This window comes from Butyricimonas paravirosa (assembly GCF_032878955.1).
GTDB lineage: Bacteria > Bacteroidota > Bacteroidia > Bacteroidales > Marinifilaceae > Butyricimonas > Butyricimonas paravirosa.
In genome coordinates this window covers 4,092,737-4,150,407 of record NZ_CP043839.1, presented here as the reverse complement: position 1 = coordinate 4,150,407, position 57,671 = coordinate 4,092,737, and the positions used below count along the sequence as shown (strand labels likewise).

Sequence of the window (57,671 nt, the reverse complement as noted above, 5' to 3'; positions counted from 1 at the left end):
GCCCAACAACCAGATAATTTTCATGACCAACCTTGGAAATACCCCTTTAAAACCAATACTATACCCAATTCTTCTATTCCAATAAAAACCAGCGTGCAGGATTATCCCCCCACCCTGGTTTTCCAACAATATTCGACGATTATTATACCTTTTCAATCATTTCTTCAACAATTGTTCCCGAATAATCTGTTCATATTTTTCAGGAGTGGCCCCGGTTTCAATAATCGGTTTTCCTCCCACCGGGATAAAAAACAACGTGGGCAGGGCCACCACGTTAAACATACTACATAACTCTTTTTCCTTGTCAGCATTTACTTTCAGGAACAAAACTTGATCTTTGTATTTTTCCGCCATCTTTTCCATTTCCGGGATCAAGCGCATACAAGGCCCGCACCACGTCGCCCAGAAATCAATGACCACGGGTTTGTCCCCCTTGAACACGAACTCTTTATCTTTACGATAATCGTAAATATGTTCCAAGAAATACTCTCGGGTAATCGGGTTCAATTTCCCGGGAACAACCGACGAGGCAACATCTCCAACCACGTCATCTTTCACTTCAACCAAATCGAAAGGCTGAAAATAGATTTTTTGTTTTTGATAATCTATTGAAATAATTCCCTTTTCCAGTATGCCGGAACCTAACACCGAACGAGGCAATTCTTTATTTTCCGCCACGACCACGCTACCCAACTGATCTTTCACGAAATCACACACAACGGCAGTTTTCGTCTTGGTGATTTTCACGGACTTCCCGTAACCATTCATGACAAAAGCCACTCCCCCGTCAGTACCATCAATCCGGGCAAAATCTTCCGCTGTCATGGAAATCATCCCGTCATTCCACGTATCAAACAGCAAAGAATACACAGTCCCGTTAATCGTAACCGGGCATACAACTGCACTCCCCGGTAACACCTCTATATCAGTCCGATAGTCCAGTTTCATATACGAAGGCCGGTAAGGTATGGAAGTCGTTATCTTTTTACGCCTACGATCAATCGTTAGCACCACGTTACGGAACATGGCCCCCCCAACAATTCCCGCAACACCCAATTCACGTAAATAAGATTCATCACCTAACACGAATGCTGACACGCCATTACCAAACACGTTATTCCCAAATGCCATCGTACCTATCAACACGCTTTTCACCACCGGCACTTTCTTGTACAAAAATTCATTATACTTAAATTCACCCGGAATATTCTCGTCAATTTTTAACCTCTCCACGTATTCCGGTAAGATTGCCGTGTGCCCGGCCAAATCCAGCACGAAACCAGCGACTTCCCCGTTCACGACCAAATCCAAGATAATCTTCCCGTCCACTTCCCGGTAATCCCGGACCTCTGTCGATGTGTTCTTTGTCTGCGCCCATGTCAAACATGATAACAAGCAGAAAAATGATAATATCAATATTTTCATTCGTTATAGATTTACATTTACCTAAAATCTCTTGATCTCGACTTTCCTTTCTCGTCCCTCTTTCAAAATAATAATATAAGCCGAATCACCCTCTATCGCATCCAAAAGAGCATCTATCTCCAACTGGCTCTGTGCCACGCTGGAAAGATTCTTGCCATTGATATTCACGACCCGATCGCCAAATTCAAGCTGATCCTTCAAGTTATCCCAAACGATTGTCACCTCGAAATGTCCCTTCACGGGCAATATTCCCACGTTCCAGGTTTTAGGGGCACCACCCGCGTCAACAATCTCTTCGCCATACGGAAAAAAATAGAAACGTTCCCGCATATAATCAATAACGATCTTGCCATAACGCAACATATCAATGCCGATGATACTCATTCCCATATTGATCGTAATACTTCCCACGTTAGTAAACTTTTTATCCAGAAAAGTCATCTCCCCGATAGCCACCTTGTCAATTTCAACCGGTTGTCCGACACCGCTAATTCCGACCATATTCACGCCTATTGCCTCCGCCACTTTTATATTTTTGACCTTATCTTTCAGATCACCATAGTCGATGGAAGAAAGTAATAAAAGTCCCGATGCTCCCGTGTCGAACAAAACCCGTTTTGACACGCCCCCAAAATCGACATCCACAATAGAATGGCTGGACTGGCCCGGAAACATCCGGACCCCATCCGTGATTTTCAAGCCTGCCGGACGATAAGGATAATTGATCACCATAATCTTTTCCCGTGAGTCAAACGTAATTACCGACCGGGCAAAAGCATCCCCTCCCAGAATTCCAGCCACACCAAGCTCCCGGAAGAAGCCTGTTGCGGGGAATATCATGGTTTCCAAACGGGGCAATCTATAATTCGGACTTAATTCCACATCATGCAAGATTCCGGTTTGGAAACTAGTCCCCGCCCGGTTGATGTCAGACACGCTTGTCGATGTTCCCGTACTTGTCGCTTTCATGTCAACAGCCACGTCCCGCATAGTTCCCGTTTTTCCACCCGTATCCACGATATATTTCACTTTTATCCCATTCACGGTGACAGGAATAATGATCTTTTCCCGAATTAATTCGTAATGAATCGTGTCACACACACGACGGGTAACTTGTTGCCCGAAAACACCTGCCGAAAACAATACCAACAGGCCAACAATGAATACGATTGTTCTCATATCACGCATTGGGTGTAAATAACTATTTTCCCGCTAGTTTACTCGCTGCCACGACGGCCTGATAAGCATTCAAGATTCCCCCGGACAAACACAAATCATCGAAAAGAAATAAATCCTGTGTCTTCTTTCCCCCGACTTCAATACCTTTTTCGACCTCGACTCCCTTTCTGGAAGTCACGGATGCCAACAGAATATCACGAATTTGTGAACCTGTCAAGTTGGGATAATAGGCTTTAATCAAAGCAGCAACCCCGGCAACAGATGCCGATGCAAGTCCCATTCCAGTTCCCGTTTGATAAGTATCACCCGTGTAAGCGGCATACACGCTGACACCAGGGGCATATAAATCTAATTCTTTCGCTCCATAGTTGGAATTCATGGAAGGATTACCGTACTTGTCGGAAGAAGCAACAACCATGAGATTCGTCAGCTCTTTTCCGTCTGTCATCCAACGGTTGGGGAAAAATGACTGCTTGGATAAATCCAATGACAATTCCCAGGCCGGAACGATGACCAACACGTCTTTATCTTCGGCATAACGTATCGCCTCTTCCATCCATTTTTTCTGCATTTCCGGGTACAGCGTGTTTTGCTGGGGCAGAACAATCACGTCAGCCTGATGGTCAACAGCATAACGAATGGCTAACGCCATATCCTTCAAATAAGGTTCACCTTTACCGGCCGTAACACGCAAGGCCATGATCCGGGCCTGATCCATGATGCCATCACCACCTCGAGCGTTTCCCCGTCGAGCCCCGATCACACCAGCCTGCATGGTCCCTAGTGCGGCATCGGATGTTAACAATACGTTATTCCCGTATCTCGTATCTTTTATATCTAAATAATTATCCCCGATCACATCTTCACGGCCATCATTACCATATCTTTTCAAAACATTCATGTACTCGACCTCGGCCCTTTCCACGGCTGTCATCACGAAATTTTCATAAACCACGCTTAAATCCTCTGTTTTATAGACCTGAAAACCCAATGCGATAAGCGTGAATGCGATATCCCGCAACGTGTCGACCGGGCCATTCGGATCATAACAGGTCTGGAATTGCTCTTTTGTTATTTTTTGTCCCGGATATTTTGTCTCCAGCTCGCTTTTGAATTTATCCCCGTACTCCCGGATAACGTACCCAATTTGCCAGCCACCGTATTTCTTGGCAATCTCCGACTCCGGGAGTACCCGTGTTTTGTAGTACACGTACTCGGACAGATTTTCCGGGGCCGGGACCAGAGTCCTTTTGCCATCTATGATTTTAAAAAACTCCCCGTTGCTCGTGATATAATCGGCGTATTTGTCTTTAAGACGAAAGAATTCACGATCTCCTTCACGCGTGATCGTCTCCATGACCCGCCCATCCTTTCCACCTAGGAAATTCCAGCCATTGATGTCATCCACCAGCCCGTTTTTATCATCATCCTTCCCGTTTGCCTTCTCTTTCGGGTTAACCCAGACGGCTTGTTTCAAATCCTCGTGTTCCACGTCCAAGCCCGTACCGATCAAAGCAACAACAGGTCTTTTCTTTATTTTTTTTTCTTTCAGGAACTCGTAAGCCTTGTTCACTTCCGCACCGTACACCCCGTCTTGATCGAAAGAACAATTATACCAATCCAGATCTGATTGTTTCTTGGGTGTTTGGGCCTCCTGCCTTACAAGTTGTGCCTCCACCGCGGAGAAACACAATCCCGTGACGAATAATAATAAATATTTTTTCATTGATTTACTGTTACAATATTATACAATACGAAATCTCTACATTTTTCTTGCTTTCACGATAGCATCCTTCACTTGCTCCCCTCTCAAACCCCGTCCCATGATTCGCCCTTCCCGATCAATCAGCACGATAAAAGGGATACTGTAAAAACCGTAAGCTTTTTGTATCGTGTTCGGAGCATCGCCAACGGAGAAACCTTCCTTGTTCCACAGCATAATCCAAGGCAAATTTTCCGTTTCAAGCATTCGCCGCCAGTCCTTCTCCCGCTTGTCAAGAGAGATACTGATGAACACGAGATCCTCCCCTTTCAACTCGTCATATATCGGTAACAGGTTTTTCATTTCCTGACGACAAGGTCCGCACCAAGAAGCCCAGAAATCAACTAGTACAAATTTTCCCCGGAAATCACTCAAACGCACCACGCTCCCATCGGGATCGACATAGTTGAAATCGTAAGCCTCCGTCCCCACGGCGAACCGAGCCAGACTATCCACCCGGCGTGCCAGCCAGCGTGCAGAAAGAGCATCTCGTTCATTCTCCGGTACCAATTCAAGTAACATTCTGTTCGGCTCGTACGCATCCATCCCGGCCAGATAAGCCAGTGCGCTATACATGGTTCCTCGCAACTTTCCCCGTACTTCCGAGCTGATAGTTTTCTTTTTCGAGTTTTGTTCCACGGGTAACCATCCCGATAATTCCAGAAAATCGTCAATTCCGGTGAATACCAACGAACTGTTTCCCGGATTTTTTTCGTCATAAAACCCTTTAATCGTCACACTCGTGTTTACCAAATAAACCGGCTGTTTCGTACTACCAATCCACAAAACGTATAAATCCGGTTCTATCTCTTTCTGTCCAGACGCAAACACTCCATCTTTAGCAACCGGAACGGAAAGTATTACATCACCCTTTAGAGATTCAACACGAATCTCTAAAGGGGCCAATAACCGTAATTTCCCGGAAAGAGAAAAAGCGTTTTGAGCCATTCTCTTTCCGTAAATTACCAAAATAAACAATATAACTATTTTTATCTTTAGCATGATTGGTGATTAGTTTACAACAGTATCCCCGATGGCTTGCAAGTCAATGCCGTAAGCCGTTTTCAGGTGATTGACTAGAATGTCATATCTGTATCGGATCAAACCGTTCACGTCTTTCGTCGAGTTCAATATTCCCTTAAACGTGTAATCGTTTGCCGGAACTTCTGCTGTCAAATCTTCATAAGTGGTGGAAATGATAGCTTGGATATAATACTCCGCATCATTCTCCAACTTCGTCCCGCGATACACAAAGCCTCGAGAGTACATATTTTGATTGGTCACAGTCGGAGAATAAGCAACTCCAGCATAGAAATCAGCATTAGCGAAAATTTTCTTATTCGCGAGTAAACGTTTCAGAAAAGCAAGATTCACGTCTATTTTGAACGTTGTTTTCTGAGCGGCGGTCATCGTTAGCACGTCAGCATTCCCCCAGTTAAACGCCATACAATCGTAACTATTGTAGGTATTATAAAAAGTCTCCTTATTATTGACCGTTCTCCAGCACAGTTGACTGCATAGAAGTAATTTTATAGGTAAACAACGCATCAACGTGGTATCCGGGTAAAGGTTCAGAAATGACTTTTCCAACAATTCCAACTGTTGCCCGACGTAATTCTCGTCGGCATTCGCAGCAAGAATTCCTGCCGTATAGGGATAGAGCGAACCTTCCGGGTTTTCCACCGATTCAATCCATTGATTCACGGTCCAATAGACTTCTTTCATATTAAACTTGTAAAGAATGAAAGAATTGTATCGTTCACTCCAATCCACGATCTTCTGATCGTAGTCATGATCACCTTGCGGGACTACGTACCCGATTTCGGGTGTTTTCGTGGGCGACAACGCATCTTCTTTATCACAAGACATCATCCACACGGAAACACACACCAGTATATATAAAATTCTCTGTTTCATCGTATTAATCTCTAACATTTAACATTAACGCTTATTTTGGATCAACAAGGGGTTACGATCTAATGCCAATTTAGGAATCGGTAACACGTAACGAGGATCTTCTTCGGTTAAAGTGATCACTTCCTTGTTGTCGGTATTGATAAAATAAGTATGCGTGAAAGACGGCATTCCATAGCGACGCAAATCAAACCAGCGATGATCCTCGAAACACAATTCCCGACGGCGTTCCTCCTTGCAAAATTCTAACAAATCACTCCCATTTCGATAATCTTTCGGTTCGTAAGCAACATTCCGGGTATCATAACGATGTCTCCGTAAATTATTCAAATCGGCCAAAGCTAATTTACGATCATTGTCGTCACCCAAAGCTATAAATTTACGCGTGTATGCCTCGGCGCGGTTCAAATATAATTCTGCAGTACGAATCCCCTTGGTGCCGATCGTCAAACTTTGTTTCCCACATTTACAACCATAAAGCTGATAATAAACAGGTAGGCCTTGCAAAAAGTAAGCACTAGTCGAGAAATACAAGAACGGACGCAAGTCTTTGAAATTCTTTTTCTCCGTATCGTTTTCAAACTCGTACAAATCCATCAGATCGTCGGAAACACCGAAAGGCGCCCGGTAATTAAAACTCCCCGCAGTATAGAAAGTACTTGTCTCTCCCATATTACTATAAAGCCAAATTACCTCATTACTCGTTGTCATGTTATACACACCAAACGCATTCGATCCCTGCCAAACAAAAGCAGCCTCATCGGCACTCGCAAGAGCCGTTAACTCAGATTTCTCGGCTAATACTTCATTGGTATATCTCAAAACTCCATCCCAGTTCTCCATGTAAAGATAAACACGTGATAAAATGGATTTTGCGGCTAACGCGTTAATTTTATATTCAGACATGACTATCGGGTTATTTTCCAGCAGATTAATTCCATCCAACAAATCCTTTTCGATTTGTTCATACACCTCTGCCACGGAATTTCTTCTATAATAACTACCCGTTATTTCCATTTTCAATTTTAAGGGTACCCCCATATTTTCCGTGGGATCACCGTAATTGTACGGCAAGCCAAATAAATTAACCAACAAGAAATAATACCATCCTCGCATGGTCAAGGCTTGTCCCCGGAGGTTATCTTTCGACGCCTGCTCCCCGATTACTTCATCCAAGTATTCGAGTACGGTGTTAGCGCCCATGATTTTATTGTAATATACCTTCCACGCGTTAACTCTCTCATGTGCCCCGGCCCGTTCATTGAACATCTCGTTATCCCACGAGAAAAGAAAATACAAATTTTCTATCGGGGATTCCATCAACTCCTGTCCCTGCGCACCAAAACATTCCACGTCGTCAGTCAAAAAATCTTGAAACGACCGTACCGTATTACTCAACGGGTACACTTCCCCTACCATGATCTGCATCAGATCATCAATCGACGAGGGACGTATCTCATCCAAGCTGGATTCTTCAAGGAAATCACTACACCCTGCGAATCCCAACATGAATAGAACTAATAATAACGTGCTATATTTCATACTTATTACTTTTATTCGTTAAAAACTTAAATTCACGCTCAACGTATAGGTCTGAGAAATTGGCTGTGAACCGGTTGCTACTTCAGGATCACGTCCTTTGAAGTCTTTGCTCACGATGATAAACGGGTTGGACACGCTAAAGGTAAAACCCATGTTTTGAGCAAACTTTTTGATCCACCCCTCGGAAATATTGTAGGATAAGGTAATATTGTTACACCGCAAGAAAGAAGCATTCACCACCCGTATATCGGAATAATTGTACAGTAAATGCGCCCGTTCGGTTGTCGTCGGTAAAACAATTGCTCCCCGTCCTCTTGCCGGCAACGAGGGGACATTGGTTATTTCCTCGTCTCCCGGTTTACGCCATCTCTTCACCAAGTCTTTCGGCAGATTATTGTACTCGTAAGGCGTCGTGTTGTTCATGTTCGAATCAAACATCGGGGCCAAGAACTTCTTGCCTCCCACTTGCAGGTTGAACGAAGCCGACAATGTTAACTGCTTATACTTTAACGAAGTATTGACTCCTCCCGTAAAATCAGGATCGAGTTTCCCCGCATATTTCATGTACACGGTAGCATCTGTATCCGCAAGAAGATCATTCAACCCTTCCAAGTTGAATTCAGGACTCCCGTCGATAGACGACAACCCCGTGTATTCAAAAGCCCAGATGCCGGATACAGGATAACCATCTTTATACAATCCCCCGGAAGCCGCCGCCTGCCAACTCTTCTTTGTTTCCAAAGAACTGGTGATTTTATTATAGTTTTTAGAGGTATTGAAACCCAAAGACCATAAGAAATTTTTTGTCCGTACCGGAGTCAGGCTAAAGCTCAACTCCCAACCAGAATTCTTGAGCGAACCGCCATTCATCGGCATACTTAACACACCATCCTCGTAAGGAAGTTCGCGATTAACAATAACATCTGTCGTTTTTTTGTAATAATACTCGAATGTTCCGGAGATTTTATTATTCCAGAAAACAAAATCGGCCCCAATATCCGTAGTTTGAGTCTTTTCCCACTTCAATTTAGGATTGGGCAAACTTTTGATCTTTAATAGATATTCACCTGTTTCTTTAGCCATTCCCTCAGAACCGGAAGGTATATAGGCAATCAAATCAGGTCCCGTACTTTCATTCGCATTTCCCTGATACCCGTAAGAGGCACGAACACTGAACTCGTTAAGAAAATTCTGTCCTTCAAGAAAATGTTCACGGCCCATATTCCATCTTAAACCGACAGACCACACGGGCTGATAACGGGCGCTCTTATCTTGCCCGAAACGGTTCGAGGCATCCGAACGAATACTCGCATTCAACACGTAGCGCTCATCAAACGTATACGTAAATGCTCCATAAAAAGACAACGAATTAGTAGTATTATCTTTTATACTTACTTTCACCTGTTCTTCAACCAGAGAATTAGCAATTGTATTACCTGAATTGTCTAATATCGCTCCCGGAGGGTTCAGCACCGTCTTGCCGCGTCCGGGCAGGTACCCGTAAACAGTTTCAGTTAGCCCGTCATACTTGGAACTCTTAGATTCTTGTCCAATCATGGCTGTAATCAAATGCACACCAAAGTTTTTCACGTAAGAAACTTGATTCCTCCACGTGTACGAATTATTCCGGTACTCCGCAATACTTAATTCTCCTCCATGCGGTAACTTCGAACGTTGATATTCTATATCATTCGGCCCGTAAGCCCCAAATTCATAGGTACGTTTTTGGGCGATATATGCGGAGTATTCCGTAGCCCATGTTTCACCATAAGAAGACGAATAAGCGTAACCGAATGTCGTTTCAAATTTAAAACCTTTAAATATTTCCCAATTCAAGCTCAAGTTTGCATTAATGCTGCTCGTCGTATTCTGGTTTCCCGTGTTATCCAACTCGTTCAGCACGTTATACATGTAGCCTGAATAGTTTTTATAATAATAATAGTCCCCCTTATCATCAAAAGCCGCAATCACACGACTCGTTTTAGATGCATACGTGTAAGGAGTTACTTTATTGAAAGCTTTCGTTTTGGCAACACTTCCCGCAAGTTTCCCGGAAATCTGCACTTTATCCCACATTTTCGTGTTTACAGACACACTTCCCTGATAATTTTCAGAGTCATTACCCTTGGCGGTACCGTTCTTTTTCATGATCCCAAACGAGGCATAGTAAGTCGAGTTTTCATTCCCCCCGGACATACTGATGTTGTGACTATGACTAAAAGGATTTTCGTATAATAAATCAAACCAATCGGTATTTATCACTTCCAGTTTCTTCACGCCGTCATTAAATTGAGCGTAAGAAATCTTTTCTTCAAGGTATTGTTGTAACAAACCTTGGTATCCTACCGGACTTAACGAGGTTCCGGAAACAAGACCTTCATTATAAATCTCACGGGAAACGTCCACACGCTGTTTTGAATTCATCAAATTCATCTTATTGTACGTGATTTTCGAACCAATCGTGAAATTTCCGGAATAATTAAGAGACATTCGTCCGCTCGTTCCTTTCTTCGTCGTAATCACGATAACTCCATTAGCCGCCTTTATTCCGTATATGGCCGTGGCCGATGCGTCTTTCAACACCGTAACATCCTGTATATCGGATGGATTTAACCAAGCAATAGAACTTCCCACGAAATTCCGAATCATATCAATATTATCCGGATCACTACCAAAAGCAACTAACTCCGTGGCTTTAAAAGGAAGTGGATCTTCTTGTATAATTCCGTCCACGACCCACACCGGCTCTTGACTACCCAACAAGGTAGAAGTACCTCGGACTCTTACCTTTTGCCGAGTTCCAACCAAACCATCCTGATTCAAGACAACCACTCCCGGGAGTTTTCCCTGCAAAGCCTGTTCAAGAGACTGGGTACCGTTCAATATTAAATCCTCGGCACCAATCGTACTCACGGAACCGGCCATATTTGATTTCTTGATGACTTGATACCCCGTTACCACGACTTCTTCCATCTCCTGTGCATCTTCTTCCATAACCACGTTCAAGGTTTTCTGCCCGTTCCACAGCACCTGTTTCATCTTCATTCCCACGAAAGTGAACAAAAGTGTAACGCTATCCTTTTTCGTCGTGCTGAAAGTGAATTCTCCATTAATTCCGGTCGCAACCCCGATGGAAGTTCCCTTCTCTATGATCGTCACCCCAGGTAGCGGATCGCCGTTTTTATCCTTCACGACACCCTTGATAACCGTCATTTCTTTTTTGTCATCATCGGCACGTTTGATAATCACAGCATTTCCGGAGATCGTGTAAACCAGTCCCGAATGACGTAAACACTGATCCAATATTTCATTTACAGTTTTATCTGTCATGTCCACGGTCAGGTTTGTCACCTTAGTAATATCACGTGTACCATACATGAACACGAAATCCGTCTGTTTCTGAATTTCCCAGATCACTTGTTCCAGTGACGCATCTTCCATCTTCAGTGTTAACCTGTTATCCTGCGAATACACCGCGGCAGATAGCTGGAAACTACTGATCAAAATAAGTACAAGTTTCAATTTCATGACAAATAAAATTTTTTCCCACTTTCTTCGGCTGAAGAAAATGGTTTCTTGGTTTTTTTTCATAATTTTGAATGATTAAAAGTGTAACGAACTTTAATTTTAAGAGAGATGCGTTTCGTGTAGCCAGCACTGACGCATCTTTTTATTATTCTGTGCTAGATATATACAACATATTGTCTACTTGTGTAATATTTACTAATCCTGTCTTTTTAAGCATTTCGATAATCGGGTTCATATTATTGTACCGATCCAAGCGGGCTCCTATCTGCAATTTTTTCGCCCCCTCATCGATAAAACGATACTCCACTCCATACCATCGGGCCAAATAGGACATCATCTCTTCCAGAGTCTCGTTCCTAAAAATAAATTTCCCGGTATGCCATGCCGTGTAAAGTGTCACGTCAACTGGTTTCACATCCATTTTCCCCGTTTCTTTCATATATACGGCTTGTTCTCCGGGAACGATTTCCTCGCTATTTTCTCCTGCAAACATAGCCACTTTACCCGACACCAAAGTCGTCGCAATACTATTTTCATCACTGTAAGAACGTAAGTTGAAGGAAGTTCCCAGTACCTTCACCTCCACTCCATTCGTTTTGACGATAAAAGGATGGGCAACATCTTTACTCACTTCAAAATATGCCTCCCCTTCCAGCACCACGACTCTCTCTTCCTTCTGAAACTTAGTCGGGAACTTCAGTTTCGTCTCCGCATTCAGAAATACCTTCGTACCATCCGAAAGTGTCAGCATATATTCCATTCCCGTCAAAGTTTGCACCGTATTCATGATTTCGGCCGTATCCACCGTTTCTCGTGTGGAATAATCAATACCAATCGAATCCGTGACAATCCTTGTTCCATCCACTTCTTTCAACTCGACAGCCCGGTCTTTCAATACATCCACCACACTACCATCACCCAAGGTTAGCCGGGCACCCGTTGTTCCCGCCGCAATCTGGTATAAAACTGGAACTTCCTCTCTTACCTCTTCCCCATTCCACCAATAATATACTCCGGCAGACAAAAGAACAAGTACAACCGCCGCATATCTCACAACAGACCTCCACGAAGAAAGTTTCCGAACTTTTGTATCTCCTATTCTTTTATCCATTTTACTCCACGCTTCTTCCACCTGAAATTTATCCAGAGCCCTCCGGTTCTCCTCGTATTCCTCCGGATTCAATAGCCGATTGACAAAAGCCTTATGTCTATCGCTCTCTTTTGCCCACTCCTCAAAATCCCGTTCATCCTGTTCTGTCTGCGAACCGGTAAAGAAAGCTGCCATGATCTCGGCAATCCTGAAATGTTTGTTTGTTAATTTCATAATTCTGTTCTAATCTCTTTCACATTAGTATAACAATCTCTTTTCAAAACAGGGGTAGTCTAAAAAATTGAAAATTGAAAATGGAGAATTGAAAATGGAATTAATCAATTCATAATCAAAACATTCCTCTTAGATATTTTTCAAGAAAAATCTAATATAACTTCGAAAGTTATATAAACAATAAGAGATAGAAGTGTTCTTTTAACTGTTCCCGTAATTTACGATAAGCTGTTTTCTTCAAAGCATGAACTGTGCCTTCGGCAATCCCCATTTCACTGGCGATCTGTGGATTTTTCAGACCTTCCATAGCATACTTAATGATGGTTCTCATCTGAGGGGGCAAACCCTCAATGGCTTTCCTAACCAACATATAAGTTTCTTGCTCAATAACCTCTTCTTGAAAATATTCCTCTGACTCCCGGTTGGCCTCGTCCACGTATGCTTGATTTACTTGTTCCCGTTTCAAATAATTCAGGCACCGGTTACGTGCCACCATATAAAGAAATCCCTTTACTTTATATATATCCTCGAAATCAGCCCGTTTCTCCCAATAACTCAATAGTGTCTCCTGCGCAATATCCTTGCATTGCTCCTCGTTCTTCACATATTTCGAAGAGAATACACACAAAATAGGGTAATAATCCTCAAAGAACTCTTTAAAAGAGTCCTTATCTCCCCCCCTTATATCTGTTACGATATTTCGCATATTACACTTAATCTAATTCCTTTCTATTCCATCAAACCAATAAGTTGATCATCTTGTCCGTTATACAAAAATACATAATAAATCATACAATCAAAATCTTCTGATTTTCGAAGAAGAATTTATTATCGTATCACTCGAATAAAATTTCACTATCATACATTTGGTTATCAATATAATATATAAACAACAAATATCAAGCCAGCCTTTTTCGATTAACATTTTATGCTGAAATTGTAAAAACAAAATGTTCAAAAGTGACGTTTAGAGGTAAGAAGTCGAATAATTATTTCGATGAGCGAAAAATATTTATTTAAAATCTCTGATCATCAATATTCCTTTTACAAACGAAAGGAGTGCGTCAAAATTATTTCAACGCACTCCTTGTAATTATCTTTAAAACCGGAAGTCATGCACAAACTGTGGATAAGAAGAAGCATTAAAATTTTCATAAGGCATCTTCCGGTTTTAATATTATCTCACCATCATCATGGATGATTTAGCCGCTTTAGTTTTTTTCCCGTTCACCAATTCTTCCAATTTATCCATCAATGCCTGACCTCTCAAATTTGTCCCCACGATACGCCCCTCCTTATCCAAGATCAAAACATAGGGGATGCCCGAAAATTGGTACAATCTCATCACCTCTTTTCCCGCTTGTGGGACACACACCTGCTCCCAAGGCATATTCTCTTCTCCTAAAGCTTTTTTCCAAGCAGCATTACTCTTATCAATTGATACACTGAAAAATGCGACTTCCTTGTCCGCATATTTCTCATAAGCCTTTTTCAAATGAGGGATCTCTGCCCGACATGGCCCGCACCAAGATGCCCAAAAATCCATGACAAGGAATTTACCTTTAAAGTCTTGTGGCCCAAAATTCTTCTTCCCGTCAGGAGTCGGGCAAGAAAATTCGGGTGCCATCTGTCCTTGTTTTGCTAGTTCTCGTTGTGCAAGAACAGCCTTAAAATCTTTCAATGCCAAACTTCCAGGATATAACTTGGATAAATTATCCACCACTTTTTTCACGGTTTCCTCATATTCTTCGCCTTTCAAAAGCATTAAAATAGCTAAAACGGCTTCTCGATCCGCATATACTTCGGCATAATGCTGCAAACGATCCAACACAATTTTACCCGCAACATCTGTCAATTGCGAAGCGATCTGTTGCTTTACGGAGTCCACAAGACCTGAATAATTATAAACCGGACGAGAAATCGAACCCATCAATTGGTAATTCTGATAAATTTCCCAGTTCATTTGGTTGATCACTTCGTTATCCTTACCTCCCTGAATATGAATATACATCGGACGTATCACTCTCATCTTCGCTTTACCGAAACCAGGAAAATCAACTTTTAAATCCTCTGTTCCCGCCCAAAAATCAACTTTTTGTCCACCTTGACACTCCAAAATATACATACCCGGTTTTTCAACCTTCATCTTTAATTCATAAGTCCCATCCAGCTTTGCCTCGCAGGAGTCCACCGTTTGTTTGAAGAATCCGTCTTTTTTGATAATCTTGATCGTATTATCATTATCAGTTAAAGCAGCAATCTTCCCGGAAATTGTAATGGTCGGACGATAATTTTTATCTTTTTTTTCGGGATGTCTCAACTGGTCTGCTACCCGCAGGAAACTCTTTTTCAAAGATATTGTCGCATCCGATTGGGGTCTTCGATCACAATCAATAGCCATCCGGTCCATCCATTCGGCCGCCTTCTCACGTAGCTCCGTATCATTGCACTGCATATTAACCCTTAATGCCCAATTATACACGACAAAGTCACTCTTCTCCCCGTCATTCAAGCGATCAGTTCCCATTTGCACATATTTTGCCCAATCCCCGGTATTCATTGCGTAAGCCATTCGTGCATCCATAATGATTTGTTCCTTTCCCCTGATGTCTTTTTTCATTAGCTGATGCACGTAGTTCTCAAACCCTTTCTCATCAAAGATTCCACTATCACCTTCTTTTTTCCAGTAACGATAGGCCCCGTTGCTAAACAACTGAAACAACTTCTTTTCTACCGCTGCAGCCCCAAAAAGGTTGATGAACTCGGCTCGATTTTTATAAACATATTTAGAAACATCTGCATCCACGTCTTTCACGTATTTACAGAAAAGCTCCCAATACTCTCGTTCTTTCAATTTCGACTTGTCCAACGTTTTAAAATAGTTCAAACAGATTTGTGCCGCTTTACTTCCCTCACCAGCAATATCCAATACATCCATGTATTCCTGTATAAAATTAGGTTGACGATTTCCTTCTTCATACGCCTTACTCATGGAGGAATACCCCTTCCCATCAATAGCACGCCCACCTTCTTTTAACAAAATATCCGCCGTAGGAGCCCCTACAATCCGGTGTATTAAATTCCCATCGCCATCCAAGAAAAGTAATGTCGGATACCCCGTCACCTGATACTTGTCATTCAATACTTTTCCCTGTTCTGTTCCCATATCCATCTTCACATTAATAAAATGGATGTTAAAATAATCCCCAACCTCCGGACGGGTAAAGACGTCTTTTGCCAACATCTTACATGGCACACACCACACGGTGTAACAATCCATAAAAATAGGCTTACCGGTCTTTTTTGATTCTACCAAAGCTTCCTCCCAAGTCCCTTCAAAGAAACGAATACCCGACTCCGTTTCTACTTTCGTTTGTATTGGCTGAGCAACTGTCATTTGAGCGTCTGCTTTTTTCATTTCAGCCAACAATAGTACCATGACACTTGCAAGTGTCAAGAAAAAATTAAATCTCATACTTTTTCGTGATTACAAATTAATTAATTCATTTTCCACCCCATATCTTTTATTTTCCCGAAACCGGAAAACTCTTTTTGACTACTTTTGTCCACGGCTCCACTGGAAGGATTTACCTTTAGTTGGTACACGGTCCCATTCCCGGTCGATTCATTATAAGTTGCGATATACAATATTTCACAATCATTGACTGGCACCTTAACCATGAGACCCGTACCTTGGTATTTTTGTAAACGCACGCAAGTTACCGTCTCTCCATCCGGAGCCTCCCACACGGGATCTCCTGAAGCATTCGACACCTTATAGTCGTATAGGTAAACCCCGTTTCCTGCTGCATAATAAAAGATTTCTCCCTTATATCCTGCAGTCACAGAAGTGATACCCTCGGTCACACCTTTACAATTCATCATATCATATTTCCCCACGCCAATTGTACTTTGCGTCATGAAACCACAAAAATCAGCAATCAACAAGTAATAATGATTTTCACCTTCTTTCATGAGTATATACTCGTAATTATTTCTTCCATAATCACTCATCACCAACTCCATTCCTACATTATTACAATCAAATGCCACTCCTTCAGCCTGATCCGGCAAAGTAGAAACTTCAGTCCGATTTGATTTCACACACATAAAACGTTGTGCCGTTTGGTCATACACAACCCCGCTATAAGCCGTACTCATACTAGCACACCAATTCGCCAATTCGCCATAATTACCCGTACAAGGAACTCCAAAAAACAAATTCGTTCTATTAGATCCGCTCGTGGAAAAATTAACCGCATGTGCCTTCCCATCATTTAATAAAAACTCTCTCTTATTAAAGAAAGACATGTAATAATTAGGAGCTTTCACCTCCGGAGCCGTCCAAAATAAATCCTCAAATGCATACAATTTATTAAACGACAAGGGATCAACCGCAACCATATCTTTATCAGAAACAATCATAACAACTTCAGGCTTCGTCACCATTGAATAAAATAACCTCAAAGGTTTTCCTGCTAAAGATTCGTGATTATATGCGGAATAAATATCTACCCATTCTTGTTCTTTCGTGACATCCGGAGCAATCAGTTTATTCGTGATCAATCCTACATCCGTTTTTCCATCTTTTTCATACAACACCATCCATCCCTCACTTAGACCTGAATTCACTTTCAACCCGAATTTCATGAACGTACGTATATCTGTCCGTTTATTCAGCACGGTAAACACAAGCTCCCATTGCCTCTCATCCAAATCCACGGGAATTTTCAATTCAATCTGTTTCGCAATTGTATCTCTATCTGCAATCGGAGTCTCCGTTCCCTGCTGGTAAACGACCCAATTAAATTCCAAATCTGGAAATTGTGTTTCAGAACCATTTACTAATTTCCCTTCGTAATACACCTTTAAAGGTATCTCCAATATCTCCAAGCGGGAGATAGAATAATTCGCCTGAATCAACCCACCGGAAGAATCAATTACAATTTCATCCAAATCATGATAATCATAATTGCCTTTATCGTCGTAACAAGACCATAATCCTAGACTGGCAACAATTGATAATATTATATATTTTAGTATCTTCATCATCTCATTCTTTAAAAAGTTATAGGTCCATTTTCATCTGACAAAGGACGATCGGGATTTTCTGGATTATTATTATATTCTTCCACGGCCAACCGAAGCTTTGCCTGTAAATACTGCGCCTCGAAATAAGAAATCTCATGAGGTGGAATCGGTGTCCCTTGATAAATAACTCGAGAAATCACTTTACCCGTAACCTTAATCATAAACTGATATTTCGTCCGGCTATAAGTCCCGAAAAAGTTTTTCAGCGGCATATAAGTCTCCGGATCTTCATCCCAGTATGCCGGTTTTTCCTCTCGATCCTTAACGATCAATTTTAACGTGGCATACTCCTTAACTCCGGTCTCTAATTTAACATTTTCCTTCAATGCTAAAGCAAGAGTAAACGCTTTATCCTTAAAATCAGAAGTATTTTTCAGATAAATCGGATAGTACCCCCCGGTAGTCCCAGCTTTCAATACATACGACGGTAGCACGTAGTGCTTATCGACAATTACCGAGGATACATCCCCTCCAGTCACTTCCAAGTCAAAAGTACAATCCTCCTCCAAAGGAACTCCGGCTAATTTCACGTAGAACGTTACAGAATCCAAATCTGTTCCCAAAGGACGATAGGCATAATTATATTCCGTACTATCCACTCTCCCTTCCGTTGACTCCGAACCAAACCAAAGATTCAACACTCTTGAACTCTCATCATACATCAGTTTATTATCCTCTTCACAGGCACATAGCATCCATGCCATGATAAGCCCTAACCATATAATTTGTTTCTTCATAATTTTTTCTATTTATTACTAACCCAACCCGGGTTCTGCAATTCATCTTTCGGAATCGGAAGTTTGTATACACCCGAGCCAACAGCATCCACATCTGTCCGCTTAATTGACAGGGAATTCAAACGTTTATAATAGAAGAACAATTGTCCCTCCCCTATCACCTCTTTACGGAATTCTGATAACAACAGTGCATCAAAATTAACCAGATCACTCTCGCTCAATTCTGTAACTCCCCGATGACGACGGACTTCATTCAATGCCCCCAATACATCCCCGGAAGTATGATGACGACATTCTGCCAGAATATAATACATTTCCGGCAAACGAATCATTGCCATCTTATTTCGATAAGAATCAGGCCAAGATGTGGAAACATCCCCGGTCAACTGGTCATATTTCATCAAATAACGCAAAGAATTGCTTAACCCGGTACCACTCTTGAATTGATACAAATAACGATAATCCTGTGCAGACTCGTAATACTCCAGTAAATTTGTTTCATCTAAAGCAAATCCCAAATTTCCCCCGGTAAAGTATTTCTCTGCCCGACTTCCCAAATTTACAACATTCAAGGCAAACAAATGCTCCGTGGAAAACGTCAAATCTGCCATTTTAGCATTCGTCAGATTTTCCTGTTTCACCCATTCAAAGCGACCGGACTCGATCACCTCCGATGCACAAAGAGCCGCATTCTGATAATCCTTTTTATACAAATATACACGTGCCATCAAGCCTTTCACCGCATAATAATTCAGGTGTACCTGCCGATTCAACAAATACCCGTTATCATCTGTTTCCGTTACGATTTTTCCCGTCAATATCGGATCATTCTTCAGGTAATCCAATGAAGCGGTCAAATCTCCCAACACCTTCGTAATAACGCCCCCCACCGAGTCTTGTGGATATATATTCGAAGTATAAGCCGTCACGTAAGGAATAGCCGCCTTTTTAGGATTTTCGGCATAACTGGCTCCAAACAACCGTAATAAATCGAAATGCAGGAATCCACGCAAAGCCAATGCCTCACCCTTGATCATATCATAATTTATCCCGGTAAACATAGATTCTTTCCCTTCTATCTCCTCCAACAATTTATTTGTATTGGCAATAGCATTATACAAACCACACCACAAAGAATCGATTCGTACTTCGGGTCTCGTATTCTCGTATTTATAATTCAGATCATCGGTATAATCCGTAGGTTGACTATCCCACTCCTGCCCCAAAACACCCAACATACCGAAAGTCATCTCCTTCCCGTAAAGATACTCCTGCGTCATAATACTATACACTCCTGACAATGCCTCTTTAAAACCCATTTCCGAAGAAAACAAATCCTTATCTTTCACCTGAGACTTCGGGTCCACATCCAGCCAATCATTACAAGCTGCCAAGGTCAACAGTACGATGCCAAACCACAAGCTTTTTCCGTAATTATTTATTCTATTTCTCATAATTCAATCTTGTTAGCGTTAAAACGTTGCCTGTAATCCCAAGGAATAAGTTCTGGCAAACGGGTATTCTAATCCTCGTTCAGTCTTCACCGATGATACCCGGAACACATCCGTCATATAGAATGACAATTTCAAACGTTCTACATATTTGGTTATATTCAAATGCCTGAAATCATACGATAGATTCAACGACGCCAGCGACAATTCATTCTGTCTCTCCACGAAACGGTCCGTCGGCCGGGTCGTGGTAGGCGTGTCTGTAATCTTTTTAAAGAAAGTGACATCACCTGATTCTTTCCAAGTCCCCGTAAATACCCGACGGTCCACGTTATATTGAATGTCCACGTTCTCAACCCGATCAACCAACGTCTGATTGTAATAATCTCCACCCAGTTTATAACTGAAAGAACAATTCAACGAAATTCCCTTGTACTCTGCATTAAACCCAAAATTACCTTGAAACTTCGGATTCGACTCTCCACACACGACCTGATCATTGATATTCCACACGTAAGTCTTTTCACCATTACGATCCAGAAACATTTCATTCCCTGTTGTCGGATCTATTCCCAACGAACGCACCGCCCAAATTGCACTGGTTGATTGTCCTTCTTCAAAACGGGTATATGGTTTCGAAGGATTCACCCCCTCGTCATTCTGAGCCTCATTTGATTTAGTCAATGCATCCGAAATCTTCACAATTTTATTTTTATTATGAGATATTGAACCAAAAATCGTAAAATAAGCATCAAGATCCGTATTATCGTACATTCTCCAGCTCAACGTGGCATCAAATCCTTTATTCTGGACTTCCCCCAAATTCTCTTTAAAAGTATTGAACCCCGTGGAACCCGATAAATCAAAATCAACCAACAGATTATCCGTGTTACTGATATAATAGTCAAAACGTAAAGTCAATCCTTTCAACAATTGAGCATCAAACCCCATGTTAATATCCCGGGTCCGCTGCCATTTCAATTTGTCATTTGCCATCCCCATCAAATACGCACCCACAATATTATCATACTCGGCATTGGTGAAATACTTGTATGTCGCCATTGCCTGATAAGGATTGAAATTCTGGCTTCCAGTATATCCCATGGATGCTCGTAGTTTCAACTGTTTCAACCACTCTTTATCTTTCAGGAAACTCTCGTAATGCATATTCCAACCGATACCTGCCGACCAGAAACCTCCCCAGCGGTTATCAGCCCCGTACACGGAAGACCCGCTCAACCGGTAGGAAGCATCCGCCAGATAACGATTGTCATAAGAATAGTTGATCGCACCAACTACACCAATCTCCCTCGTTGTTGTTTCATCACCCGACGGACTGCCATTCTCCGCATATTGTTTTGCAAAAGCCACATGATCCACCTTATCATTCAAAAAGCCCCAAGCCTCCATTCCGTGATAATCATAACTATCCTGTTGTAGATTCCAGTTCAGATTGGCAAATAACAAATGCTTATCCCACTGTTTCGAATAATTAAATGTAGCATCTATTTTCAACGTCTTATTTGTCCCGTCCTTTATATAATATGCCCCTCGCTTGAAATAATTATCTCCAGTCCACTCAGCAAACTTCGTGTGATTCCCGGGATAAAAATCTTCCCGGCTATCCTGTTTTTGCGTGTACCCGAAACGACCGATAAACTTCAAATCCTTGTACATTTGCCATTCCATATAGAAATTATCCGTAATCTCCGTGTATTTCGAGAAGTTTTTTGTCCCTAATGTTGCGTTATACAACGGATTATAATACATAGTTTCGCTTTGCCAATCGGCTTTTTGGAATGAGCCTAAAACTCGTTTCAAATTGCCATTCTCGTCCCGAGGAGTCCAATAAGGATTTAATTTCGTGTACTCTGAAAAACTCCCGTAAGGAGAATCGTTCGCTTTATTGAAGGTAACGCTCAATACATTTCTAAAGACCAAACTTTTATAACGATAGGACAGCGTAACAGCCCCAGCCACATTTTCCCTATCGGAACCTTTCATGACACCGGGCACCTTATTATAGGAAACGTCAACTCCATAACGCAAATAATCATCACCACCTTCCAGATACAAAGAATGTTTATGTCCCACCCCGGTTCGCAAAGGTTTTGCTAGCCAATAGGTATCCACCCCGCGAGCAATCTCACTTTTAAGTTGATTGTATAATTCCAGCCGAAACTGATCATCTTTCGGATAATATGCCTTATAACGTCCGGCATCCCATTCTACCTGTAACTTTTCCTCCGCATTACACAAGTCATAACTGCTTAAATCAGGCCCCGTTATATTCAAATCTCCGGAATAGGTCACTTTCAACATTCCTTTTTCAGGCTGTACAGTCTCAATAACAACCACCCCGTTAGCCGCACGAGAACCGTAAATAGCCTTAGCCGCCGCATCTTTCAAAAGTGTTACGGAAGCCACCCGGTTCATGTCTAAATCAAACACTTTTTCCACGGTTGCCTCGAAACCATCCAAAATAAATAACGGTTGGTTTGGATTCGACTCATATTCACCTTTCACGTTTGGTAAACTGGAGGCACCACGAATTTGGATATCCGGTGTCCGGTTCGGGTCGGAACCGAAATCCACGTTCTCCATGACCATGAATGAAGGGTCCATATTTTTTAAACTCTGCAATATATTTTGATTTCCTAATCGTTTCAAATCCGCCTGCTTAAAGGTTGTTGCGGCTCCGGTAAAACTCTCCGCCTTTCGTGTGAAAATACCAGTTATAACCACTTCTTCCATCTCACTCACCTCATCCTCCAGCACGATACTCAACATTTTCTCTCCTTTCCACACGACTTCTTTCGTGGTCATACCCACGAAAGAAAACACCAGAACCACCGAATCACGTTTAGGAATCGTGATCGAAAAATCTCCATCATTCGCAGTAGCCACCCCCGTTGTGGTACCTTTCAACACCACGGTTACCCCAGGAAGACCGTTTCCGTAAGAATCTTTCACGACACCATTTATCGTCACCGATTTTAAACTATCTGAAACAGAAGACGATAAATTCCGTTTAATAACAACCACTTTCCCCTGTATTTCATAGGAAAGATTCGTTCCTCTCAACACGTCATTCAGAATCTTCTCCAAAGGAGCATCTTTAAACACGGCATCCACCTTATTACTCCCCGCAACATCCGTTACATTATAGAAAAACGTGATGTCACTCTTTTTCTCTAAAGCCCAGAGCACCTCTTCCAACGTCACACCCTTCAGCTCCAAGCTCATTCTAGCATGTTGCGCCCGTACATTTGCCGATATTGACATAACGGAACATAATAACAAACACGTACATAGTTTCATCATCCTAAAAATTTTTACATACATTTCCCCGTGGGGAAAGTATTCTTTCCACTTTTTTTTCATAACTTTGTCATACAACTTTAATTAAAAACACTTTATATCAAAGTGAAAGTCTTAACAGGTGATGTTCGCAGCATCACCTGTTTTTATTTCACCCCTAGAACTATTCGTTTTCCATTTACCTCCACCGTTAACTTATCCGTGGCCCGCAACACATTCAGAATCGGTGTTATATCTTCGCTACGATCCAATTTCCCGGCAAAGGCCATATTTTTAATTGACTCATCCAAATAAAACACTTCCATGTCATACCACCGAGCCAACGTTTTCATAATATCTTCTAATCGATCCTGCCGGAACAGGAATTGACCGTTCTTCCACGCCACAAACAAATCCGGATCAACCTCCCGTACCTGCAATTTTACATTCTCCCGACTCCACTCTGCCTGTTGATTAGGTTCGATCTCTATTTTTTCTTTTTTATCAATCCCCGCAAAAACAGCCACTTTTCCTCGCAATAAAGTCGTCTGAACATTCAATTCATCCGGATAAGCCTTCACGTTAAATTCCGTTCCAGTCACAAGTACATCCATATCCTTTGTCTTGACAATGAACGGATGTTCTTTAGAGGCGGTCACCTGAAAATACGCTTCTCCCTCCAAAGTAACTTCCCGTTTCTCTCCGACAAATTTTTGAGGATACGTGATAACACTCTCCGCATTTAGATATACCCAAGTCCCATCACTCAAAATCAAGTTATATTCCCCTCCCGTGGGAACAATAATTTTATTCATAACCTCTTTGTCGCCTCCCCCTGTATTTCGCCTATACTCTATTCGGGAAGAATCATTTACAATCACGATTCCACTTTCTTCCAAAGCTTTATTCACATTCCGATTACTCAATTCAATCTCTCTCCCATCACCTAAAATCAACAATGCTTTTGCTTTTCCCGGTTCTATCGTTGTCTGAGCTATTTCAGTGACACCAACCTCTTCTCGTTCGTTCATCCAGATTCCAATACCAACAACACATAACACGAAAATAGCCGCAGCATATCCCCAGAGCCAATGAATCATCCTCCGTTTACCCCCTAGTCCTAATTCCCGTTCACAAACAGCCATGTATTTTCTGACATCAATAGACTCCCGCTTCTCTATATATTGCCTCACCCGTTCCCGTCTCACCAACTCATCATAAAGCGTACTGTTGTCCGGGGATGCTTGAATCCACTCCTGCAACTCTTGTTTTTCATGATCACTCAATCCCTCCCAAAGTTGCTTGGCAATCAACTGGCAAATTCTCTTATTTCGTGAAATTACATCCATATTTTCATCTTAGTTACATCTATATAACAACTGAAAAAATGAAAACGATGAATCACCCTTCAAAAAAAATACAATTTTAACATTTGGAATCACACCCATTAATGTAAGCTGGTATAATCCAGCAAGAAAAGAAGATAAAAATAATCTCGGAGCAACCCTTTCAACTTCTTGTAAGCGTTTTGCTTTAGCGTCCGCACGGAATTTATCGATATCCCTAATTGTTCGGCAATCTCCCCATTCGAAAGTTCCTGAAGAGACAATAATATAACTTTCTTCGATTGCGGAGCAAGCTCATCAATCGCTTTGTAAACAATTGAATACACCTCTTCTTCAATCACATTATCCCGCAAGTACTCTTCCGACTCCAACATTCCTCGTTTCACGTACTGGGACACGATGGAATCATGTTTCAACTTATTCAAAGCCAAATTCCTCGCCATAGTATACAAAAACCCCCTCACTTTATCCTCCGTCTCGAATGTCATATCCCCACGCCACAACTGGATAAAACACTCTTGAGCAACGTCTGCCGCCGCCTCCATATCATTCAGGTACTTATCGGCAAACATCACGATGGAAGAGAAATTCCCTTCAAAAAAGGCCTTGAATACCAACCTGTCCTTACCATTTATCCCAGTTAATACATCCATGAAGGAGTTTTTACCAATAACAACCAACTCAATTATTTTCCCAAAAGTAGGAAATATCTTGATATATCAATAATTCTCTTTCAGCCAAATAGCCAAAAAACGATCATACACCTGATAGACATCCTGTTCCCGGGTAACGAAATCCTTTTCCAACAGCCCTTTCAACGCAGCCTGCACGGAACTTGGTGAATGCAACTTATATTTTTTGACAAAAGAACCGGAAGTAATTTCAGTAGCCTTTCCCTCTTTCGTGATAGCAATCAAAAGTTCTTTTTGCTTTTCCGGAAGACGAAATAGAATCTCGGAATACGTGTACCGATATGATTCGATAACACTCTTCAAAGCCTCGTCCACCATCCCCATCGAACATACTCCCTTCACAGGGGTCATATTATATAACACGTGCAACATCTTCTGCATATACCACGTGATTCCCTCGAACTGATTGTATATAAACGTAACCACCTCCGGTAATATCACCCGATTCCCTCGCCCAAAATGATACTCTGCAAAAGCCGTATATTTCCCTAACGGGATACTATCTAAATGCATCATGGACACGCTTTGATAAAAAGGACGGGCCGGACTTTGAAAGATATTTCCCATCGTGTGACGCTGACTCCCGGCAAAAATGAATCGTGCATTATTACAATGCTGAATGTAGGTTCGCAAAATAGCCTCCACATTTTTTTCTGCATAGCCCGCCACCTGTTGAAATTCATCAAAAGCCACGATACAAGGCTTATCTGCTTTCTCTAAATACTCGAAAATCTCCTCCAGCGTGGCATTAGCTTCTTGAATATCCCCCAACCCGAACGTCAAAGAAGGATTACCACTAATATCGAAAGAGACTCCCGCATGTAAAGATTTCATGTAATACCAAAACTTCTCAATCGCTTTTTTCCCTTTAGGCTTCAATGACTCGAAAATCACCTTACTCAAAGAAAAAACAAAATCCCGTAATGACTTGGTAGCATAAATATCCACGAAGAACGTGTAGTAATCATGCACGATCTCATCCTGTTGAAAACAATGCTGAATCAACCCGGTTTTACCCATTCTCCGCGTAGAAATTAACGCAAGATTATTTCCCGAAATTTCTTGTATTAACCGTTCACTTTCCTCCTCTCGATCACAAAAAAATTCAGGAGAAATATAGCCACTTGTCACAAAAGGATTCTTATTAATAACCATAATCCGTCATTTTATTACGCAAATATAATTATTATAAGATAATAATGCAAGTATAATAAACAAAACATGGTACCCCACCGAGTACCATGTCCGACACCTAAAATGTCACATCTAAAAACAGTTATCTAAAACGAGACTTTCTACCGGGCAAAAAGCTCATCCATCTTTTTGGACAGAGCCTCTCCCCGTAAATCCTGTGCAATAATCTTTCCGTCCTTATCGATGATATACATCCGCGGGATTCCGGTTACCCGGAAACGCTGAGCTATCGGGCAATCGAACTTGTTCAGCGTCGAAACGTGGTTCCAGTTCAACTCGTTTTTCTCGATGGCATTCACCCACGGTTCTTTCTTCGAATCCAGCGAGACACCGAGAATCTCCAAGCCCTTATCATGATATTTCCTGTAAATCTCCTTCACGTTAGGCATTTCCGCCATACACGGCCCGCACCACGAGGCCCAGAAATCCAGTAACACGATGCGTCCTCGCAAATCATACAAGGACAACTCCCGGCCACTGGGAGTTGTCGCTTTAAAGTTGGGAGCAACACCCCCAACACTCACCATACCCATCTCGTCTATTTTCTTTTTCAACTCGATACCCGGTGCAGATTGTTTCACCCGGTCGGTCAAATTATTGTAAAAACCTTGAACTTCCTCGAACGTATAGTTATCCATCAAATGGCTCTCGAAAAAATAAGTCGATGCGTAAGAATTACGGGTCGTATCCATGTAATTATTCACGGCGGCAATCAAAGAACTATCCAGAAGAGTAAACACCCGTTTCAACGAATCCACGGCCTCCGGATCGTCATAATCAACTTTACTGGCCGCCATCATCTTCCCCAACTGCATAAAAGAAATTGTCGTTTTCAAACTACTCCCTTTTTCCAAAAACTCCTGTTCCCTATTCCCCGTGCAAGTCACCGTCACCGAAGTCGAGGTTTTTCCTTTCCACTCCTTTGTTGTTTCTTCAAACATAACGTTCATTGGTTCTCCATCCACGATAATCTCCTTCCTCTTGTCTGAATTATAAACTAATACCATTTTCTGCACCCGATCCACGTTCCCTTTCAACAAGAACGTGAAATCCGGGGCTACCACAGCGGAATCCACCGCCCGGAACTCTTTATTCCCGACAATCTCACTCAAATAAATCTTCTTTCCTTCCCCGTTTTCCCAAGTCCCCGCGATCCGGTAAGAAACACCCCTCGAACACGAGAACACTAACGTGCAACACGCCAACACAAATATCCCTCTCGTCAACATTTTCATTCTATTTTGCTTTATCATTCCTTTTCAATATTATTCTTCAAACAACTCGTCTATTTTTTCCCGCAATTCTTCCCCCCGCAGATCTTTTGCGATAATCTTCCCGTCTTTACCAATGATATACAACTTCGGGATCGCCACCACTTGGTACAATTTAGCTACCGGACAACGATTCATCCCCTTCAAAGAAGAAACATGATGCCATACCAAACCGGCTCTTTCAATCGCCCTCTCCCAGTTGGCCTTATTATTATCCATCGACACCCCCACGATTTCCAATCCCCGGTCATGGTATTTTTCGTAGATAGCCTTCACGTTAGGCATCTCGTCCATACACGGCCCACACCATGACGCCCAAAAATCGATCAACACGATATGTCCACGCAAATCCTTCAACGCAAGCTTTCCTCCATCAGGAGTTGTCAATTCGAATTCAGGAGCCGGGCTACCGGGAGCCAACCGTTTCAACTGGGCAATACGCTCTCCCATCTCTTTTCCCTTCTCCGTCTGTTTCACCCGATCCGTGAAACGATCGTAAAATGCGGCGATTTGCTCCAAAGACATCATACGCAACATATTCACCTCGATAAAAAACGGAGCTACATCGCTATCACCATACGATTGTAAAAATGCCTCCATCTGATCCCGTTGCTCTTTCGCGACTCGTTCTATTTCTTGGGCAATAGAATCCCGTTTTTGCCGAGTATCAGCCCTCTTCAACGAAATTCCTAACCCTCCCAAAGAAAAATTACGAATATAATCATCACCCCAAAACTGAATCATCGCTTGCGCTGCAGCCTGATCCCTTGTTTCATTCTCCAACACGTAAGGCCCGGACGGATTCTTGTATGAATACTCGGACTCTTTGATCGTCAGCCGCAAGGGTTTCCCGTCCAGAAAGATCGTCCGGAACCCATTCTTCGCACTCATCAACATCGCACATTTTTTCTTGTTGACTTCCCCGCGTAAAGCAAACGTTCCGTCGTCGGCCACGACCACCGAATCCAAGAACTCGCCCTCGACATTACCATCTTCCAACGTCCGCACACTAATCGTCCTGCCTGCACCGTTTTCCCAAACACCCGTAATATCATACGTGATTTGAGAATAGGCTGTCCCCCAAAGGAGACAGCACATCATCAAACTTAAAAATCCTCTCATCATCATCTATTTTATTCTTTATCAAAATAACCGGCAGGGAGCGGATCATTCGGGCAGAACGAATTCTGCAAGGCAACCGGGTCCATCTCCATCTCTTTAACCATAAAATCAGCGATCAGGAAAGCTCTCTGTTTCACAACATCGAAACGGGCAAAAATACGATCCATCTCACTTTTCGGAGTTGACATCAAGAATGAAAGATAATCTCCCAAATCCTTCCCATCCTTATGCGGCATAAAATAACCATACTCCAGGAAAGCATCCGATCCAACCAAACCATTCGTGTACAACACGTAATGATAAGCATCAAACTCTCCTTCCGGATCAGCATCCTCCTCTTCATCAAACATATAAATAAACTGATACGTTACCAAGGCGAAGAACTCATCCGGAACCTCCATCGTGTTATATATATTATTCATAATTGCCGTCACGATTTCCGAATTCATGGAATTCCAATCACTATCCGTGAAAGCTTCCATCTTCACTCCGACATTCGAAACCGCCAAACCATGATTATTTGTCACTAACGTGTTTACCAGATTCGATTTATTATAAGAAGACGTATTACAAATAGAATCTACCAGATAAATCTTCTTCGGCAGGAACTTAGCAATAAATGCCTCCGGATAACCGGCAAACACTTTCTCCAGCATAAACGTCACCATTTGAGCCGCATGATCCTTATTCCCGCTCTTCACGGGAGCGTACCAGTAAACCGTCCGCCCGTTCCAAGTGGTATAAAACTCCGTCTGATCAAAATCGTACAGCACGAACGAACCGTATTTCTCGTACACGGAATAAATCAACTCTTCCAACGAGCCCTCCTCCCCGCGAGGTAAATCAAAAGGAGGATTCCCCAATTCCGGTATCGGGTTTATTGAATCTTCCGATCCACATGAGGCCATTCCCGACAGGAATAAAGCCAACATGATATATATCGCCATTTTCATCGTTTTCATCTCTATCTATCATTATTAATTTCCAACAATTGTTTCTCTGGAATTATTCGTCATTCCGTCATTGTATTCCGTTTCGGAAAGCGGGATCGGTAATAAATAATTCGGACTTCCCTGTTTCAGTACAAATGTCTTTGATGAAGTCATTGAAGAATAGAATTCATGCTTCACCTCGGGCATCCCCTGACGACGCATATCCCAAAAACGCATGGCCTCCTCGAAACAAAGTTCCCGACGGCGTTCCTCCCAGATAAATTGAATCAAATCTTCTCGCGAGGCAAAATCCGCAACGTTCTTCGCCTGATAAGTATCCCTAGAAATTTTCTTTACCCGCAACTGATTCAACCAATTAATCGCAGTCTGGCTCACCCCGTTCTCCTTCCTAGCATACGCCTCGGCCAGATTCAAATACACCTCCGGACTTCGCCAACATTCACGGGCCTCTCCTTCACTCGTTGACAAATAACGATCCGACTTCATCGGAAGAGCCTGTCCCGAAAAATACTCCGGCCTTAACCTCGTTCCGCCTAATTTAAACAACCGGGCAAAATAAACCTCTTTACGCAAATCCCCATCCTCGTACAAATTCAATAACGCATCGTCTCCCGTCCATGACGTATGGAACCCCAGCGTGTAATTCGTGTAAAATAGATTAGGAGCCAGATAATTAAACTTATTATCATTCTTACTAAAAAGGAACACCGTCTCGTCAATCGCAATCTGGTTAATCCAGAACGTTCCGCCAGAAGATCCCGGTAATCCGCAAGTCTCCCGATCAACATCATTCAAATCATAGAGTTCATTGCCACCTAGATTGATAAACTCTTCCGAAGTACGAATCACCTCCTCCCAATCCTCTTGGAACAAGGCCACCCGGGATGCCAGAAAATAAATAGCCGCAGGCGTGATCTCCCATTTCGTGTAATTCGTACTCGCACTCTCCAGATATTTCTCCGCATTCTTCAAATCCTCATTCATCAACGCGTAAATCTCTCCCACCGTGGCCCGCTCCGTCGGGCTGACATCCACGACCGGGGAAATACGTTTGATCACACCCAACTTATTCTTGTTCTCTTCCGACCAAGGTGTGCCATACGTGTTTACGAGACAAAAATAATGATAAGCCCGTAAAGCATACGTCTGTGCCGCCAGCTTGCAATAAGTCCCGTATTCACTCGCCTCGTATTTCATGTCCGGCAAGGCATCAACGATAATATTACACGCCAAAATATTCTTATAACGGGCATCCCAAAAATTATCCGTGATATACTGGGAATAATCCGCCCACCACGTGTACACCATCTCCCCGTAACCCATACCGGGATCGAAATCGTCAATAAACGTCACCTTACTATTGTTATACATCGACTCGTCATAATATAACGGCCCCATCTCCACGTCGTCCGTCATCAGATGAATCCATTCGATCTGGGATGCAAACTTATCCGGATAACCCTCTCCCAATAATATCGGGACATAATCATTCACCAGTGAAGGAATTAACAAATCATCGGAATCTTCCTTCAAATAATCATCACAAGCCGACAAAAAACACGGCAAGAACAAGGTTAGAATATATATATTTACTTTTTTCATAACGACCTATTTTTAGAAAGACACATTTATCCCAAAACTATACGTCGGAAGGGCCGGGATATTCGCACCATTCGTCTCCGGGTCCAGACCTTTCCATTTCTTATCGGCAATCGTGAACAAATTCGTCACCTGAAACCGCACCAGCATACTGGAAATATGTAGGAAATCCAACACGTTCTGCGGCACGCTATAACTCAACGCCACCATTTTCAATTTCAGGAAATCGGCCTTCGCCACCCGGATGTCGCAGTCATTATACAAATTGTAAGGATCAGAATGCCCGGAAATCCCTTCTGAAATATCATACACGCTGCCAGTTTCCGTGGCCAAGTAATTCTTCATATCCGTCGAGTTATAAGGAGCCGGATAAATCGTGTTATCCCCCGCCTGTTTCCAACACTTCAGCCACTCGTCCGAAAGATTCGTCAAAGGATCGATCGTGTAAGAATCGTAAAATTTCGGAAGACGGGAAACACTACCCGTACTATAAGCAAAATTCAAGGATAAAGAAAGTACTTTCTTGAAAGTCACCTGCGTGTCGAATCCCCCGGAAAGTTTCGGGAATATAGAACCACAATGCACTAACTCCAAATCCTGCCGTAACGCCCGATGCACCTTTTGCCCGTTTTTCGCGTAAAACAAAGGATAACCATTATCCTGATTTATTCCGGCAAAACGATAAGCATACATGGAACCGATAGGCTGTCCTTCCACGGCCAACGTCCCGGCCAGCATCTGATCCACCACGGTAGCCTCGCTCAAATCATCCCGATTAGCCAATGTGATCTCGTTCACGTTACGCCCGAAATTAAACCCGAAGCGCCAATCCCAATCCCGGTTATTCACCAAACCCAAGTTCACAAATCCCTCGAAACCCTTGTTTACCATTTTTCCCGCATTATAATACAACACGTTTTGCCCCGTGGAGGCCGCCACTTGTTTCGACATGATCAAATCGGAAGTATTCTTCCGGTAAATATCAAATCCTCCCTTTACCCGTCCGTCAAACAAAGCGAAATCGACAGCCGCATTCCAAGATTTTGTCTTCTCCCAACGCAAATCAGGATTCGGCAATTTTGAAATTTTCGAAATCGGTAACCCGGTCACGCCATCCCGATCCCCCACCGTAACAATCAGGTAAGGAGTGGCGCTCTCGTGAATATTCCCTTGGATACCGTAAGAACCCCGGAATGACAAATTATTAATCCATTTTGCATTTTCCAAAAATGATTCATTCGAGGCAATCCATTTCACGGCAAACGAATAAGTCGGCAACCACCTATACTTCGGGTCACTACCAAATTTATTGGAACCATCCGAACGAATATTGGCATTGAACACGTACCGGTTATCATAGCAATAACTGGCAATCCCGAAGAATGAAGCGACTTGCGTGAACGAATTTGTATTCGTCGGCTTATTTCCCCCGTACGTGCTGATATAACTAGACGTCTCCACCGGACTGAACATCTCCCCGAACTCCGGCACCCAACCGTATCCCGTCGTGGAAACACCTTTATACTCGTTCCGACGAGCCTCCGTCCCGGCAGAAACCGAAACATCGTGAACGCCGAACAGATGCGAATAAGACAACATATTACGCAACGTGTAACCGCTTTTGCGAGTACTTCCCTGCGTCAACATTCCCCCGTAAGGTAACCTTGAATCGGAAAACTCCGGGTCGTACTCCGTGTAAGCGCCATACTCGTATCCCCGGATTTCAGTCACTTTATACGATTGTGCAGTCGCCCAATCCCTCGTATTCGTGTTCCCGGTATGCCACGAGAATGTCCCTTCGTACTTCAACCCTTTCCACAACTTTAGCCTCAAAGCCAGCAAAGCGTTAAAATCATCCATCTTGGAAGACTTACCCGTATTCTTCAACTCTTTCAGAATATTATACCCGATATAATCCCGTCCCGTACTTCCGGCAGCCCGGTAACTCATGTAATACGAACCATCCTCGTTATAAGCCGGCATGGTCCGGGTCGTCGAGTAAGCGTAATCAAACGGATTCACCACGGAAGAATACCCCGTGTTAGAAGTCGTGGCATAATCAATCTTGGCCGTAAAACCCAAGTATTCATTATATTCCACGTCAACTTTCGCCAAGGTACTGAATTTCTCCGAATCAGAACCCCGGGCTGCTCCCTCGATATTTGAATACCCTGCGGACACGTAGTATTTCACGGCCTCCGTACCCCCGCTGACATTCAATGCGTGAGTATGCGTGACATCTGATCGGAATAACAGGTCAAACCAATCCGTGTTCCTTCTCTGCAACGTCTCCACCTTTTGCTCGAACTCCGCCTGTGAGATTTGCTTGCTCATCAATTGCTCGTAAGCTGCCTCGTACGTTTCTCCCGTGGGTACACGCCCAAAATTCATATTAGACTCTATCAACTGACGGGAGAAAAGCACTCGTTCCTGTGAATTCATCCGGTGATAATCCTTATAGGAAGGTCGAGTATTCAGTGTCAAATTCCCATTATACGAGATCACCGGACGACCTACCACGCCTTTCTTCGTCGTGATCACGATCACCCCATTGGCCGCCTTCACCCCGTAGATAGCCGTTGCCGAAGCATCCTTCAACACCGTGATCGTCTCGATGTCCTGCGGATTCAAACCTGCAATGGCATTACCGATCAAATATTCGGCATCCTCGCTATTTATATCTGAGGCTGTGAACGGCACGTCCTGTTCCAGAATCACCCCGTCAACCACCCAAACCGGAGACTTATTCCCATTGATCGTGGCATTTCCCCGGATTCTGATCTTCGGGGTCGCACTCGGTTCCCCGGAAGTGTTCAACACCATCATTCCGGGAATACGCCCCTGCAACATCTGGTCAATCGACCCGACTCCCTGTACCATAATATCCTTAGCCTTTACTGTAGAAATGGCACTTGCCGATTCCCTCCGACTAATCGTCTGGTAACCCGTCACCACCACTTCTTCCATATCATGAGAATCATCCTGCAATACCACGTGCAGCATCTTCTGTCCTGTCCACTTCACCTCCCGGCTCTTCATCCCGATGAACGAAAACAGCAGTGTCAGGGAATCCTGTTTCACGGTTGTCAGTGAAAACTCCCCTTTCGAATCCGTCGCCACCCCAATCGTCGTTCCCTTGATCAAAACGGTCACTCCCGGCAACGGTTGCTCCCTCTCGTCCTTCACGACACCCTTGATCACCACCTCTTCCGGCCCTTTCTGTTGTTGCACTTTTGTCAACACGATCACGCCATTATCATACAGACACTTAATTCCCTTCCCCGCAAAAACTTCATCCAGCAAGGCCAGCACCTGCCGTTCCTTGGCATGAACATCAAAACGAGGAATTGCCTCCACGTACTCACTCTTGTACATAAAACGAATACCCGTTTGCTCCTTAATCTCCCGAAGAAATTCTTCCACACTACAATTTTTCATGTCCACGCTGACTACCTGATTCTGGGCAACCACGTCCCCCCGAACCTGTACCAGCAACACGAACATTAGAAAACACATCATTTTCATCACTCTAAAGATTTTTTGAGCCGAGCGTAAATTTCCTTTACATTCTCCACTTTTTTTCATAACTTTGTCGATAATAGATTATTATTAGCCAGAGCCAACTGGCGTTCACTACAAGACGGAAAGACCTGCCAGTTTTTCCGTTTTTATTTTATGCTCACTACAATCGTTTTATTTTTCACGCTAAAATGCGCCCCCGTGCTTATCTTCAGGAAATGCAGGAACTCTTCCACCTCACCATAGCGTTTCATATCACCGGACAAACGGATTTCCTTCAATTCTGCATCAGCATAAACCACGTCACAATCATACCATAAAGCCAACTTGTTCATCACGTCCTCCAAGCGGTCGTCACTAAAAACAAAATCCCCGTTTTTCCAATCGATGTACTTTCTGACATCAACCTCTTTTACCACAATCCCGCTCGTCTCCACGTCACAAACGACCAGTTGATTCGGCGTCAACATCACCTGCCGGGTCCCGTTCTCCACTTCCACTCGTCCCTTCACCAACACGGACTCCACGACCTTCTCCTTCCGGGAATTTACGTTGAATTCCGTACCGACAGCCGCCACTTCTACCCCGTTCGCCTCCACGACAAACGGGTGGTCCGCATCTGCCTGCACCTTGAAATAAGCCTCTCCCTTCAACCGCACCACTCTCTTCTCCCCCGCAAAACGCACCGGGTACACCAACTCGCTCTCGGAATTTACCCATACCTCGGACCCGTCTGCCAACACGATCCGGTACTCTCCTCCTCGATTTACCACCAGCTTGTTATACACCACATTCCCCGTCTCTTCCGCAGCCACCGAATCCCGGTAAGCCACCATCCCTTCCTGTTCCACGTCAATAGCAACTGCCTGTTGCTCCCGCAACGACTTCCGTTCCTTTCCCAACTCCACCACGTCCCCCGTCGAAAGAAACAACCGTGCCTTGGAAGAACCGTGATGGATCACCCCGCTTTCTGCCAATGGCACATCCCTCACCCCTCCTGTCCACCAGTAATACCCGCCCCCGGCCAAGAGCAAAGCACTCACGCAAGCAGCAACCGCCACGGCTCGCCGGAGCATCGCCCTTTTCCTTGCCACCTGTCGGAAACGGCGTTCCCCCTTCCGGCTAACCAACCTTTCCCGCATCACCCAACGCTGACGCAGAAACTCTCGTTGCAAATCCTCGAAATACCGACGATTCTCCACCTTCTCGCCTAACCAATTCTCCACTTCCCGCACCTCCTCCGGAGAGAGAGACTCGCCCTGCCAGTATTCAAGTAATCGTATATCCCGTTCTTCTTGATTCATATTATTCTACTCAATATTCATATATAATAGACATCAACAAGCAAAACGGTTGACAAGAAAATGAAAATATTTTCAAAAATTATCGTGATGATTGATTTTTCTCCTCGTCGAGAGCGTATTGAAGATACAACTAAAATCGCTACCTTTACGAACACCCTTATTAGCAAGTAGCCCAAGTAAGCTAGAATTTGTCCCTGTAAAATAAAAATTTCAATAAAACACCTAACAGTTAGAACTATTATTCTGTGATCAAACTATTATAATAGACTTATCCAATCATTAACAATTACTATTATAACCTAATATTTTACTATTTCAATAGGACAGGAATAGGGCCGGAATGGGAGCGGAATGGGAGCGGCTCACAATATGATAACAATGTCATAGCATTTTAATAACACTGTTTTACATTTATTTAAATAAACTTTTTATTAAATATTCCTAGATTTGAACGTTTGCCCTCATCTTCTCGGAACCTAAAGTTTCGGAGATTTATGACAAGATTTTCCAAACGATCGAGACCTCCTATGATCTTCGCTATAAACAAGCACGTACAACAAAAAAGCCGTATCAGAAACAATCCCCCTCAACGTTTTCAGACTACGCACCAATAACGTTTTTACCGTGGCCACTGAAATTCCCAGTAATTCCGCCACCTCGGCATATTTCATATTTTTCAAATGCACGCATTCCAACACCTCCCGGCTTCTAGGCGGTAACACGTCAAGCGCTTTCAACACCTGATCTATCATGTCTTCGTGCGTCACCTCCTCATCCTCCCACACCCTTTCCACAACCGATATATCCGGAATACGCCGCATCCGACTCTGATCCTTCACCTTTCGGATAGCCATATTCCGCACGGAAACATACAAGTACGACCGTACCCGTTCCCCCTCCAGATTCTCGTTCAACTTCTTCTCCCATAGCCGCACGAAAAAGTCCTGCACTAAATCTTCCGCCTCCCCCATATCATTCAATATCGTATCAGCCCACAAAACCAATTCATCGTAAAAACGATCGTATAACTCATCCACCGAGAAAACTTTTCCTCCAGAAAAATGAATCGTATGTCCCTGTTTCCCTCGCACGTATTGAGTATTATTGCTTTTTTATCTAAACTCAAAAATAGACAAGATTTCTTCATTTTCCAAAAGGCCGATCACTTTTCCTGAAAAACAGAGCTAAATTGTATTCTCAAATTCTAGAAAAATTCACCCCCTCTTTATCGGGTATTCCTCTCAATAATTCAAATGTATTAGTTATATATTTCATACTTTTAATATACCATCTCCTATTCAACGCTAATAAAAATTGGAATTAAGATATTAAATTTTAGTAGTTATATATTTTCTATTACCTCTAAAATACATTTATTATAACAGATAAATCAGTTACATTTTATAGAACGCCCAATAAACTGAAACAGAAATATTTTCATTAGGCATGGTCCATAAAAAAGAGGCTGAACTCAAAAATTCATTTTGAGACAACCTCCTCCTTTCAAAAATGATCAGCACTCCTTTTGATACAGAGACTAATTCTTCTATTCATTTTCTTTCAAATTCCAGACCTCTCTCAAACTTTCCAACCGATCTTCTTCTTCCGGGAAATAATGCTTATATGCCCAAACAAAAGTACGTCCATATTGTTCCGCTTCCGGGAAAGTAGCAATTTTATTTATAGATTTCTTTACCTGACCCGCCTGACCGAAATAACATGCAGAGGCGACATCACACCAAGCCAAGAAAAAAGCCTTGTCCGGTAAATCCGACATCTCGATTAACGAACGCATATAAGGCATCTCGTTCGCTTCCCCGCAATTCCAAGGATTTTGTTTACTCGTGATCCGTCCCGTGGTATTATTAATTAAATGATCGAACAACATGGTACGAATGATCTCGAAAGATTCAGCCACTCGTCCTTTTCCTGCAATTTCAGTTCTATTTTGCACTAAAAACTTAAAACGGGGAGTAAACAAATCTTCATACTTCAATTGCTCGTAAACCACCCAATAACGCCCATTCAATTTCTCGTTGGGAGACAATAGCTGAAAAAGCGAATCGGTCACCCCTTTCACTTCTTTCTTCATGTGAGCCTCCTCGAACACTTGAATTGCTACCGGAATCTCTCTTTTTTGAAGAGTTCCTTTCACGTATTTCTCCATTAGATATTTCCATGATGTTCTCTCTTTTAGCCCCCGTTCCACTCGCGGTATAAAAAGTTTTAGAGTATCTGCCCCCACGACTTTATGTTGCAACGTGCCGTCCGGTAAAAACATCAAAAAGGTAGGATAAGCATGAACGTCATATTTTTTAGCAAACTCCACGCCATCCCCTTTCTCCGCATCAATTTTAAAGCACACGAAATGTTTATCAAAATACGTTGCGGCCTCCGGTGTCTGCAAAACTTCTTCACTCATCCAACGACAAGGTCCGCACCAAGAGGTGTAAACGTCTACGAATACCATTTTCTTTTGTTGTCTCGCAACATTTAACGCCTCCTGAAAATTTCCCTCCATAAATTTCACCCCATCTTGGGCAAATCCGTTCATCGAGAACAGAAAAATCAACACACTCAATACAATCTTATTCATAATTCAATTTTTTAATGCACTTTCCAACTGATTTATAACATCATCTACTGAATTCGTGGCACACATGACTTTGCCCTCCGAATTAAGTAAAACCAAATACGGGATCGAGGAGAGTCGATAGCCCATGGCCACATCCCGCAACATCTCTCCCGCGCACCGCAATTGCATCCACTCCATTTTCTCCTCTGCCATAGCTTTTTTCCACTCTTCCGGTTTTTCATCCAACGACACGCTAAACACCTGCAACTCTTTGGGGTATTTCCGGTACAATTCCCGCACGTGCGGGATAGCCTTCCGGCAAGGCCCGCACCACGAAGCCCAGAAATCGATTAAAACATATCCATTCTTGGCCATCAATCCTGACAATCTCACCGTGTCCCCCTTTACGTTCTCCACTTCGAAATCTGTATAATCACACAAACGAGCATACTTCAACATCCCGGGTAACACGCGTTTCATCCGGTTCACCCGAGCCGTGTCCGGGTTATTCTCGACCAACCGTAATCTCGCTTGTTGTTCCTCTGCCGTGTATTGGAAAAAAGTATTAAGTTCCTTTTCCACCCAATAAGCCGACACGAAATAATTCGGATGCCGCTTGATAAAACTCTCCGAAATACCTTGAAGTTTTGCCCTAAGCACACGAATTTCCTCGTTAGACTTCTTCACGGAATCCTCCGGCAAATTCCCCACCCAGGAAAAAGCTGAAGCCTTCAATTTATTATCTAGATTCCGCTCCGCATCCAGAGTCTCATTCTCGTACTCGCTCAACTCCTCCTGTCCCTTGGTCCCTTTCACGCTCACCATCTGTCGACGTTGAAAAACATCATTTGTTTTTTGCACCTCTTCCGGGGAAGCCATCTTCACTTGATAATTTGCATTCTCCAGCATGACCTTTACCTTAACAAAGTCAGCCGTACCCTTGCGAAAACGCAATTCTCCCATCACGTATCCTTCCACCTTCCCTTCCAATCGAAACGTACCATTCGATACTATGGTTGAGGCAATCTCACGCTCTTTTCCCTTCTCAATATCAACTACCGCTACTTTCATAAATGTATTACAATTCTCCACTTCTCCCTCGATCACAAACTTCTCCTCCTTCACCTCCCGATGACCACATCCCCAATTCACCAGGCACATAACAAATGCTACATACAACAACAAACTTTTCATCTTACAATATCCCATTATTTACACAAACTCTCTACCTTTTGCTTAATCTCCTCCACGTACTTGGGGTTCGAAATCACCCGTCCTTCCTTATCCAATATCAAAAAATAGGGAACACCACCAACCTGATACTTTTCCAAAAAATCCTTGTACCCCTGTTTCGTGAACACGTACTGTGCCCACGTCGCTTGCTTCTTCTCGATAGCAGCTTTCCAAGCTTTCAAATCCGTATCGCATGAAATTCCTATTACCACGAGTTCTTCCGGGAAACGTTCCGCCAACTCCTTGATACCGGGGATCGCCGCCATGCACGGGCCACACCACGTTGACCAAAAATCCACCAGCACGTATTTCCCCGTGGGAATAATTTCCGACAACCCGCACGCATTCCCGTTCATGTCATTCAACGCCAAGTTTACTATCGGGTAGCCTTTCGCCGTCACCTTCGCCAACGCACAATTCCGACGGAACACGGCTAGTCGTTCCGGGTCATCCGGAACCTCCGTGATCGCCCTTTCCAACTCCTCCACCTCTTCCCGCGTCAAATTATAGCCCATTCGCAACATCTTATTCGCCAAGTAAACCGAAATCACCGAAGAGGGATGCGTAAGAATAAAATCCTTATCCCCCTTCCCCTGCAACTTCCACAAATTGTATGCGTTAAAATCCGCCTGCACCCGTCCCCCGGTAATCTTAAAATCAGACGTGATCGGGGCATCGAGAGGAATACTATCATAATGAGATGCCTGCACGCACATCTCCACGTTATCCGCGAAAACGGGCGTGTACGTCCATCGAATCTCCTCTCCCTCCGCAAGACTCGCGATGTTAGTGGTTATCAACGTGCATAATATCGGTCCCTTTACCCGTCCCCTCAACTCAAAACGGCCGTCTTTCACGACAGTTTCACAAATCGTATTCGTAGGCAACTCTTCTGCCGTCAACAACGAAACTGCGATACTATCCCTCATGCCGGGGATCTGCCCCCGAATCACGAATTCTTTTTCTTGTGCACTGATTCCAGTACACAAGAAAATTAAAAACAACAAAATCAATCCTATCTTATTCATACACTTTCACTCCATGTTTACGTAAAACCTTCACCATCTCCTCCATCTTATCGATAATAATGGGGTATTCCGCATAAGTTTCCCGGAACTCGGATTCCGACAATTTAAAAATCTCCTCCACGTAAGCTTTCACGTCATACTCTTTCGTGTGGAAATCCGGTCCACCCCATCCGGCATCAGCATAAGTAGGCAAATACCCGCACGCCTCGATGGGATAAGGGACTACATACTGGGACGATAGTTTATAATATTCATCGCTATAAGTGTAAAAATCCGCCCAATCGGCCTCCGGGATAACAGAAATATTACTGCTGATCAGATTTCCCACTAAATTGGTCTTCAATTTCTCTTTCTCTCCTGCCGTAAATGCAGACAAGTTGCTCACGGTAATGACGGTCGACTGCATCCCGGCATAGAAAGAATATTCCACCGGATCTTCATATCCTCCATAATAATTATATTGGAAATAAACCAAACGATCCAGCAACATGATCGAATAAGGATAAAACAGTACAGGTACGCTTGTTAATACCTCCCGCTCGACAAACTCTGTCAACATCTTCTTCTCCGCCAAGGTTTTGTAGGGATAACAAATAAAAGAATCTATGCCTTGATTGGTTGAAACCATATTCCACTCCAAATGAACCTTGATATACACCTTCTCCTTCTTAGCGGACACAGCATTTACCTCTTGTGCAACCAATGTATCCGAAAACAATAAATACATACCCGTCCGGTCAAAAAAGCCTCTTCGCAACTCCGCCTCCTCTCCCGTGGCATCCGCAGGCACTGCAAACGGATTCACCTCCGGTCGACTATTATCCGGCCAATCCTCTTTAGTACAAGCCCATAAACCGGCTATTATCAGCAATCCTATTATATATTTCATCTCTTTAATTTTAATTATTCAACATCTTCACCTCTCCTCTCGTTACGGGGATTATCAATCATCCCCGTATTCCTGTCCAATTCCACTTTAGGCAAGGGCAACACCCAAGCCGGATCCTCCGGGGCCAAAGTAAACCGACGCTTCCAAATCGTTTCATACTTTCTCGTTGATTCATTATACACTCTATTCTCAACAATATGATTAACCGTCGTCTCTTGCGGGTATTTCTCAGCCACCTTGTAACGTCTCAGGTCAAACCAACGATGTCCTTCTAGACAAAGTTCTCGCCGACGTTCTTCCCGAATAAAGCGCACTAACTCTTCTCCTGAAAGGGCATTTACCTCTGCTTTGTCAAAAGCTTCCCGCTTAATTCTTCTCTCCCGCAAGTCATTCAATGCCTTTCGGGCTGTCACTTCATCCTCCCCACAAGCGGCCGCTTCTGCCAGATTCAAATAAGCCTCAGACGTCCGTAGCACGAATACATCCGACATCTCAGGAGTCACCCACGCCGCCCCATACATCTTTTTATACAACAATCCCAAGTCATCGGAAGAAACAATGAAATGTTCCAAACGCAAGTCTTTTGCTTCCTCCGGTTTGTAAGCCAAATACAATTCATCGGAAACACGCATATCTTGATTCGAAACATAAGTAGAAATTGAAGTTTCCGAGCTAGCATAAAAAGAAAGTGCCCCCGGTAAAGAAGTCGATCCGGTAGAAAATATCAACTCCGATAAACCGGGATACAAAAACTGTGAATTACTATACCCGTTCAAATCCGTCAAGCGCGGTCCTTCTTCCGTCACCAATTTTGCATATTTAGCCGCATTCTCGTAATCACACATATACAGGTACACACGACTCAACATCAATCTCGTTGCCACAATATCCGCCCGCCACACCGATTTCTTCGGCACATCCTTCAAATACTTTTCCGCCTCTAACAAATCCGCAACCACCTGCTTATAGACTTCAGCAACGGAACTTCTTTGATAATATTTATCTTCCACGTTATTCGACAATTTTATCGGCACTGCCGGATCATTCCCCGCCGTAGCTTTGGCATAAGGCTTCCCGTAAAGATTCACCAAGAAGAAATAGCAACTACCCCGCAGAAAATAACTCTCCCCCTTAATTCTACTTACGTTTTGCACATCCTCTTCTTCGGTCACGTTCTCATACGCCTTAACCTCATCCAAAATAATATTACAAGCATTTATATGAGCATACAAGTGACGGAAATCAGCCGCATCATCCCACGCGGTCTTCCCTTCCAAATTCTCGTACACCCGGTATTGCCAGGTATGATACCCGAAGCTTGTACCGCACGCCCCTTCGTCCACCCAAGAGTCTCCCTTGGTCTGCTGTGCCAATTCGTCCGACATCACGTGTAAGCAAGCCAAATTAGCTTCTCCCGCAATACCCGAAAATTGCCAACCGTTAGTCACGTAAAACCTTTCGAAATAAGCATTTCCCAGTAAAATCTCGTCCAAATCATCATACCCCTTGATATAGGACTTATCCTGTGAGTACTCCTCCAAGAAACCCGAGCACCCACACAAAGCCAAGAAACAAATAATCAAGTATAAATTTTTCATATTGCCTGCATTATCATGTTAATTAAAAAAAGAAGCCACTTTTTGCTCCAACTCCTCACCCCGCAAATCCATCGCAATAATTTCCCCTTTCGGGTTCAACAAATACATTTTCGGAACACTCGTCACACCGTAACGTTTCGCCACCGGACAATCCCACCCCTTCAAGGAAGACACGTGTACCCAAGGCAATTCCAATTCAGCAATAGCCTTCATCCAAGCATCACGCTTATCATCCAACGACACGCTATAAACCTCGAATCCCTTATCCCGGAATCGCTCGTAAATCGCTTTCAAGTTCGGGACTTCCTTCCGGCAGGGGCCGCACCACGATGCCCAAAAATCCAACAACACGTACTTCCCCCGCAACGAGTATAACGAAACGTGTTTCTCTTCCGGCGTAGTCAAATCTATATCCGGGGCAATTCCTCCCACTCGTGTCGGTCTCATGTAATCAATATGGCCTTTCAACGATTTCCCCGCAGCAGAAGCTTTCACCTCCGGTGTCAAACGCTCATAATCCTTCGCAATCTCCTCGAACGGGTATTTCGACAAAAGCAAATCCTCCATGAAATAAGCAATTGACATCCGGTTTAAATTAGAATCGATAAACGCTTCCAACGACACATCTTTTTGATCCATCGCATAACCGAACATCACGGCAAAAGTACGAGTAAATTGCAAGTCTCCAGCCCGTTTCATCACCGCTTGTTCGGGACTGCCCTTCACCGTGCAAGAATTCTGCACGTTTTCATCTCCCAAAAATCCGACAATATCAACCACTATCGGCTCCCGATCCAGTAAAATAGTTTCTGTTCCTGATCCCATGGAAAGCGTCAATCTTTTCTCCCCCGTGAATTCCTTACCCATGTGAAATTTACCATCTCGAACAATAGCGCTATCAACCACTCGGGCATCTTCACCCCAACCTTCCAACAAACAAACGATCTGTCCGTCAGCCCCTTTCCAAGTCCCTGAAATGGAATACTTCTCGACCTGATTACACGCCCCGACAAAAAGGACGATTAAAAGAATATACATATATTTCATCATCTCCACGATTTAAAAAGTTACATTCAATCCAAAAGTAAACGTCGGTCGCTCCGAAAGTTGCACTTCCGTGAAACCGCTCTGCACGGGCGTCTGTCCCTTCAGCTTACTATTCGTCACGATAAAAGGATTACTCACAGAGGCGGAAACTTCCAACAATGAAATGCCCCACCGTTCAGCATCAAACGAGTAAGTCAATCCCAGATTGGTACATTTCAAATAATCAGCACTCACCACCCGGAGATTACTATAATTATACATCTCCCACTTCGTGTCTGCAATTAGAGGAACTTGCCCAGAGGTAAAACCGGACCAGTGGCTCAAGCTAGAAGATGAGCCGCCATCTATCATAAATGCAGGAATATTTGTATATTTTTCATCCCCCGGATGCTGCCAGCGTTTCAGAAAAGTTCTATTCAAATTACTCTCCGGACGTACCCTAGCTCCATTATCCGTGTACAACTTAAACAAACGTGTCTTTGCCCCCAAGCTATAAGAGAATGCCGCATTCAAACGCCATCGTTTATAATTCACCGTCGTGTTCAATCCCCCGAATATAATCGGCTCCCTTCTACCCGATTCCTCTAACACCTGAGTAAACACCTCATATTTTGACTTTCCATAAAGAGACTCCTGCTCATCTTCCATATCATCAAACATTGGCAATCCCTTTGAATCTAATCCCGTGAACTTATAAGAGTAGAACGAACTCACAGACTTACCCTTCACCACGGCAGTCCCATTCAGAAAATTCGTACGTTCGAACTGATCTGCCCCAGGTAACGAATTTACCTCATTATTCGTGTGGGTAAACGATGTTGACACGTACCAACGCAAATCTTCCTTCCGAATCGGGTTCAGAGTGAGTGCAAAATCATACCCGCTATTCACGATCTCGCCCCCGTTCACCACGTAAGAAGTCATACCATTCACTCCCGAAATTTCCTTGTTCAAATAAGCATCTTTTGTTTTTTTCCGATAATACGAGGCTACGACCATCAACCGACGCTGAAACATGGAAAATTCCACTCCCACATTCAATGAACCCGTCTTTTCCCACTTCAAATCTGGATTCGGATAAGTAGTGATCGACGAAACATACTCCCCGTAATGATCATTATACGGTTTTTTCGAAATAATCGCCACAGGCGACTGCCCGTCCAGCATATTCCCTTGATACCCATAGGACATTTTCAACCGCAAATCATCAAACCAATCCTGTTCCCCTTTAAAATGCTCCATCACGTTATAATTAAACGAAGCCGACCATATCGGTAAAAGTTTATCATTACTTCTCTCTCCAAACTGGTTCGAACCATCATACCGCACATTGGCATTCACGGTAAACCAATTCCCATAACTATAGGAAACACTACCGTACCACGACAACATATTACTCAAATTATCCGTCACCACCGGCACATTCTCCGACATCCAATTCGCATAGGAGGTGTACACTGTGGGATCAACCACGATAAACTGTTTTCCGCGCTCCGGATCATATCCCCGGGTAATATTTTTGTACGCATCATATTTCGTGGAATTTGTTTCCATACCCACCGACGCATTTACATTATGTTGCTGATCAATACCCCAGTACCGATTCAAATCTGCCTGCAACCGGAACATGTATGACTTGTTACGAGATTTATCCACCGTCAACTCTCCCCCTCTCGGCATTCCGGAACTTTCATCCGCTCCCGCCTCATCGGCGCTTCTTCGAATTAGAGCAGCATGATAAGTCTTCGATCCCCAGTATCCCTCGATATCCGTATTTGCCACCGAATAAGATAAGATCGTTGAAATTTTCAACCATTCCCAAGGCTTCACATTCAGATTCGCCCGGAAAGTAACAGAAGAACCCTCCTGCCGCTTACTACTATTCTCCAACTCGTTAAGTATATTGTAGTCATAGTAAGAAAAACCACTCGGAATCAAATAAAAACTATACTTCCCCTCTTCCGTGTAAGCCGGAATCGCCCGACTTGTATTATAAGCATAATTAATCGGAGAAATCTCCTCTTGATAATATTTCCGTTTTGACGTGTTCGCATTCACATTGAACGAAGCCGCTAACCAAGGTGTGAAATTCATATCCAAATTCAATGTCCCCGTGTAGCGACGGTCAAGATTAGGCTTCACCACATCCTCCTCGATATTAACCCCCACGGAAGAATAATAACGGACTTTTTCCGTTCCTCCTGTCACGCTCACCGTATGGGAAGAAGAAAAGGCATCCCTTGTCAACAACTTAAACCAATCCGTGTTCTCCTCGCCCAGATAGGCTACCTGTTTCTCGAACTCCTCGTACGTGATCGTACGGTTATACAGTTCCCGCAATAACTTCTCGTACCCGACCCAAGTAACACTTGTCGCATACTGATAACCTGCCTCCGCCAACTCACGGGAAACATTCAATCGCTCCTTGGCACTCATCAAATCTATATTTCGATCCGAATAACGAGGCCTTAGCTTCAACGTGGCTGTTCCACGATAAGAAATTTGCGGTTCCCCAACGTGTCCCCGTTTCGTGGTAATCACGATCACTCCATTCGCAGCTTTCGTACCGTAAAGAGCCGTCGCCGAAGCATCCTTCAACACGTCGATACGTTCAATATCCTGCGGATTCAACCCGGAGATAGCATTACCGATACGATTTATATAATCCGGATCATTCAACTCGTCCGGCGAAATCTGCACCGGATCCTGCACGATCACACCATCTATGACCCACAACGGTTCCCGATTCCCGATCAACGTCGAAGTTCCCCGAATCCTAATTTTCGGGGCAACACCCGATTCACCAGAATTCGTCATCACCATCAAATCAGGGATCTGCCCTTCCAGCATCTTGTCCAACGTCGATACTCCCGGAATCATGATATCCTCCATTTTTACCGAAGACACAGCACTCGTTGACTTCCGACGATCAATTACCTGATAACCAGTAATCACGACCTCATCCATTTCGTTCACTTCTTCTTCCATCACCACGCTCAACATCTTCTCTCCCTTCCACATCACCTCCTTCGTCCTCATACCCACGAACGAAAATACAAGCACCATCGAATCCCGTTTAGGAAACGTGATCGTAAAATCACCATTATTCGCAGTAGCCACGCCAATAGCCGTTCCCTTCCCGACAACAGTTACCCCCGGTAATGGCTCTCCTTTTTTATCTTTCACCACTCCTTTAATCACGACCATTTTATTTTCAGGATTCTCATCCTTCACCCGAATAATTACCAAACGACCATTGATCTCGTAAGTCAATTTTGTATTCGCCAAGCAAATATCCAGTACCTCTTTCAAATCCGCTTGTTTCACATTCACGTTTACAGAAGAAATCTGGTCCACGTCTTCAATTGAATACAAGAAAGTATATTCTCCTTTCTGTTCAATCAACTTGAATACATTTTCCAACTTCCCACCTGTCATCGAAATATCGTATTTCGCCGTCTGGGAATACGCTCCTGCCATACTTTGCAAGACACACACTAAAAGTAGTAATACTGTCACTTTCATCTTTAACAAACTAATTTGCAACTTTCCCCTCTTGAGAAAGTCAAATTCTCGTTTTTTTTTCATAGTTTTGTTTAATTCTTTAAGGTTAAACTCTATTGCTAGTTTGTTGGAGCAAACTACCAATAATGAAACTTTAAGCAGGGAAGTGTTGGAGCACTTTCCTGTTTTTTTATTTGGCTCGCACTATAATTTTCTGTTCATCTACTATAAAATTCACTTTCCCAGTCTTTTCTAACATTTCCAACGTTTCGGATATATCTGCATATCGCTCCACGATTCCGGAGAAAAGTATATCCTTCACCCGACTTTGTTCATAAAATACCGTCACGTTATACCAACGAGACACATCATCCAGTATCGTCTCTAAACGTTCCCGACGAAACACAAACCTTCCTTTCGTCCAAGCACTGTAAGCAACTGCATCAACTTCACGCACAGCAAGTTTGTTTTCCCCTACCAATAAATCCGCTTGTTGATTCGGTAAAAGTTCAATACGTTGCGTGGGAGTTTTCACCTCAATTTTACCACTCACCAAAGTTGCCGTCGAACGATTGTCTGCAGCAAAAGACCTCAAATTAAAGGATGTCCCCAGCACTTTCACCTCCATTCCATTTATTTCCACGATGAAAGGCTTGCTCTCATCCCGCTCAACTTCAAAATAACCTTCACCATCCAAACGTACCCGCCGTTCTTTTCCTACAAAAGCAATCGGGTAAGTCAATCTAGTCCCCGCATTCAACCACACTCTCGACCCATCAGCTAATGTTACTTGAAATTCACCCCCATTCGGGATTTCCAACACGTTAAGTCGTTCGTCCTTCACGGTAGATTCCGTTTGATACACTAACGTCTTATCCACTTGTTCTATTTTCCCGGAAAGACTGTCTTCAACAATCACCGTGTTATTGTCTGCCAAAACGACTTGCTCCCCGTTATCCAAATGTAATATCGCCTTTTGTGTCCCCGGTGTAATCCGGGCTACTTTTTTACCTTCTTGTACCGAATCCTTATTATCCGACATTTGGAAGGCAAACCATCCCGCCACCACCAATATCATCACGGATGCCGCATACCCGATCCATCGCAACGACAACCGAGACCTTTGCGGAGCTATCTGTTTTTCAATTTTATTCCACACCTGTTCCCGATGTACATTTCGGTATTCAGCATAACTCCGACTTAATGAACTTCCTTTTGCTAATTCATCGAATATCTGCCTATTAAAATCAGATTCCTCCAACCAAGCAAGCAGTTCTTGCTTCTCCTGCCCGGTAAGTTCCCCGATTTTATCCTTATAGATCAATTCCGCTATTCGAATATATTTTCTAGTCATATCTATTCGTTTATATTCCTAGAACAACTGAAATAAAAAAGCGGGTAGTGAAAAACTTAAAAAAATCGCTCTTTTTAATAAGAATGTTCTAAATAAGAAACAGAAGATAAAATTGATCTTTCAATTTATCCCGTAATAGTTTGTAAGCGTTCTTTTTATGAAATTTTACCGTATTCAGAGAAATCTGCAATTCTTCCGCAATTTCCTGATTATCCATTCCTTCGAGATTCAACAGACACACCTTTCTGCAATGTTCCGGTAAAGAATCAATGGCAGTAAAAATTAACCGGCGTGTTTCTTCTTCAATTACCGACCTCATATAATAAAGCTCCGCATCCTCGTCCTGAAGAATTTCATTCATATAATGTTGCTCAATCTTACGATGTTTCAACACATTCAAAGCCTTATTCCGCACCGTAGAATATAAATACGCCTTCACGGAAAGTTCATCCGGAAACTCCAGTCGATTTTCCCATAAAGCCAGAAAAGCATCCTGTACAAGAGATTCACTCTCTTCTCGCTCTCCCAAATAACGATCAGCAAAAAGAACCAAGGAATTAAAATATTGATCGAACACTTGCTTGAAATCAAGCTGCGTCCCATTCGTTAATATAAAACAATAATTCCTGTTCATACCTATCATCCATCTCTATGAATGGCAAATATGCAAATAAATTTTGAATTATTTCAATATCAGGGGAACACGTTTCCGACAAATCACTCCTCTTGAAGTTATTCCTTCCACGATAATAGAATATTTTCCGTACGTATCTGCCGTGTAGAAAGACAATTTAGCCGGGGCATCTTTACTGATCTTGACAACCGGTTGCCAGTAAATTGTCGAGCGTTCGTCATAACGATTATCCCGACGCACGGAATCAATCTCGTATTTCGGCACATAGAACTCATCCGGGATCTGGTAGCCCATGATTTTAAAAGGTAACACATTGGGACGCCCCAAATCCTTCGGTGTCCACCCCGGTTCCGCGGAGATAATTAATACTCCGTTAGCTCCCCGATCTCCAAAAAAGATTTTCCCTTGCATCTGATCCAACAAAGATATATTCCGCAAAGCACCCGTTGGGATCAAACGAATCTGGTCCATCGTTTCTTCAAAATCATTTACCAAAACGTACAATTTCCGCCCGAACTGTTTGAAACAATCTTCCCCATCATCATCTTTTTCAAACGTCACCCCGGGCAACTGCTGCACGATCCAAGTTATATCCAAAGCTGAATTTTCAGCAATACGGGCCGAATCCAACTGATGATTAGCAATGTTATCGTAAAAAGAATAACTCTTTTTCTGTTTCCGACGGGACACGAGTACCTCATCCAGCACATATACTTTCTCCCCGTTCTCGTAATAGTAATCCTGCCCGAACTTCTTATAAAAATCATCCTCTTCTTTCTTCGCTTCCAACGTGTTAGGCAACGTATAATGCGGGGGTAAAAATTCATCCTGATCTATATTCACGGTCACGCCTCGACGTCCCTTTGCGCTCAATGCCTGCACTAAAAATGAAGTACTATCGTGGAAAGCCAGACCGTCAATCAAAAAGCTCCCCGTCTCATCCGTTTCCACCATCCGACACAACCCATAATTTGAAATTAACACGATATTAGCCCCCTTTGACTTTTTCCCCCAGAAATTATTCACTCTACCGGAAACCGCCTGCCCGACCTCCAACGGGTATTTCAAATCATTAAACTTCCCCTTAGCCAACTTGGATACATCAAAACGAGTCCACCCGTGTGTCATCATCACCAAATCCAGATTATCCTCAACCTCCGGTGTTGTATCATTGAAATAATAAGCCGGGTTATCAATGTATCCCTTCAAATCCGAAGTTAATAACAAATTGGATAAAATATTGTCCTCCAAAGAATCCTGCACCACTTTTTGATCATCTGTCACGGATATTGAAAACGATCCATCTAACACGCCTTTATATGCCTCTTCAAAATCAATCTCCATTTCCACTAATTCTCTGGCAATATACGTCGGCTTATCTGTCGTAATTTTCAACTCCGGACGCTGGTTGCGTTTCACGAAGAATAATCGTTGACTATACACGTTTCCCGCAGAGTCAAGTAACACAATATGCGAGATCCCTTCCGGCAAAATATTCAAATTCACACTTCCCCTTTGCAAACCATTTACCCGATTCATCCCGACAACGATACCCCGACAATGCACTACCGTGTACAATTCCTCCGGCAATATAGCATTCTCTCCTTTGATCACCCGATAACTCAAAATTGAATCCTTCCGGCTAACCGAAAGTCCCCATCCTGTCTCCGAAACTTCGGGCAAATCAAATCGTTTTTCAACCCCTTCCTCCGTTTTCATCACGGCATAAAACTTCTTTCCCGGATTCACGGGCAAACGGAATTTTCCCATTCCGTCATGCTGAGTATGAACCGTAGCAATCACGATCGAATCTTGATACACATCTCCCGAGGCCTCCACGGCTCTCCCGTCAGCCCCGATAGCCTTAAACGCCACTTGCTGAAAATTCCCCGATAACAAATTTCCTCCTTCCGGGAAAAACTGCACGTCAAAATCCTTTAATTGTGAGGGGATATAAATATAGCGTTTAAACGGGAAAGGTTGTCCATCCCGAAATTCCACTTCGATTGTTTTCATCGTGGTATCAATCTTCACTTCAAACTTCCCGTCTTTATCCGTTCGGGCCGGTTTCACCGAATACTGATCCTTCTTCACCCCGGCAATATAAGTTACCGATGTCCGGCTATATGGTTCTCCCTGCCCGTCTGACAAACGAATCGTTGCCGTGTAATTATTTTCCCGATTCTTCGTGTATGTCACGTCTGTCCATACCCTTGAATCTTTCGGGTTAATCACCCGGATCTTCTTTTTGAAAAAATAATCCTCCCCTCCATTCTGCATATAATACGTAAAAGCCCGCAAAGAATAGTCCCCTTGCTGCAAATCCTTGGGGATCTCGATCTGCCCGAAAAAACAAGAATCCCGTTCAGCAACTTTCACCCGCTGAATCACGGAATCCCGTCGATCGATCAAATCGACATAAATATAGTGACTATAAACCATAGGAAACACCGCAGCCGCATGTACTTGGTAAGCTCGGAACCACAACTTATCTCCCACCGTGTACACGCTTTTATCCGTGTGCAGGTACACTTTTTCCTGTTGCAACTCCCGGATCTGTGCCGTAAAATTAGTGATCAACTTCTTTTCAAAAGGAGAAAACTCGTTAAAAGCATATCCCAACAAAATAATACCCAAAAGAACGATCACTTTTTTCATAGGACAAACGAATTAAATCATTTATTTCTCTTGAACAACCCTCTCAAGACATCCGCCAGATCATCCAGGCTGTCATGAGAATCCGCATGAGGTATACTCTTTAACGCACCTAACTCCTGTTCGCCAATACCTATCTGCATCGGATAAACCAAAATACAACTATTTTTACAGAAATACTTGTTCAAATAAGTCGGGATCATCGTCATATTTCTCAAATAAGAGGGGTAATTCCTTCTACTCATCACGATCATCAAAGCATCATTTTCTTTTATATCACGGGATATGATCAGAAAATCATCCCAATTATTGAATTCATTAAACTCAACCTCGATATGATGCTTGGCATGTATATCCTGTAACACATTCAACACGGCAGTATCGGCATAAAACACGATCTTACTATTTGAATTCTTAGCCATATTCCACACTCGAATTACCCAGTAAGGGAAACCGATTTCTCTCTCTGCCCGGAACGGTACCACCACAACGTAACGTTTTATCGTGGATAAAGGCTGTGCCGGACGGTAAACTAATGTAGTCGTGGCACATTTTGATAATACCCGATCTGTCAGGTTCCCCAAAAAGGTATCAGAAATGACCCCTTCTTTGCGAAGTCCCAGTACAATATCAGTTATCTTATGCTCTTTCGTGGCATTTTTGATACCATTTACAATATCCTCATCATAACGCAAGGATGTCACCAACTCGTTATCTGTTGCCGCAGCAGCTTTCGTTGCCTTTTCCAGTAACAGATTCGCTTTCTTCTCCGCCATACTGTCTCCCTCGTCCGCTTGAATCACGTTCAAAGCCGTCATCACGGCTTTCGCCTTTTTGGATTTAATCGTTACAGCCAAACTGACTAACTCCTCCACATTCTCGATATTACTCAATGGAATCAAAATGCGATCTTCTACTTCTTCACTATCCACGCTCTCATCTTCTGCAAACTCGGCCAAAGCCACCTCCTGCGCTCCTTTCTGCGTGGCAAAAGAGGCAATAATACAGGTCACCAAAATCATCACGATCGTACCATTCAACACGCTTTCATTCAGTAAACGAATCGGTTCTCCTTCCGGAGTTGTCCCCAAAATAACGTTATACCCCACCAGAACTGCCGCCAAAGTAGCCGCCGCTTGAGCATTACTCAATCCAAAAATCAATGTCCTTTCAGAAGCCGTAAACCGGAAGTTTTTTTGTGCCAGCCAAGCCGGGATAAACTTCGATACGGTTGCCACCACACACATGATAACAGCCACCCATATCGTGGTCAAATCATACAAAAACACGTGAAAATTCACCAACATTCCGACCCCGATCAGGAAAAACGGAATAAACAAAGCATTCCCCACGAACTCAATCCGGTTCATCAATGCCGACGTATTCGGAATCAAACGATTTAATGCCAATCCCGCCAAGAATGCCCCGATAATAGCCTCCAACCCTGCCGCCTCTGCCAAGAAAGAGGCAAAGAAAACAAGGCCCAGAACAAATATAAACTGCCCCACGCGATCATCATATCGTTTGAAATACCAGCGTCCAACAAAAGGAAATCCCCAAAGCACGATAAAAGCAAACACGAGCGTTGATACACCCAAACGTATCCAGAACCCTTGAGTCAACTCTCCCGTGGACATTCCCACGATAACCGCCAACACGAGCAAGGCCAGCAAACAAGTCACCACGGTCCCGCCAATCGTCACGTTGACCGCCCGATTCTTTGTGATTCCATATTTACTCACGATCGGATAAGTCACCAACGTGTGAGAGGCAAACATACTCGCCAATAAAATGGAAGTAGGATAAGAGAAATCCAATAAATAAACCCCGGCAAATGTTCCCAAAATCATCGGGATAAAGAACGTGTAAAGACCGAATATCAAACTCCGTTTACTATTCTTTTTAAAATCCGCCATATCAATTTCCAGCCCTGCCACGAACATGATATACAATAAACCCACTGTCCCGAACAACACGATACTACTATCCCGATCCATGATATGCAAGCCGTAAGGCCCGATCAAAGCACCGGCAATAATCAGACCGACAATATCCGGAATCTTAAAACGATGTAATACAAGTGGGGCAAACAGAATAATAAAAAGGATTACAGAAAAGATTAACACGGGATTCGTTAATGGTAATGTAACACTTAGTATATTCAGATTCAACATAAAAGGAATATTTTAGCCGGGTTTCTACTCTTTACATTACAAATTTATTCTTTTTTAATGAATAAAGAAGTAAAAAAAGATAAATTTGTCAGCGAAATCACCTTAACCTAAAAATAAGATGCAAACTACAACCCGTCTCTTTAGCCTATGTTTATTAATTCTAGTTTTTTACTCGTGCCAATCTTCCCCGGGAAAGAAACAACCGGTAGATTGGGTAGATCCGCAAATCGGCTCGGTACATGGCCGTTGGTTTTTCTATACCCCGGCCGCACTCCCCATGGGAATGGCCAAACTGGCCCCGACCACGAATGCCTACGGTAGCTATGGTAGCTGGTTACCCTGTGGATATGATGATCGACATTCTTCCATTGAAGGATTCGCCCATTTTCACGAGTTCCAAATCGGGGGCGTTGTAACGATTCCTACCACCGGGGAATTAAAAACCTTACCGGGTACATTAGAAGATCCGGATTCCGGGTATCGTTCACGCATCGACAAGGCAACAGAAATATCCTCTCCCGGTTATTACGCCGTAACTCTCACGGATTACAATATCAAAGCAGAAATCACGGCAACCACCCGGACGGGTTTTCACCGCTATACCTTTCCCCAATCCGCCACGTCAAGAATACTGTTTGACATCGGGCATAAACAAGGAGAAAGTGCCACCATCACGGATGCAGAAGTCACGTATCATCCGGAAACTAACGAAGTGACCGGATGGGTGGAAAACTACCCGATTTATGCCACATTCTGCCAGCCGGACGGGAAAATAAAAATCTACTTTGCCGCCAAACTGGACAAGCAACCGCAAACAATAGGAACATTTATTGACGAGAAGGTACAAGAAAACTCCAACACGGTAAAAGGTCCCGGATGCGGGCTATATCTCACCTTCCCGACAAAAGCGCATGAACAGGTACAAATGCAAGTCGGTCTATCCTATACCAGCATTGAAAACGCACGTAACAATCGAGATACAGAAGTTGCCGACAAAAGTTTCAATGACGTGAAAAATGCCGCCCGTCAAATTTGGAATGAAATGCTCGGTCGCATCCAAGTAGAAGGCGGAACCCCGGAAGATAAAACCAAATTCTATACCGGGCTCTACCATGCCCTACTCGGCAGGGGAATTGCCAACGACATAAACGGACAATACATTCGACATGATAAAACGATCGGCCAGATCCCTCTGGACAAAAACGGAATTCCGCTCTATTCCCATCACAATACTGACGGGATGTGGGGCGGTTTCTGGAACCTCACCCAAATATGGACATTAGCCTATCCTGAAATATATTCCAGCTACATAAAATCAAATCTGGACTTTTTCAAAAACTCCGGTTGGTTACACGACGGGGAGGCTGCCGGAGTATACACGAACGGAGTACAAACCAATTTCCAAGGATTAATCATATGTGCCGCCTATCAAGCCGGAATTCGTGATTTCAACATAGAAACAGCCTGGAGTGCCATCTGTAAAAACGAACTAGAATACAAAGGACGGGATATGGGGAACGGGAAATACGACAATGAATACTTTATCAAACAAGGCTTTGTTCCTTTGAAAGATTATCTGTATCCCAATAACTGGGTCTGCAACTTCGGGGCATCCCACACGCTGGAATACGCCTTCAGCTGTTACGCGGCGGCACAAATGGCCAAAGCTCTCGGGAAAACAGCTGTCTACGACACCCTCATACAATACTCGTACGCCTACAAAAATCTATTCGACCCGGAAACAAAATATATGCGTCCCCGTGAAATGGATGGCAGTTTCATGAAAGACTTCGACCCTCTGAAAGGTTGGAAAGGATTCCAAGAAGGAAATGCCGCACAATACACTTGGTATGTTCCCCATGACATCCAAGGTTTGATAAACCTCATGGGAATCGATCTTTTCAACGAAAGACTGGAAAAAACATTTATCGAATCCCGGAAAACACAGTTTGGTGGAGGAAAAGAGATTGATAGTTTTTCCGGTGTCGAGAAATTATACAATCAAGGAAATCAACCCTGCCTACACGATGCTTGGCTATTCAACTATTCCGGCAAACCGTGGTTGACACAACTATACACCCGGTTAATCTGTGATGAGTTCTACGGAACCACACCGGAACACGGTTACGGCTACGGACAGGACGAAGATCAAGGACAATTAGGAGCCTGGTATGTCATGGCTGCCATGGGCTTATTCGACGTGCAGGGAGGAACCAACATCACCCCTTCTTACCAAATCGGTAGTCCTAAATTCCACAAAATCACGATCAAACTCGATCCCCGGTACTATTCCGGTAAAACACTCGTGATTGAAACAGAAAACAATGCTCCCGATCATTATTACGTGCAGTCCGCAACACTCAACGGGCAACCGTTAGAAGATTGCTGGTTCTATCGGCGGGAAATTATAAACGGCGGACACTTGAAACTACAAATGGATTCTACCCCCAATACCCGTTGGGGAATTGCATCCATGCCCCATTCCAAATAAACAAAACAAAAAAGTCCGAGCTTTAAACTCGGACTTTTCTACATATTAAAAACCATTATTTTACTTCCCAAACGTCTCCGCTGTTCAATAAATCTTCAACACAATGGATAGAAGATTTTGCCTTCACGTTCTCAATCTGGGCATCCAATGCATCATTATAAGTCGTACCTTCCACGTCACGGATCACACCTAAAGCCACGGGATATTCCGGAGCTTTCATGTGTACCAGCATCCAA

General features: G+C 43.3%; 37 protein-coding genes (1 of these 37 cut by a window edge). 1 reads left to right on the top strand and 36 read right to left on the bottom strand.

Annotated features, from left to right (window positions below):
- Positions 1-156 precede the first annotated feature (156 nt).
- The 35 genes from F1644_RS16825 to F1644_RS16655 all read right to left on the bottom strand — a co-directional run bounded on the left by F1644_RS16825 (position 157) and on the right by F1644_RS16655 (position 54,944).
- A complete protein-coding gene (locus F1644_RS16825) occupies positions 157-1,425 on the bottom strand; it encodes a thioredoxin family protein (protein WP_118305320.1) in 1,269 nt (422 codons plus the stop codon).
- Positions 1,426-1,446: 21 nt separating this feature from the next.
- On the bottom strand, positions 1,447-2,604 hold the full coding sequence (locus tag F1644_RS16820) for a pepsin/retropepsin-like aspartic protease family protein (RefSeq protein ID WP_118305328.1): 1,158 nt from the start codon (positions 2,602-2,604) through the stop codon (positions 1,447-1,449).
- A gap of 22 nt (positions 2,605-2,626) precedes the next feature.
- Positions 2,627-4,330 carry a S8 family serine peptidase gene (locus tag F1644_RS16815; RefSeq protein ID WP_118305319.1) on the bottom strand — a complete coding sequence of 568 codons (1,704 nt, stop codon included), beginning with the start codon at positions 4,328-4,330 and terminating at the stop codon, positions 2,627-2,629.
- Between the two features lie 36 nt (positions 4,331-4,366).
- Positions 4,367-5,368: a TlpA family protein disulfide reductase gene (locus F1644_RS16810; protein WP_168044138.1), complete on the bottom strand. Its 1,002-nt coding sequence runs from the start codon at positions 5,366-5,368 to the stop codon at positions 4,367-4,369.
- A 9-nt stretch (positions 5,369-5,377) separates the two neighbouring features.
- Positions 5,378-6,283, bottom strand: a complete 906-nt coding sequence (locus tag F1644_RS16805) for a hypothetical protein (RefSeq protein WP_140402575.1) — start codon at positions 6,281-6,283, stop codon at positions 5,378-5,380.
- 24 nt (positions 6,284-6,307) lie between these two features.
- The gene (locus F1644_RS16800) at positions 6,308-7,822 is read right to left on the bottom strand and encodes a RagB/SusD family nutrient uptake outer membrane protein (RefSeq protein ID WP_168044140.1); all 1,515 of its coding nucleotides are present in this window, start codon (positions 7,820-7,822) and stop codon (positions 6,308-6,310) included.
- A gap of 18 nt (positions 7,823-7,840) precedes the next feature.
- Positions 7,841-11,350 (bottom strand): SusC/RagA family TonB-linked outer membrane protein, encoded by a 3,510-nt coding sequence (locus tag F1644_RS16795; RefSeq protein WP_229782370.1) that lies wholly within the window; start codon positions 11,348-11,350, stop codon positions 7,841-7,843.
- Positions 11,351-11,495: 145 nt separating this feature from the next.
- Complete coding sequence (locus F1644_RS16790; protein ID WP_118305316.1) at positions 11,496-12,674, bottom strand: FecR family protein; 1,179 nt, start codon at positions 12,672-12,674, stop codon at positions 11,496-11,498.
- A 169-nt stretch (positions 12,675-12,843) separates the two neighbouring features.
- Positions 12,844-13,380 (bottom strand): RNA polymerase sigma factor, encoded by a 537-nt coding sequence (locus F1644_RS16785; RefSeq protein ID WP_209279493.1) that lies wholly within the window; start codon positions 13,378-13,380, stop codon positions 12,844-12,846.
- A gap of 471 nt (positions 13,381-13,851) precedes the next feature.
- Complete coding sequence (locus F1644_RS16780) at positions 13,852-16,149, bottom strand: thioredoxin fold domain-containing protein (protein WP_118305315.1); 2,298 nt, start codon at positions 16,147-16,149, stop codon at positions 13,852-13,854.
- A gap of 23 nt (positions 16,150-16,172) precedes the next feature.
- Complete coding sequence (locus F1644_RS16775; protein ID WP_245168592.1) at positions 16,173-17,726, bottom strand: PKD-like family lipoprotein; 1,554 nt, start codon at positions 17,724-17,726, stop codon at positions 16,173-16,175.
- A gap of 8 nt (positions 17,727-17,734) precedes the next feature.
- On the bottom strand, positions 17,735-18,502 hold the full coding sequence (locus F1644_RS16770) for a DUF4843 domain-containing protein (protein ID WP_087420836.1): 768 nt from the start codon (positions 18,500-18,502) through the stop codon (positions 17,735-17,737).
- An 8-nt stretch (positions 18,503-18,510) separates the two neighbouring features.
- Positions 18,511-19,956: a RagB/SusD family nutrient uptake outer membrane protein gene (locus tag F1644_RS16765; RefSeq protein WP_118305314.1), complete on the bottom strand. Its 1,446-nt coding sequence runs from the start codon at positions 19,954-19,956 to the stop codon at positions 18,511-18,513.
- Between the two features lie 18 nt (positions 19,957-19,974).
- Positions 19,975-23,277: a SusC/RagA family TonB-linked outer membrane protein gene (locus tag F1644_RS16760; protein WP_158572021.1), complete on the bottom strand. Its 3,303-nt coding sequence runs from the start codon at positions 23,275-23,277 to the stop codon at positions 19,975-19,977.
- Positions 23,278-23,420: 143 nt separating this feature from the next.
- On the bottom strand, positions 23,421-24,602 hold the full coding sequence (locus tag F1644_RS16755; protein WP_118305312.1) for a FecR family protein: 1,182 nt from the start codon (positions 24,600-24,602) through the stop codon (positions 23,421-23,423).
- A 98-nt stretch (positions 24,603-24,700) separates the two neighbouring features.
- Positions 24,701-25,252 carry a sigma-70 family RNA polymerase sigma factor gene (locus tag F1644_RS16750; protein WP_087420832.1) on the bottom strand — a complete coding sequence of 184 codons (552 nt, stop codon included), beginning with the start codon at positions 25,250-25,252 and terminating at the stop codon, positions 24,701-24,703.
- 66 nt (positions 25,253-25,318) lie between these two features.
- A complete protein-coding gene (locus tag F1644_RS16745) occupies positions 25,319-26,446 on the bottom strand; it encodes an AAA family ATPase (protein WP_087420831.1) in 1,128 nt (375 codons plus the stop codon).
- Between the two features lie 140 nt (positions 26,447-26,586).
- Positions 26,587-27,720, bottom strand: a complete 1,134-nt coding sequence (locus F1644_RS16740) for a peroxiredoxin family protein (RefSeq protein ID WP_158572022.1) — start codon at positions 27,718-27,720, stop codon at positions 26,587-26,589.
- A 30-nt stretch (positions 27,721-27,750) separates the two neighbouring features.
- Positions 27,751-28,878 carry a TlpA family protein disulfide reductase gene (locus F1644_RS16735; RefSeq protein ID WP_158572023.1) on the bottom strand — a complete coding sequence of 376 codons (1,128 nt, stop codon included), beginning with the start codon at positions 28,876-28,878 and terminating at the stop codon, positions 27,751-27,753.
- Positions 28,879-28,889: 11 nt separating this feature from the next.
- Entirely contained in the window at positions 28,890-29,840 is a 951-nt protein-coding gene (locus F1644_RS16730) for a hypothetical protein (RefSeq protein ID WP_118305309.1), read from the bottom strand.
- Positions 29,841-29,855: 15 nt separating this feature from the next.
- Complete coding sequence (locus tag F1644_RS16725) at positions 29,856-31,433, bottom strand: RagB/SusD family nutrient uptake outer membrane protein (protein WP_118305308.1); 1,578 nt, start codon at positions 31,431-31,433, stop codon at positions 29,856-29,858.
- A gap of 12 nt (positions 31,434-31,445) precedes the next feature.
- Complete coding sequence (locus F1644_RS16720) at positions 31,446-34,955, bottom strand: SusC/RagA family TonB-linked outer membrane protein (protein ID WP_158572024.1); 3,510 nt, start codon at positions 34,953-34,955, stop codon at positions 31,446-31,448.
- 143 nt (positions 34,956-35,098) lie between these two features.
- Entirely contained in the window at positions 35,099-36,253 is a 1,155-nt protein-coding gene (locus F1644_RS16715) for a FecR domain-containing protein (protein ID WP_118305306.1), read from the bottom strand.
- Between the two features lie 476 nt (positions 36,254-36,729).
- Positions 36,730-37,290, bottom strand: coding sequence for an RNA polymerase sigma factor (locus F1644_RS16710; RefSeq protein ID WP_168044144.1), 561 nt, complete (start codon positions 37,288-37,290; stop codon positions 36,730-36,732).
- Positions 37,291-37,799: 509 nt separating this feature from the next.
- Positions 37,800-38,849 carry a thioredoxin family protein gene (locus F1644_RS16705; protein ID WP_118305304.1) on the bottom strand — a complete coding sequence of 350 codons (1,050 nt, stop codon included), beginning with the start codon at positions 38,847-38,849 and terminating at the stop codon, positions 37,800-37,802.
- 3 nt (positions 38,850-38,852) lie between these two features.
- Complete coding sequence (locus F1644_RS16700; RefSeq protein WP_158572025.1) at positions 38,853-40,022, bottom strand: TlpA disulfide reductase family protein; 1,170 nt, start codon at positions 40,020-40,022, stop codon at positions 38,853-38,855.
- 14 nt (positions 40,023-40,036) lie between these two features.
- Complete coding sequence (locus F1644_RS16695) at positions 40,037-41,089, bottom strand: TlpA disulfide reductase family protein (protein ID WP_118305302.1); 1,053 nt, start codon at positions 41,087-41,089, stop codon at positions 40,037-40,039.
- Entirely contained in the window at positions 41,082-41,978 is an 897-nt protein-coding gene (locus F1644_RS16690; protein WP_118305301.1) for a hypothetical protein, read from the bottom strand. Before F1644_RS16690 ends, F1644_RS16695 begins: the two co-directional genes overlap by 8 nt.
- A gap of 14 nt (positions 41,979-41,992) precedes the next feature.
- The gene (locus tag F1644_RS16685) at positions 41,993-43,576 is read right to left on the bottom strand and encodes a RagB/SusD family nutrient uptake outer membrane protein (protein ID WP_118305300.1); all 1,584 of its coding nucleotides are present in this window, start codon (positions 43,574-43,576) and stop codon (positions 41,993-41,995) included.
- An 18-nt stretch (positions 43,577-43,594) separates the two neighbouring features.
- Positions 43,595-44,626: a TlpA disulfide reductase family protein gene (locus F1644_RS16680; protein ID WP_118305299.1), complete on the bottom strand. Its 1,032-nt coding sequence runs from the start codon at positions 44,624-44,626 to the stop codon at positions 43,595-43,597.
- Positions 44,627-44,635: 9 nt separating this feature from the next.
- Complete coding sequence (locus F1644_RS16675; protein WP_118305298.1) at positions 44,636-48,211, bottom strand: SusC/RagA family TonB-linked outer membrane protein; 3,576 nt, start codon at positions 48,209-48,211, stop codon at positions 44,636-44,638.
- Positions 48,212-48,317: 106 nt separating this feature from the next.
- Positions 48,318-49,481 (bottom strand): FecR family protein, encoded by a 1,164-nt coding sequence (locus tag F1644_RS16670; RefSeq protein WP_118305297.1) that lies wholly within the window; start codon positions 49,479-49,481, stop codon positions 48,318-48,320.
- A gap of 88 nt (positions 49,482-49,569) precedes the next feature.
- Positions 49,570-50,115: an RNA polymerase sigma-70 factor gene (locus tag F1644_RS16665; RefSeq protein WP_118305326.1), complete on the bottom strand. Its 546-nt coding sequence runs from the start codon at positions 50,113-50,115 to the stop codon at positions 49,570-49,572.
- A 48-nt stretch (positions 50,116-50,163) separates the two neighbouring features.
- Entirely contained in the window at positions 50,164-52,773 is a 2,610-nt protein-coding gene (locus F1644_RS16660) for a hypothetical protein (protein ID WP_118594355.1), read from the bottom strand.
- A 17-nt stretch (positions 52,774-52,790) separates the two neighbouring features.
- Positions 52,791-54,944 carry a cation:proton antiporter gene (locus F1644_RS16655; protein ID WP_087420811.1) on the bottom strand — a complete coding sequence of 718 codons (2,154 nt, stop codon included), beginning with the start codon at positions 54,942-54,944 and terminating at the stop codon, positions 52,791-52,793.
- A gap of 118 nt (positions 54,945-55,062) precedes the next feature.
- Between F1644_RS16655 and F1644_RS16650 the strand changes: the two genes are divergently transcribed.
- Complete coding sequence (locus F1644_RS16650) at positions 55,063-57,435, top strand: GH92 family glycosyl hydrolase (RefSeq protein ID WP_118594357.1); 2,373 nt, start codon at positions 55,063-55,065, stop codon at positions 57,433-57,435.
- 55 nt (positions 57,436-57,490) lie between these two features.
- Here F1644_RS16650 and F1644_RS16645 read toward each other — a convergent pair whose 3' ends face one another.
- Positions 57,491-57,671, bottom strand: the final stretch of a protein-coding gene (locus F1644_RS16645; protein ID WP_087420809.1) for a 2-oxoacid:ferredoxin oxidoreductase subunit beta. The gene runs 836 nt beyond the window's last position; 181 of the gene's 1,017 nt are visible here — the last part of the coding sequence; the start codon falls outside the window, past its right edge — the gene reads right to left on this strand; the stop codon is at positions 57,491-57,493.

Coding starts and splice junctions, on each gene's coding strand:
- F1644_RS16825 (WP_118305320.1), bottom strand. CDS start 1,425: ATGAAAATATTGATATTATCATTTTTCTGCTTGTTATCATGTTTGACA.
- F1644_RS16820 (WP_118305328.1), bottom strand. CDS start 2,604: ATGAGAACAATCGTATTCATTGTTGGCCTGTTGGTATTGTTTTCGGCA.
- F1644_RS16815 (WP_118305319.1), bottom strand. CDS start 4,330: ATGAAAAAATATTTATTATTATTCGTCACGGGATTGTGTTTCTCCGCG.
- F1644_RS16810 (WP_168044138.1), bottom strand. CDS start 5,368: ATGCTAAAGATAAAAATAGTTATATTGTTTATTTTGGTAATTTACGGA.
- F1644_RS16805 (WP_140402575.1), bottom strand. CDS start 6,283: ATGAAACAGAGAATTTTATATATACTGGTGTGTGTTTCCGTGTGGATG.
- F1644_RS16800 (WP_168044140.1), bottom strand. CDS start 7,822: ATGAAATATAGCACGTTATTATTAGTTCTATTCATGTTGGGATTCGCA.
- F1644_RS16795 (WP_229782370.1), bottom strand. CDS start 11,350: ATGAAATTGAAACTTGTACTTATTTTGATCAGTAGTTTCCAGCTATCT.
- F1644_RS16790 (WP_118305316.1), bottom strand. CDS start 12,674: ATGAAATTAACAAACAAACATTTCAGGATTGCCGAGATCATGGCAGCT.
- F1644_RS16785 (WP_209279493.1), bottom strand. CDS start 13,380: ATGCGAAATATCGTAACAGATATAAGGGGGGGAGATAAGGACTCTTTT.
- F1644_RS16780 (WP_118305315.1), bottom strand. CDS start 16,149: ATGAGATTTAATTTTTTCTTGACACTTGCAAGTGTCATGGTACTATTG.
- F1644_RS16775 (WP_245168592.1), bottom strand. CDS start 17,726: ATGATGAAGATACTAAAATATATAATATTATCAATTGTTGCCAGTCTA.
- F1644_RS16770 (WP_087420836.1), bottom strand. CDS start 18,502: ATGAAGAAACAAATTATATGGTTAGGGCTTATCATGGCATGGATGCTA.
- F1644_RS16765 (WP_118305314.1), bottom strand. CDS start 19,956: ATGAGAAATAGAATAAATAATTACGGAAAAAGCTTGTGGTTTGGCATC.
- F1644_RS16760 (WP_158572021.1), bottom strand. CDS start 23,277: ATGATGAAACTATGTACGTGTTTGTTATTATGTTCCGTTATGTCAATA.
- F1644_RS16755 (WP_118305312.1), bottom strand. CDS start 24,602: ATGGATGTAATTTCACGAAATAAGAGAATTTGCCAGTTGATTGCCAAG.
- F1644_RS16750 (WP_087420832.1), bottom strand. CDS start 25,252: ATGGATGTATTAACTGGGATAAATGGTAAGGACAGGTTGGTATTCAAG.
- F1644_RS16745 (WP_087420831.1), bottom strand. CDS start 26,446: ATGGTTATTAATAAGAATCCTTTTGTGACAAGTGGCTATATTTCTCCT.
- F1644_RS16740 (WP_158572022.1), bottom strand. CDS start 27,720: ATGAAAATGTTGACGAGAGGGATATTTGTGTTGGCGTGTTGCACGTTA.
- F1644_RS16735 (WP_158572023.1), bottom strand. CDS start 28,878: ATGAGAGGATTTTTAAGTTTGATGATGTGCTGTCTCCTTTGGGGGACA.
- F1644_RS16730 (WP_118305309.1), bottom strand. CDS start 29,840: ATGAAAACGATGAAAATGGCGATATATATCATGTTGGCTTTATTCCTG.
- F1644_RS16725 (WP_118305308.1), bottom strand. CDS start 31,433: ATGAAAAAAGTAAATATATATATTCTAACCTTGTTCTTGCCGTGTTTT.
- F1644_RS16720 (WP_158572024.1), bottom strand. CDS start 34,955: ATGAAAATGATGTGTTTTCTAATGTTCGTGTTGCTGGTACAGGTTCGG.
- F1644_RS16715 (WP_118305306.1), bottom strand. CDS start 36,253: ATGAATCAAGAAGAACGGGATATACGATTACTTGAATACTGGCAGGGC.
- F1644_RS16705 (WP_118305304.1), bottom strand. CDS start 38,849: ATGAATAAGATTGTATTGAGTGTGTTGATTTTTCTGTTCTCGATGAAC.
- F1644_RS16700 (WP_158572025.1), bottom strand. CDS start 40,022: ATGAAAAGTTTGTTGTTGTATGTAGCATTTGTTATGTGCCTGGTGAAT.
- F1644_RS16695 (WP_118305302.1), bottom strand. CDS start 41,089: ATGAATAAGATAGGATTGATTTTGTTGTTTTTAATTTTCTTGTGTACT.
- F1644_RS16690 (WP_118305301.1), bottom strand. CDS start 41,978: ATGAAATATATAATAGGATTGCTGATAATAGCCGGTTTATGGGCTTGT.
- F1644_RS16685 (WP_118305300.1), bottom strand. CDS start 43,576: ATGAAAAATTTATACTTGATTATTTGTTTCTTGGCTTTGTGTGGGTGC.
- F1644_RS16680 (WP_118305299.1), bottom strand. CDS start 44,626: ATGATGAAATATATGTATATTCTTTTAATCGTCCTTTTTGTCGGGGCG.
- F1644_RS16675 (WP_118305298.1), bottom strand. CDS start 48,211: ATGAAAAAAAAACGAGAATTTGACTTTCTCAAGAGGGGAAAGTTGCAA.
- F1644_RS16670 (WP_118305297.1), bottom strand. CDS start 49,481: ATGACTAGAAAATATATTCGAATAGCGGAATTGATCTATAAGGATAAA.
- F1644_RS16665 (WP_118305326.1), bottom strand. CDS start 50,115: ATGAACAGGAATTATTGTTTTATATTAACGAATGGGACGCAGCTTGAT.
- F1644_RS16660 (WP_118594355.1), bottom strand. CDS start 52,773: ATGAAAAAAGTGATCGTTCTTTTGGGTATTATTTTGTTGGGATATGCT.
- F1644_RS16655 (WP_087420811.1), bottom strand. CDS start 54,944: ATGTTGAATCTGAATATACTAAGTGTTACATTACCATTAACGAATCCC.
- F1644_RS16650 (WP_118594357.1), top strand. CDS start 55,063: ATGCAAACTACAACCCGTCTCTTTAGCCTATGTTTATTAATTCTAGTT.